This is a genomic window from Fusobacterium mortiferum ATCC 9817 (assembly GCF_000158195.2).
Taxonomy (GTDB): domain Bacteria; phylum Fusobacteriota; class Fusobacteriia; order Fusobacteriales; family Fusobacteriaceae; genus Fusobacterium_A; species Fusobacterium_A mortiferum.
In genome coordinates this window covers 98,806-156,476 of the sequence record NZ_GL987993.1, presented here as the reverse complement: position 1 = coordinate 156,476, position 57,671 = coordinate 98,806, and the positions used below count along the sequence as shown (strand labels likewise).

At 29.8% G+C, this 57,671-nt stretch carries 55 protein-coding genes, 1 tRNA gene and 1 rRNA gene; 20 read left to right on the top strand and 37 right to left on the bottom strand.

All coding sequences use genetic code 11. The features are described 5' to 3' along the window. The 11 genes from FMAG_RS09020 to FMAG_RS08985 form a co-directional block, all read right to left on the bottom strand. Entirely contained in the window at nucleotides 1–1,029 is a 1,029-nt protein-coding gene (locus FMAG_RS09020) for a glycosyltransferase (protein ID WP_005886087.1), read from the bottom strand. Between the two features lie 67 nt (nucleotides 1,030–1,096). Continuing rightward, nucleotides 1,097–1,468, bottom strand: coding sequence for a hypothetical protein (locus FMAG_RS13380; protein WP_005886085.1), 372 nt, complete (start codon nucleotides 1,466–1,468; stop codon nucleotides 1,097–1,099). Between the two features lie 312 nt (nucleotides 1,469–1,780). Further along, entirely contained in the window at nucleotides 1,781–1,849 is a 69-nt protein-coding gene (locus tag FMAG_RS14145; protein ID WP_261660829.1) for a hypothetical protein, read from the bottom strand. 22 nt (nucleotides 1,850–1,871) lie between these two features. Next, nucleotides 1,872–1,967, bottom strand: a complete 96-nt coding sequence (locus FMAG_RS14140) for a hypothetical protein (RefSeq protein WP_255475339.1) — start codon at nucleotides 1,965–1,967, stop codon at nucleotides 1,872–1,874. Continuing rightward, nucleotides 1,960–2,301, bottom strand: coding sequence for a hypothetical protein (locus tag FMAG_RS14135; RefSeq protein ID WP_229771531.1), 342 nt, complete (start codon nucleotides 2,299–2,301; stop codon nucleotides 1,960–1,962). Before FMAG_RS14135 ends, FMAG_RS14140 begins: the two co-directional genes overlap by 8 nt. A gap of 2 nt (nucleotides 2,302–2,303) precedes the next feature. Next, the gene (locus tag FMAG_RS09010; RefSeq protein ID WP_005886083.1) at nucleotides 2,304–3,077 is read right to left on the bottom strand and encodes a glycosyltransferase family 2 protein; all 774 of its coding nucleotides are present in this window, start codon (nucleotides 3,075–3,077) and stop codon (nucleotides 2,304–2,306) included. 9 nt (nucleotides 3,078–3,086) lie between these two features. Continuing rightward, nucleotides 3,087–3,710, bottom strand: coding sequence for a GNAT family N-acetyltransferase (locus FMAG_RS09005; RefSeq protein WP_005886081.1), 624 nt, complete (start codon nucleotides 3,708–3,710; stop codon nucleotides 3,087–3,089). Then, nucleotides 3,710–4,918: a DegT/DnrJ/EryC1/StrS family aminotransferase gene (locus FMAG_RS09000; RefSeq protein ID WP_005886078.1), complete on the bottom strand. Its 1,209-nt coding sequence runs from the start codon at nucleotides 4,916–4,918 to the stop codon at nucleotides 3,710–3,712. The genes FMAG_RS09005 and FMAG_RS09000 overlap by 1 nt, the downstream gene beginning before the upstream one ends. An 11-nt stretch (nucleotides 4,919–4,929) precedes the next feature. Next, nucleotides 4,930–5,547, bottom strand: coding sequence for a sugar transferase (locus FMAG_RS08995; protein ID WP_005886076.1), 618 nt, complete (start codon nucleotides 5,545–5,547; stop codon nucleotides 4,930–4,932). Nucleotides 5,548–5,560: 13 nt separating this feature from the next. Beyond that, nucleotides 5,561–7,702 (bottom strand): polysaccharide biosynthesis protein, encoded by a 2,142-nt coding sequence (locus tag FMAG_RS08990; protein ID WP_005886074.1) that lies wholly within the window; start codon nucleotides 7,700–7,702, stop codon nucleotides 5,561–5,563. A 332-nt stretch (nucleotides 7,703–8,034) separates the two neighbouring features. Beyond that, nucleotides 8,035–9,063 carry an acyltransferase family protein gene (locus FMAG_RS08985; RefSeq protein WP_005886072.1) on the bottom strand — a complete coding sequence of 343 codons (1,029 nt, stop codon included), beginning with the start codon at nucleotides 9,061–9,063 and terminating at the stop codon, nucleotides 8,035–8,037. 405 nt (nucleotides 9,064–9,468) lie between these two features. On the opposite strand from FMAG_RS08985, the gene FMAG_RS13375 reads away from it, so the two are divergent. The 4 genes from FMAG_RS13375 (at nucleotide 9,469) to FMAG_RS08970 (ending at nucleotide 14,394) form a co-directional block, all read left to right on the top strand. Next, nucleotides 9,469–10,038 carry an exo-alpha-sialidase gene (locus FMAG_RS13375; RefSeq protein ID WP_050795447.1) on the top strand — a complete coding sequence of 190 codons (570 nt, stop codon included), beginning with the start codon at nucleotides 9,469–9,471 and terminating at the stop codon, nucleotides 10,036–10,038. Nucleotides 10,039–10,149: 111 nt separating this feature from the next. Beyond that, a complete protein-coding gene (locus FMAG_RS08980; protein ID WP_050795446.1) occupies nucleotides 10,150–11,544 on the top strand; it encodes an autotransporter domain-containing protein in 1,395 nt (464 codons plus the stop codon). Between the two features lie 496 nt (nucleotides 11,545–12,040). Beyond that, complete coding sequence (locus tag FMAG_RS08975) at nucleotides 12,041–13,210, top strand: hypothetical protein (RefSeq protein WP_005886070.1); 1,170 nt, start codon at nucleotides 12,041–12,043, stop codon at nucleotides 13,208–13,210. Between the two features lie 17 nt (nucleotides 13,211–13,227). Then, nucleotides 13,228–14,394 carry a M20 family metallopeptidase gene (locus tag FMAG_RS08970; protein ID WP_005886067.1) on the top strand — a complete coding sequence of 389 codons (1,167 nt, stop codon included), beginning with the start codon at nucleotides 13,228–13,230 and terminating at the stop codon, nucleotides 14,392–14,394. Between the two features lie 33 nt (nucleotides 14,395–14,427). Here the strand turns inward: FMAG_RS08970 and FMAG_RS08965 are convergent, their stop codons facing one another. From FMAG_RS08965 to FMAG_RS08870, 20 genes are all read right to left on the bottom strand, one after another. Next, the gene (locus FMAG_RS08965; protein WP_005886065.1) at nucleotides 14,428–15,975 is read right to left on the bottom strand and encodes an RNA-binding domain-containing protein; all 1,548 of its coding nucleotides are present in this window, start codon (nucleotides 15,973–15,975) and stop codon (nucleotides 14,428–14,430) included. A 114-nt stretch (nucleotides 15,976–16,089) separates the two neighbouring features. Continuing rightward, nucleotides 16,090–17,079: an RnfABCDGE type electron transport complex subunit B gene (locus FMAG_RS08960; protein WP_005886063.1), complete on the bottom strand. Its 990-nt coding sequence runs from the start codon at nucleotides 17,077–17,079 to the stop codon at nucleotides 16,090–16,092. A gap of 18 nt (nucleotides 17,080–17,097) precedes the next feature. Further along, nucleotides 17,098–17,682: an electron transport complex subunit RsxA gene (rsxA, locus tag FMAG_RS08955; protein WP_005886061.1), complete on the bottom strand. Its 585-nt coding sequence runs from the start codon at nucleotides 17,680–17,682 to the stop codon at nucleotides 17,098–17,100. 2 nt (nucleotides 17,683–17,684) lie between these two features. Further along, nucleotides 17,685–18,293 carry an electron transport complex subunit RsxE gene (gene rsxE / locus FMAG_RS08950; RefSeq protein ID WP_005886059.1) on the bottom strand — a complete coding sequence of 203 codons (609 nt, stop codon included), beginning with the start codon at nucleotides 18,291–18,293 and terminating at the stop codon, nucleotides 17,685–17,687. After that, the gene (locus FMAG_RS08945; RefSeq protein WP_005886056.1) at nucleotides 18,293–18,826 is read right to left on the bottom strand and encodes an RnfABCDGE type electron transport complex subunit G; all 534 of its coding nucleotides are present in this window, start codon (nucleotides 18,824–18,826) and stop codon (nucleotides 18,293–18,295) included. The genes rsxE and FMAG_RS08945 overlap by 1 nt, the downstream gene beginning before the upstream one ends. Continuing rightward, the gene (locus FMAG_RS08940) at nucleotides 18,816–19,760 is read right to left on the bottom strand and encodes an RnfABCDGE type electron transport complex subunit D (RefSeq protein ID WP_005886054.1); all 945 of its coding nucleotides are present in this window, start codon (nucleotides 19,758–19,760) and stop codon (nucleotides 18,816–18,818) included. The genes FMAG_RS08945 and FMAG_RS08940 overlap by 11 nt, the downstream gene beginning before the upstream one ends. 45 nt (nucleotides 19,761–19,805) lie before the next feature. After that, nucleotides 19,806–21,116: an electron transport complex subunit RsxC gene (rsxC, locus tag FMAG_RS08935; protein WP_005886052.1), complete on the bottom strand. Its 1,311-nt coding sequence runs from the start codon at nucleotides 21,114–21,116 to the stop codon at nucleotides 19,806–19,808. 93 nt (nucleotides 21,117–21,209) lie between these two features. Beyond that, the gene (gene pth / locus FMAG_RS08930) at nucleotides 21,210–21,770 is read right to left on the bottom strand and encodes an aminoacyl-tRNA hydrolase (protein WP_005886050.1); all 561 of its coding nucleotides are present in this window, start codon (nucleotides 21,768–21,770) and stop codon (nucleotides 21,210–21,212) included. Between the two features lie 15 nt (nucleotides 21,771–21,785). Next, nucleotides 21,786–22,994: an L-serine ammonia-lyase gene (locus FMAG_RS08925; RefSeq protein WP_005886047.1), complete on the bottom strand. Its 1,209-nt coding sequence runs from the start codon at nucleotides 22,992–22,994 to the stop codon at nucleotides 21,786–21,788. 75 nt (nucleotides 22,995–23,069) lie between these two features. Further along, complete coding sequence (gene pheT, locus FMAG_RS08920) at nucleotides 23,070–25,457, bottom strand: phenylalanine--tRNA ligase subunit beta (RefSeq protein WP_005886045.1); 2,388 nt, start codon at nucleotides 25,455–25,457, stop codon at nucleotides 23,070–23,072. 15 nt (nucleotides 25,458–25,472) lie between these two features. Next, nucleotides 25,473–26,489, bottom strand: coding sequence for a phenylalanine--tRNA ligase subunit alpha (gene pheS / locus FMAG_RS08915; protein ID WP_005886043.1), 1,017 nt, complete (start codon nucleotides 26,487–26,489; stop codon nucleotides 25,473–25,475). A gap of 41 nt (nucleotides 26,490–26,530) precedes the next feature. Then, nucleotides 26,531–26,989 carry a YfcE family phosphodiesterase gene (locus tag FMAG_RS08910; protein ID WP_005886041.1) on the bottom strand — a complete coding sequence of 153 codons (459 nt, stop codon included), beginning with the start codon at nucleotides 26,987–26,989 and terminating at the stop codon, nucleotides 26,531–26,533. A 15-nt stretch (nucleotides 26,990–27,004) separates the two neighbouring features. Continuing rightward, a complete protein-coding gene (locus tag FMAG_RS08905; RefSeq protein ID WP_005886039.1) occupies nucleotides 27,005–27,772 on the bottom strand; it encodes an adenine nucleotide alpha hydrolase family protein in 768 nt (255 codons plus the stop codon). Between the two features lie 34 nt (nucleotides 27,773–27,806). Next, nucleotides 27,807–30,338, bottom strand: coding sequence for a DNA gyrase subunit A (gene gyrA / locus FMAG_RS08900; RefSeq protein ID WP_005886036.1), 2,532 nt, complete (start codon nucleotides 30,336–30,338; stop codon nucleotides 27,807–27,809). An 81-nt stretch (nucleotides 30,339–30,419) separates the two neighbouring features. After that, nucleotides 30,420–32,327 (bottom strand): DNA topoisomerase (ATP-hydrolyzing) subunit B, encoded by a 1,908-nt coding sequence (gyrB, locus tag FMAG_RS08895; protein ID WP_005886034.1) that lies wholly within the window; start codon nucleotides 32,325–32,327, stop codon nucleotides 30,420–30,422. Next, complete coding sequence (gene remB / locus FMAG_RS08890; protein ID WP_005886032.1) at nucleotides 32,324–32,584, bottom strand: extracellular matrix regulator RemB; 261 nt, start codon at nucleotides 32,582–32,584, stop codon at nucleotides 32,324–32,326. The genes gyrB and remB overlap by 4 nt, the downstream gene beginning before the upstream one ends. Further along, a complete protein-coding gene (locus FMAG_RS08885) occupies nucleotides 32,584–33,213 on the bottom strand; it encodes a DUF721 domain-containing protein (RefSeq protein ID WP_005886030.1) in 630 nt (209 codons plus the stop codon). The genes remB and FMAG_RS08885 overlap by 1 nt, the downstream gene beginning before the upstream one ends. Further along, nucleotides 33,194–34,291, bottom strand: coding sequence for a DNA replication/repair protein RecF (recF, locus tag FMAG_RS08880; RefSeq protein ID WP_005886028.1), 1,098 nt, complete (start codon nucleotides 34,289–34,291; stop codon nucleotides 33,194–33,196). Before recF ends, FMAG_RS08885 begins: the two co-directional genes overlap by 20 nt. 30 nt (nucleotides 34,292–34,321) lie before the next feature. Then, on the bottom strand, nucleotides 34,322–34,528 hold the full coding sequence (yaaA, locus tag FMAG_RS08875; protein ID WP_005886026.1) for a S4 domain-containing protein YaaA: 207 nt from the start codon (nucleotides 34,526–34,528) through the stop codon (nucleotides 34,322–34,324). Between the two features lie 149 nt (nucleotides 34,529–34,677). Continuing rightward, nucleotides 34,678–35,814, bottom strand: coding sequence for a M20 metallopeptidase family protein (locus tag FMAG_RS08870; RefSeq protein WP_005886024.1), 1,137 nt, complete (start codon nucleotides 35,812–35,814; stop codon nucleotides 34,678–34,680). Between the two features lie 195 nt (nucleotides 35,815–36,009). Here FMAG_RS08870 and FMAG_RS08865 point away from each other — a divergent pair, with 195 nt between their 5' ends. From FMAG_RS08865 to FMAG_RS08800, 14 genes are all read left to right on the top strand, one after another. Beyond that, nucleotides 36,010–37,176, top strand: a complete 1,167-nt coding sequence (locus tag FMAG_RS08865) for an iron-containing alcohol dehydrogenase (protein WP_005886022.1) — start codon at nucleotides 36,010–36,012, stop codon at nucleotides 37,174–37,176. A 31-nt stretch (nucleotides 37,177–37,207) separates the two neighbouring features. Further along, nucleotides 37,208–37,921, top strand: coding sequence for a YoaK family protein (locus FMAG_RS08860; protein ID WP_005886020.1), 714 nt, complete (start codon nucleotides 37,208–37,210; stop codon nucleotides 37,919–37,921). A 45-nt stretch (nucleotides 37,922–37,966) separates the two neighbouring features. After that, nucleotides 37,967–38,647 carry a GntR family transcriptional regulator gene (locus FMAG_RS08855; RefSeq protein WP_005886019.1) on the top strand — a complete coding sequence of 227 codons (681 nt, stop codon included), beginning with the start codon at nucleotides 37,967–37,969 and terminating at the stop codon, nucleotides 38,645–38,647. Between the two features lie 201 nt (nucleotides 38,648–38,848). Beyond that, nucleotides 38,849–39,631, top strand: coding sequence for a CoB--CoM heterodisulfide reductase iron-sulfur subunit B family protein (locus FMAG_RS08850; RefSeq protein WP_005886017.1), 783 nt, complete (start codon nucleotides 38,849–38,851; stop codon nucleotides 39,629–39,631). A gap of 16 nt (nucleotides 39,632–39,647) precedes the next feature. Next, nucleotides 39,648–40,061 (top strand): 4Fe-4S dicluster domain-containing protein, encoded by a 414-nt coding sequence (locus tag FMAG_RS08845; RefSeq protein WP_005886015.1) that lies wholly within the window; start codon nucleotides 39,648–39,650, stop codon nucleotides 40,059–40,061. A gap of 27 nt (nucleotides 40,062–40,088) precedes the next feature. Beyond that, nucleotides 40,089–42,074 carry a CoB--CoM heterodisulfide reductase iron-sulfur subunit A family protein gene (locus FMAG_RS08840; RefSeq protein ID WP_005886013.1) on the top strand — a complete coding sequence of 662 codons (1,986 nt, stop codon included), beginning with the start codon at nucleotides 40,089–40,091 and terminating at the stop codon, nucleotides 42,072–42,074. Then, nucleotides 42,062–42,511 carry a hydrogenase iron-sulfur subunit gene (locus FMAG_RS08835; protein ID WP_005886012.1) on the top strand — a complete coding sequence of 150 codons (450 nt, stop codon included), beginning with the start codon at nucleotides 42,062–42,064 and terminating at the stop codon, nucleotides 42,509–42,511. The genes FMAG_RS08840 and FMAG_RS08835 overlap by 13 nt, the downstream gene beginning before the upstream one ends. Then, nucleotides 42,502–43,377 carry a 4Fe-4S dicluster domain-containing protein gene (locus FMAG_RS08830; RefSeq protein ID WP_005886010.1) on the top strand — a complete coding sequence of 292 codons (876 nt, stop codon included), beginning with the start codon at nucleotides 42,502–42,504 and terminating at the stop codon, nucleotides 43,375–43,377. The genes FMAG_RS08835 and FMAG_RS08830 overlap by 10 nt, the downstream gene beginning before the upstream one ends. Then, entirely contained in the window at nucleotides 43,377–44,402 is a 1,026-nt protein-coding gene (locus FMAG_RS08825; protein WP_005886009.1) for a 4Fe-4S dicluster domain-containing protein, read from the top strand. The genes FMAG_RS08830 and FMAG_RS08825 overlap by 1 nt, the downstream gene beginning before the upstream one ends. A gap of 1 nt (nucleotide 44,403) precedes the next feature. Further along, nucleotides 44,404–45,255, top strand: coding sequence for an FAD/NAD(P)-binding protein (locus FMAG_RS08820; protein ID WP_005886007.1), 852 nt, complete (start codon nucleotides 44,404–44,406; stop codon nucleotides 45,253–45,255). Between the two features lie 23 nt (nucleotides 45,256–45,278). After that, the gene (locus tag FMAG_RS08815; RefSeq protein WP_005886005.1) at nucleotides 45,279–45,959 is read left to right on the top strand and encodes a 4Fe-4S dicluster domain-containing protein; all 681 of its coding nucleotides are present in this window, start codon (nucleotides 45,279–45,281) and stop codon (nucleotides 45,957–45,959) included. Between the two features lie 27 nt (nucleotides 45,960–45,986). Beyond that, nucleotides 45,987–47,600, top strand: a complete 1,614-nt coding sequence (locus FMAG_RS08810) for an FAD-binding protein (RefSeq protein ID WP_005886003.1) — start codon at nucleotides 45,987–45,989, stop codon at nucleotides 47,598–47,600. 71 nt (nucleotides 47,601–47,671) lie between these two features. Beyond that, nucleotides 47,672–49,027: a C4-dicarboxylate transporter DcuC gene (gene dcuC / locus FMAG_RS08805; protein ID WP_005886001.1), complete on the top strand. Its 1,356-nt coding sequence runs from the start codon at nucleotides 47,672–47,674 to the stop codon at nucleotides 49,025–49,027. Between the two features lie 19 nt (nucleotides 49,028–49,046). Beyond that, entirely contained in the window at nucleotides 49,047–50,162 is a 1,116-nt protein-coding gene (locus FMAG_RS08800) for a M20 family metallopeptidase (RefSeq protein ID WP_005885999.1), read from the top strand. Nucleotides 50,163–50,209: 47 nt separating this feature from the next. On the opposite strand, the gene FMAG_RS08795 is transcribed toward FMAG_RS08800, so the two are convergent. Beyond that, complete coding sequence (locus tag FMAG_RS08795; RefSeq protein ID WP_005885996.1) at nucleotides 50,210–51,574, bottom strand: MATE family efflux transporter; 1,365 nt, start codon at nucleotides 51,572–51,574, stop codon at nucleotides 50,210–50,212. A gap of 187 nt (nucleotides 51,575–51,761) precedes the next feature. Here FMAG_RS08795 and FMAG_RS08790 point away from each other — a divergent pair, with 187 nt between their 5' ends. Both FMAG_RS08790 and FMAG_RS08785 read left to right on the top strand, forming a co-directional pair. Next, nucleotides 51,762–53,069 (top strand): NCS2 family permease, encoded by a 1,308-nt coding sequence (locus tag FMAG_RS08790; protein WP_005885994.1) that lies wholly within the window; start codon nucleotides 51,762–51,764, stop codon nucleotides 53,067–53,069. A 10-nt stretch (nucleotides 53,070–53,079) separates the two neighbouring features. After that, nucleotides 53,080–54,795: an adenine deaminase gene (locus FMAG_RS08785; RefSeq protein WP_005885992.1), complete on the top strand. Its 1,716-nt coding sequence runs from the start codon at nucleotides 53,080–53,082 to the stop codon at nucleotides 54,793–54,795. 14 nt (nucleotides 54,796–54,809) lie between these two features. Here the strand turns inward: FMAG_RS08785 and mscL are convergent, their stop codons facing one another. From mscL to rrf, 5 genes are all read right to left on the bottom strand, one after another. Further along, nucleotides 54,810–55,211, bottom strand: coding sequence for a large-conductance mechanosensitive channel protein MscL (gene mscL / locus FMAG_RS08780; protein ID WP_005885988.1), 402 nt, complete (start codon nucleotides 55,209–55,211; stop codon nucleotides 54,810–54,812). An 83-nt stretch (nucleotides 55,212–55,294) separates the two neighbouring features. Continuing rightward, nucleotides 55,295–56,647 carry a glucose-6-phosphate isomerase gene (locus FMAG_RS08775; protein WP_005885986.1) on the bottom strand — a complete coding sequence of 451 codons (1,353 nt, stop codon included), beginning with the start codon at nucleotides 56,645–56,647 and terminating at the stop codon, nucleotides 55,295–55,297. A 19-nt stretch (nucleotides 56,648–56,666) separates the two neighbouring features. Continuing rightward, complete coding sequence (locus FMAG_RS08770) at nucleotides 56,667–57,104, bottom strand: S-layer homology domain-containing protein (RefSeq protein WP_005885984.1); 438 nt, start codon at nucleotides 57,102–57,104, stop codon at nucleotides 56,667–56,669. A 116-nt stretch (nucleotides 57,105–57,220) separates the two neighbouring features. Further along, a tRNA-Gln gene (locus FMAG_RS08765) sits at nucleotides 57,221–57,295 on the bottom strand. 76 nt (nucleotides 57,296–57,371) lie between these two features. Continuing rightward, nucleotides 57,372–57,488, bottom strand: a 5S ribosomal RNA gene (gene rrf, locus FMAG_RS08760). Nucleotides 57,489–57,671 lie beyond the last annotated feature (183 nt).

Below are 57,671 nucleotides of genomic sequence, written 5' to 3'. Positions count from 1 at the left end.
TTAATAAAAATTTTTTTCTAATTTTTTTATTATAACTTTTGGAATATATTTTTCTGCCTCATCTAAGCAATCTTTTTTCATAGAATTTATCATTTCTATTTTTTTTGAGATTTCACTTAATAATTTTTTCAATTCATCTATATTATTAAACTCATATCCTATTCCAACTTTTTCATTAATGACATCATCAAAACTTTCCCATTTTGCTGAAATAATTGGAACTCCAGCTGCAAAAGCATCTATTATAGTTCCTGGAACCCCTTCAGTATAATATAATGTTGGAAATAATAAAATATTATAATTCTTTAATACTTCTACACTTTTACTAAAATTTATACTTCCTTTATACTTTATATATTTTGGTAAATTTTTTTCTATTTTTTTAAATATTTCTTCATAATTTTTATCTATTTGCCCATAAATATCTAGTATATAAATTATCTCTTTCTCTTGTTCATTCACTGATTTAACTGCTTCTATAGCATTCTCTATACCTTTTTCTTTCATCACCCTTGAAAAAGTACATAATTTATATGGTTTTTTTAAATTATAAACTAATTCATTTTCAGGCAAGATTTTCAATTCCTTACAATTAGGAAGTATAATTATATTCCTAAAACCTTGCTTTTCCAAATTACTTTTCATTTTAGAAGTTTCAACGTAAATATAATGAAATTTTTTCAAATATTTTTTTAAATATTTTCTTTTTAAAATATACTTAGATAACCATCCTCCAATTACAATATAGTGTAGTTTTCTTTTAAAAAAAATATTAAAAAATATCAAAAAAGGAACAAAAATTTTTAAACTATTGTGTGCAGGTAAAATTATTATGTTTTCACAACTTTTAATAAGTATAAATAATCTAATTAATATACTCAGCAACCTTTTTTTACCATCAAATGTATCTACTTTTTTTATTTCATATTTTTTTTCCAACTCTTTTGTAATTATTTTAGTTTTTATAGTTTGTCCATCTAAGCAATTTTTTCCCCCGCCGTAATGCCCACATATTCCTATTTTATACATTTTTTCACCTTTATTTTTCCCGTTTTTAAATTAAAATTACTGTAAATTATATTATAAAAAATATATATTATTGATTTAAAAATTGATTGATTATTGTATTTTCTATATATTTCTCACATACAAATAATTTTTTCTTTTTATTCTTTGACAATAACATTTCTCTATATCTGTATTCTGATAAATTTTCTTCTAGTCCTCTTGCCTCTTTGACTTTTTTCATCACTTCTAAACATAAAGTAAATTCTTGTCCTATCTTTAAAATTTTTCCTATTTTTTTAATATCATATATAGTAAATGTTAAACATCTTATCGGATTTACTTTTAATAACTGTTTATAATTTAGAATCTTTAGAATTTTAGAAATTAAATTTAGCTTTTCTCTACTTTCCGATATTCTTTCATACTTTGTATATGAAAAATTACACCCTAATCTCTCCATAAAAGAAATTCATCTTTTTAATTTCTCTTTTTTTCATAAATCATCACTATCTAAAAATATATTTTCCAGTATTATAAAGTGAGTCATTATTGATATTAATCTACATTCCTTCTCAAATAATACTATCTCACTTATTTTAATACTCTAGTTTTTTTTGTATTCTCTAGTAATCTCCATAAGAAACATTGTCTATATCTATTCTATTATACTTAGTTATATTACATATCTTTGTAAGTACAAATGAAATTTCATTAATAAATAATACATCATATACTTTCTTCATTATCTCTTTTGCTGTATCACTCTCTATTCCTATCTATCTGATTTTAAGCAATCTCTTACAGCTTTTCCCCCTCTTAAAAACTCTGGATTTGATACTATATCAAATTCATAACTTAACTTTCTAAAATCCAGCTCTTTTTGTATAGTTTCTCTTACTAATTTTCCCTTTTCCTACTGGTACTGTAGATTTATCAACTATTACTTTGTATTCATTCATATATTGTCCTATTCTTTTTTCTACTTCTAATACAAAATATAAATCTGCTAATCCATCTAAACGCTGATGGTATTCCTACTTCTATAAATATTACTTCTGAATTTTCTATTGTATATTTTATATCAGTAGTAAATTCTATTCCTCTAGCTTTCAATCTATCCTCTATATCTAATATCTCTTTTAATTCTAGTTCATCTATTGGTACTATTCCCTCTCTTAAATTTTCTATCTTTTCTTCTGATACATCTATACAAATTACATTTAGCCCAAACTTTGTTATTATTATACCTTGAACTAAACCTACATATACTGTTCCTACTATACCTATTCTCATAATTAGTTTTCTCTTATTTTTTTTTCTTTTAACTTAAATATTTTTGTTATTATTGTAGTAAGTATATAAAATAAACTTTCAACTATTGTTAATTTTTCAATTTTTCTATATAAATACCAATGATATTTGAATAAATCTGTTTTTTTAAAGGATAAAGAACTACTATTTATCCTGTATATAGCTAAGTTCTCTTTTAAAGAATATGCTTTATCTAATTTCAAAATTTTTAACCAAAAACCAGTATCTTGTCTTTTTCTTAAATTAGGCATATATACTTTTCCTAATTTTTTTACACTATACATTCCTGTTAAGCAACCTATAGGGTTAGTTAATAAATAACTTCTATATGTTACTGGTTTTTTAGGAACTCTTATTAATATATTTAATTTTCTTCCATCCTCGTCTATTTCTTCATACTCTGTAAAGCTAATTGCATAGTTATTTTCTTTCATAAAATTAATTTGTTTTTCCAATTTTTCTTTTTTCCACAAATCATCACTATCAAGAAAAGCTATATATTCTCCTTCAGCTATTTCTATTGCCTTATTTCTAGCAATTGCAGCCCCACTATTTTTTTCCAACCTTATATGCTTTATCCTTTTATCTTGTTCAACATATTTCTTTACTATATTTGGACTGTTATCACTTGAACAATCATCCACTATCAACATTTCCCAATTATTATATGTTTGTTTAATAACCGATAAAATTGTTTCTTCTATATATTTCTCTCCATTATATAAAGGAGTAATTATACTTATCTTATTTTCTTCCATAATTCTTCCTTATTTTAAATTTTTAATATAATAAATTAATTCTTTTTCATTTTTTTCTATTAAATATTCACACTTCTCATAAAATTTTATAGCTCGAATATTTTCTTTTTTTACTGATAAACCTACTTCTTCTATACCTACTTTTAATAATTCTTCACAAAAATATTTTTCCATTTCAACAGCAATATTTTTTCCTTTTATTTTAGGATTTACTGCTATTGACAGTAGCCTATAACTTTTTTTATTTTGAATAATTCTTTCTTCACTTTTTATATTTTTTCTAAATTTTGAAATAATTGCTTCTTTTATAAAAAATACTCTTTGAAAAATTCCATTCCATAAATTTTTATTTAGTTTTAATAATTCAAATATCATCTTTAAAGAAATTCTATAAAAATTCTCATTAAAAAATTTCTTCCTAGGTATATCTGAATTATTTCCTAGAATAAAACCTATTATTTTATTATTTTCTTCTGCCACTACAAAAATATTATTATTTAAAAAATATTGATTGTAAAACTCATATAAAAGCTCCTCACCAAAAATTGTTAAAAAATAATCTGGAAATGCTTCTTTATGAATTTTAGCTATTTGATTTAAATCTTCCTTTTTTACTTTTCTATAAATTATCACTACAATACCTCTTTCAAGCACTTAGCTATATATATTACATCCTCTTCACTTACAAAGTCATGAAATGGTAATGATATCTCTGTACTATACATAGCATATGCTTCTAGATAATCTTCTATTTTAAATCCCAAGTTTTTATAAGCTGTTAATAATGGTAGTGGTTGGAAATGTACATTTGTAGCTATTCCTTTTTCTGCTAATTTCTGTATTACCTCATTTCTTTTCTCTTCTGTTGCTCCTTCTAATCTAAGAGCATAGATATGTCTTGAGCTTACTTTATCTTCTGTTTTAAATTCTGGAAGTATTACTCCTTTAATATCTCCTAAATATTTTTTGTACCAAGTATTGATTAAATCTTTTTTAGTTAGGATTTCACTATCATATCTTCTTAATTGAGCAAGCCCAATAGCCGCATTTATATCTGTCATATTACATTTATATCCTGGCATAGCTATATCATATTTCCATGCTCCAGCTTTCATCTTTGATAGTGCATCTTTATTCTGTCCATGAAGAGCTAATAACATAAACTCTTTATATATTTGTTCATTATTAAAAACTTCATTTTTTTTCCAAGTAATAGCTCCACCTTCTGCTGTTGTTAGATTTTTTACAGCATGGAACGAGTACGAAGTAAAGTCTGCTACACTTCCTACTTTTTTACCTTTATACATTCCACCAAAAGAGTGTGCAGCATCTGCTAACACTAATATTCTTCCTAATTTTTCTTGATAACTTCCTTTTTTAGGATTGAACTTACCTTTATTTCTTTCTACTATTTCAAAAATCTCATCATAATCTGCTGGCATACCCCCAATATCTACTGGAATTATTACCTTTGTTTTTTCTGTTATTGCTTTCTCTATTTTCTTAGGATCAATATTAAACTCTCCTGGTTTTACATCTACTAATACTGGAGTAGCTCCGCAATGTACTATTACACTTGCTGATGCTGTATACGTATAAGCTGATGTAATAACTTCATCTCCTGGTCCAACATCAAATAATCTTAAAACTAATTCCATTGCAGCAGTAGCTGAGTTTAAACAAACAGTTTTTTCTGAATTACAATATTTACTTATCTCTTCTTCAAATAATTTTGTCTTAGGTCCTGTAGTTATCCAACCAGATTTTAAAGTATCTACTACTTCATCTATCTCCTTTTGTGTAATATCTGGTGGTGAAAATTGTATTCTTCTCTCCTCCATATTAATCCTCCTTATAGTTCCTTCGGCTCTAACTTAACAAGCCCTAATATTTTTAATATAGTTAAAATTATCAATTTTATATCTGTTACTATTCCTATCTCTTTTATATATTTTTTATTAAGTTCTATCTTATATGGCATTATTTTTTTTATATAAAACTCTTCTGGATTTTCTGCTTCTCCTAAAAGTTCACTTTCATTAGAAAAATATATTGAAGCATAGTCTGTAATTCCTGCTGAAACTTTCAATATCTCTCTTTGCTCCTCTGTATATAGCTCTACATATTTAGGAACTTCTGGTCTCGGTCCTACTAAGCTCATCTCTCCTTTTAAAACATTAAATAGTTGTGGTAACTCATCTAATTTAGTCTTTCTTAAAATATGTCCAACTCCAGTTATTCTACTGTCATTCCCTACAGTTATCTGTTTATTACCCTCACTATTCTCTCTCATAGTTCTAAACTTATATATTTTAAATAATCTTCCATTTTTAGTAACTCTTACCTGCTTAAATAGTACTGGTCCTTTAGAAGTTAGTTTTATCAAAATACTAACTATAACTATTAAAGGAAATAGTATTACTATTCCACAAAAGGAAGCTACTATATCAAATAATCTTTTTAAAAACATTCTTTTCTCCTATCTAGTTATATTTAACCTCTTTATATGACACTACCAACTCTTTCATTACCTCTTTTATATGCTCTACATTTGGGTTATATGTACACTCTTCAAGTTTTGTAAAGAACTTAGTAATATCTACATTTCCATCCTCTATCTTAGTTATAAATATCTTTTTGTTATCTGTCTTTATTGCTGAATTTACATCATATAGCAGCTCTTCAAAAAGTTTCTCTCCTGGTCTTAGTCCTACCACGTCTATACCTACATTGGCATTGGATAGTTTTATCATCCTCTTAGCTAGATCATATATTCTCACTGGTTTACCCATATCCAGTATAAATATCTCTCCACCATTACCTAAGCTTCCAGCCTCTATTACAAGTTGGGCTGCCTCTGGTATAGTCATAAAATATCTAGTTATATCTCTATGAGTTAGTGTTAGATTTTTTCCTTCCTCAATCAGTTTTTTAAATATTGGTATTACAGAGCCATTACTTCCCAGTACATTTCCAAATCTTACAGCCATAAACTTAGTATTTTTTGATACCTTATTCATATGCTCAATAACCAATTCACAAGCTCTTTTACTTGCTCCCATTAAGTTTGTAGGATTTACTGCTTTATCTGTAGAGATAAGTACCATTCTCTCTACTCCATATTTATCAGCACACTCTGCTACCTTTTTAGTTCCAAATATATTATTTTTTATAGCTTCCTCTGGATTATGTTCCATTAAAGGTACATGCTTATGGGCAGCAGCATGGAATACCACATTTGGTCTATACTTATTAAATAGAAAGTCTACCTTTTCTTCCTCTCTTATATTACAAATCTCAGATACCAAATCTAAATTAGGATATCTTCTCTTTAACTCTAGCTCTAGAAAATATATATCATTTTCATTTACATCTATAGTTACTAATTTTTTAGGATTAAATTTAGCTATCTGTCTTGAAAGCTCCGAACCTATACTTCCAGCTCCCCCTGTTACAAATACTACTTTATTTTCTATAAGTCCTCTTATACTTCCATCATTTATTACTATCTCATCTCTTCCTAACAAGTCCTCTATCCTTACACTTCTAATCTGACTAGATAGTGGCTTATTATCTATCATCTCTGAGATTCCAGGTACTGTCTTTATACTTATACCCTCTATTCCTTGCAGTCTATCCACTACTCTTCCTAGCTCTGTACCATTCATTGATGGTATAGCTATAAGGATCTCCTCTATCTTTTCATTTCTTATTACCTTATCAAAGCTCTCCTTATTTCCTAGTACTGGAATATTGTATATAGATGTTCCTATCTTTTTAGAGTCATCATCTATAAAGCCTATCAAATCATATGGAAAGTTTGGATTTACTAGATACTCTCTTGCTAACATAGCTCCAGCTTCTCCAGCTCCATATATTATTGTTCTCTTCTGTTTAGAAATAATTTTCTTATGTTTTCCATAATATCTTTTTAATCTAAAGATATATCTACATAAAAGTTGTATTGACACTGATAATATATATGCCATCACTATTGTAGTTATTGGAAAGCTCTTATCTTCATTTATTAACATAATTACTACAAATGCCACTGCTGTTACTAAATTTAGTACCAATAGGTTTAGCACATCAAATATATTTGTATAGCTCCAGCTTCTATCACTCATTTTTATGTATATATACCCTATTAAAAATATAGCCAAATAAGTAGCTATATATTCTGCTCTTAATTCATATATGACAAAAAAATCATATTTTAGTATAAAGGCTAGAATAATACCAAATATGATTCCCAATGAGTCTAAAAACACCTTTACAAAGTTTCTCTTATTTATCCAGTTATATGCAGGAAGATTATTGTTTCTCTCATATACCCTTTTAAAAACTTTAAAAAGTAACATCTGAATAAGTGAAAATCCTAAGAAAGCTGTAAAAATAGATATATCTTTATAGAAAAAGAGAAATATTACAAATATCATAATATTTACAAGAATAGAATGTGTCTTTGGTTTTTTAGAAAAATCTAAATTATTTGTCAAATGATAAAAAAACAGTAGCAAGACAAAAAGTCCATATGCTGCTGTGTTCATACTAAATCCTGTAATCATAAACATTGTCTGATAGGTTATAAAGAGTAGTGCCGAATAAAAAATCTTGATATTCATAATGTTCTCCTAAAAATTTTTTGTTCTTATATATTTTACTACTTTTCTTAATAATGTCAATAGAACAAAAATTATTTTTTAATTTTATTTAAAAATTGTTCATTTCTATCAATATTTTTTATCCATAAATTCTTTATTCTTTTTTGGTATTTCTATATATTTAGGATATAATTATATTATCTCTAGAGAAAATATATTTAAAAGTATTGTACTACCTGATAACTTAGCTATTTAATATAATTATTAAAAGAGGATAGACCTCCCTATCCTCTTTCCCTTATACAACTAAATTATTTCCTAAAGAGAGTTTCTCCTTAATAAAAATTTTTTCCTCAGCTTCCAATTAATATTCTACTCTTTTTGCCAAAAATCTTTTTAAACAACAACACTATTATTGTAGATAGTATAATAGTAACTATTCCTAATTCTAAACTTTCTAACATATCCATTCCATTATGGTATCTCTCCCAAAACATTAAGATAAAATAATTGTGTATAAAAAATATTCCAAAGCTACAATCTGCTAATATACTTAAAGATTTTTTTATCATCTTTCCTAAACTATTCTCTACTTTTTCCAATTTCATAAAAACTCCTAAAAAGAAAAGGCAGATAAAAAATTTTTCTGGAGCTACTAAATCTATTCCTTTTATTTCAAAAATACTTTTCTGCATAGTTTCTAAAATATTATATCTTACTTGTAATGCTAAAGTTATTCCCCATAAAATTCCAAGATATAATATATTTTTCTCTAGTATATCTCTTGCTCTCTCTTTATTCATAGATATATATATTCCTAGGCAATAAAATGGAGAGAAATATATAAAAGCTTGAAAAATATTTATTGTAAGATCTCTAATAGGTCTTTGAATTATCATGCTTATAATCAATAATAAAAAAATAATTATCCTCTGTCTTCTATCTTCTAACTCTATAAATTTGATAAATATAGGTGAAGCTATAAATAATAACATAGCAAAGGGAATATACCAAGTAGCAGTAAGAGCATTCCCTGATAAATAATAAAGTAATGTATATAGTATTTTATTTTTTTCATATATAAATAAATCTAACTGGTGCTGATGTACTGCATAGATAAGCCCTGGAATAACTACTATAGTATAAGGAAGCAATACATTTTTTAACTTATTTTTCATAAATTTTTTATAATCAAAACCTCTTCTATAGAATATATGATGAAATAGAAAACCTGATATAAATACAAAGGGACTTGTTCCTCCCTTGATAATTGCTTTTATCAATTTTTCTGTTACTGTACTCTCTGGAAAATATAGAAAATGCCCTAACACAACCAGCAATATAGCAAATCCTCTAAAATAGTTAATATAATCTAGATACATACACACCTCCTTAAATTTCCAAAGATTTTACCACACTTTCTTGTCATAATAAGCTCAATTTATTTAATTTTATATTTTTTATTTCACTTGTGTCAAAATTATGTCATTTTTTTATAAAATTGTTCGTTTTAAATTATATTTCGATATAAAAAGTACAACATAGTTTAACATCACTATTTTTCTATAATTTAAGTTTTACTTTTAGAATAAAGCTTTCTTTTTTTATTACAACCGTTTTATACAATATATTATTTTAATTATATTTAACCTTTAATTTTACATTTTGTTTTTTTGCTGAAAAAAACAGTTGCTTTTTGAGAACGAAAAATATATAATCAAAGCATGTTCTCGAGTACAAAAAACAAAAATAAATATACTAATATCTAAATGGAGGAATATGGATTTATGAAAAGATTAGCATTACTTACACTTTTTTGTTCACTTGCTACTGGAGTTATTGCAGCACCTAATGATGGTTGGAATGAAGGAATGATTTTATTTAAAAAAGGAGATACTACAAATACAAATTATTATAGAATTCCTGCTATTACAACTACTTCCCAAGGTACTATAATTGCAGTAGCTGATTATAGACACAATGGATATGGTGATATTGGATTAAATACTGGTGTTGATTTTGCCATAAAAATTTCTCATGATGGTGGAAATACATGGAGTGATAAAACTATTATTACTCCTGAAAATGGATTAGGAATATCAGATCCTGCTATTGTACACAATAGCGACACTGGTCGAACTTTTCTTTTTGGATACCAAAATGATAAATTTATAACTACTAAGCCTACCAGTGAAAAATCTGATTTTTTTATGTATACCTCAGATGATGGTGGAAAAACTTGGGATAAAGGTCAAAGTTTGAAAGATTTAACTCCAGAAGGATATAAATATGTATTACAAGGACCTGGAAGTGGAATGTATTACAATGGTACTATCTATATGCCTATTCAAGCCTAGCACCATGAAAAAGACCAACCTGATAAATCTACTGCTACTTCTGGCTTTATATATAGCACTGACAATGGAAAAACTTGGAATTCAGCAATTTTAAGACCTGAAAATTATCCTGTGGGAGCATTTGGAAAACCTGATATAAGTAGTGAAAGTAATATATTTCACCATAATGGAAAAATATATTTAGCTGCTAAACCTGAAACTAGCAGGGAATCTAAAAAAAGAGTTGTTTATGCTACTTCTGATAATGGAAAAACTTGGGAAAGAGTTGAAGAAAATTTTATTCCTGATGATGTTGCAGCTTGTGAAAGTAGTAGTTTATCCTTAAATGATAAAGTATATTTAGTTGCTTATACTAAAGATAAACCTGAAAGAAGAACAAGAGTATTTCTTACTACTAATACCGGAAAACATCTTCAAATTTTTGATACGAAAATAGATGGTTATACTTCTATGTCTCAGGACCTAGATAATCTTTATATTTTCCATGAAGGAAAAGCAGGAGAAGGAGAAATGCTTTTCAGAAGATTTGATATCTCTGCTAAAGAATATGCTAATATCAACGCTCAAATTCTTAATAGAGGTACTGACCTACTTGATGTACAAGATAAACTGTTTGCTAGTAGATCGTACTTAACTGGAGAATATGCTAGTCAAGATAACTCTGGAGTAGAAGCTGTTATCTTAAATGGTAATTATAAAATTGGGGCTTTTCATAAAAATTCTAAAGAAAATAGTAAAGATGTATATAGAACTATAGAGTACAATACTGAAGATACTACCTTAGTTCTTTCTCAAGATAATGTTATTACAAATAATGATAATATTTTTGCTGGATATCAATATACTAAACTAAGTTATCTAAACGGAAGTAAAAATGATATCAATTCCTTTGTTATTGGTTACTCTTTAAATCATAAATTTGAAAATGATTTTGGGTATAATCTAGGAATAAATGGTATCTATAGTAACAATAAATTAGATAGAAATGAAGCTGAAGGATTAGGTAAATCAGCAAGTTTTGATTCATATAGTATATCTTTAAAAAATGAGATATATAGAGATATAAAAGTTCAAGAAAATACTAATCTTAATCTAGCTACTGGTCTAAGAACTACTTACTTTGGACATGACGATATAAAAGAAAAAAATGGAAATGGATTTAATGATGCTTATGTTGATAGTTCTACAAATTTTTCTAATGAGATATACCTTAAAGCCAGTGCTGAACATGACATAAGATTTAATGAAAAATTTGCTGCTAAAATAGGAGCAAATGTTGGATATAATAAAGAACTTATGAATGTTGATGATTGGAGAGATAAATTTACTATTTTAGATGTTGAAAAAGAGTATGCTAGACCTGTTGAAAAACATAGTGCTGGAATAGCAAATGCTGGTTTCCATCTGACTTTAGATTTTGCTGATAAAGTAGAAACTACTCTTGCTTATACTGTTGATTCCACTGGAGAAGGTATAACTACTGGTAGACTAACTTACAAATTCTAATATTTTTAAAATATAATTCAACCAAAGAGAGAGATAACTAATATCTCTCTTTTTTACATTATAGATTTCTCAGTAACATACTATTTACATTTAGTATCAAATATATGAATAATATCTATTACCTAGATTAGGCATAGCACTAATCTCACTTATTATTACTCAATAGAAACTTCTTTATTTTTAGCTAATATATTATATATGGAATTTGATTTTTTTAATTTTAAAACACCAAAAGATATTCAATTAGAAATTTCTAAAAATGTAAGACTTAGAAGAAAAAAGATGAAGAAGCTTTAGCTATTGCAAATAATATAAAAAAATAGTTGAAAAAAATTTGAATATTTTTTTGAAAAAGAATTCTGATACTATCTAATTTCTTATTGACTTTTTTACTATAAGTGCTATAATTATACAATCAAATATGCTGTTTTTTTAATAATAAATTACTAAAAAAATAATACAAATAAAAAATATAGTTTAAAAGGGAGGAAAGATTATGAGTTTATTAGTTTCTTTTATTTTAGTACTTGCAGCTCTAGTTATAGGAGAGATAATTTCTACAAAAACAAAAGCTATCATTCCATCAGTTTTTATAACTGCAGTACTTTTTTTAGTGGGATATTGGACAATATTTCCAGCAGATATCATTGCTAAGGCAGGATTTTCCACAAATATAATTTATCTATCTATGTATTTTTTGATAACTCATATGGGTACTATGCTCAGTGTTAGAGAGTTAATTGCACAATGGAAAACACTAGTTATATCTATATTTGGAATCTGTGGCATCTGTATTGGTACTCTTTTACTAGGACAACTTTTCTTTTCTTGGGATATGCTAGTAGTTGCTACTCCGCCACTTACTGGAGGAGTTGTTGCATCTATAATTATGTCTGAAGCTGCAAAAGCAAAAGGATTAGAAACATTAGCTGTACTAGCTGTAGGTATGTATGTTATGCAAGGATTTGCTGGATATCCACTTACTGCTATTACTTTAAATATGGAAGGAAAAAGATTAGTTGAAAAATTTAGAAAAGGGGAGCTTCAACTTATAAAAAAAGATGAAAATACAACTGTAGAGAAAAAACTTATACCACCTATTCCTAAAAAATTTCAAAGTACTTATGTATTTTTACTACAACTAGGAATTTTATCTCAAATTAGTCTTTTTATAGCTAACCTTACTAACAAGGCAGTATCTGAATTTGTTATCTGTTTAGTTGTTGGAGCTATAGCTGCTGAACTTGGATTTATTGAGAGAAAACCACTTAATCTATCAGGAACTTTTGGTTTCTTTATGACTGGTCTAATGGCTTTTATCTTTGGTGGTCTTGCACAAGCTACTCCTGAAATGATAAAAGAGTTAATTGTTCCATTTATAGGAATTATCGCTTTTGGAGTTATAGGTTTAGTAGTTCTTTCTATCATAGCAGCAAAAATATTTAAAGAGTCTATTCCTATGTCAATAGCCATATCTTTAAATGCACTATATGGTTTCCCAGTTAACTATACACTAACTAATGACGCTGCTAAAGCCATTGGAAAAACAGATGAAGAGGTGGAGTTTTTAATAGAGTCAATGTTGCCAAAGATGTTAATTGGAGGATTTGCTTCTGTTACTATTATTTCAGTTGTTATTGCTGGAGTATTTGCTAAAATGTTATAGAACTAAGGGGGAGAAATATGAATATTAAAGAATTAGCAGAAAAAAATAGAGATTATGTTATCAATCTAAGAAGGGAATTTCATCAAATTCCAGAACCTAGCCTAGAGGAATATGAAACTTCTAAAAGAATCCAAGAAGAATTAGATAAAATGGGGATAAAATACAAAGTAGTAGCTAAAACTGGTGTTGTTGCTGAAATAGGTGGAAAACAACCTGGAAAAGTAGTAGCTCTTAGAGCTGATATTGATGCATTACAAGTTACTGAATGTACTGGTGTAGACTATGCCTCTAAACATCCTGGTATGATGCATGCTTGTGGACATGATGGACATGCTTCTATGCTATTAGGTGCTGCTAAAATTTTAAAAGAAATTGAAGGAGATATCAAAGGAACTGTTAAACTTTATTTCCAACCTGGGGAAGAGGTTGCACAAGGTGCTAAACTTATGTTAAAAGAGGAACCTTTAAAAGGAGTAGCAGATGGATGCTTTGCTATACACCTTTGGGCTGATATTCCAGTAGGTAAAATCTCTATAGAAGAGGGACCTAGAATGGCATCAGCTGACCTTTTAAAAATAGAGATAAAAGGAAAGGGAGGACATGGCTCTCTACCTCATCAAGCTATAGACTCAGTAGTAGCTGGTTCTGCAGTTGTTATGAATTTACAATCTATAGTTAGTAGAGAGATTAGTCCTCTAGAATCTGCAGTTGTTACTATTGGTTCTTTCCAATCTGGAACTAGATTCAATGTCATCTCCAATCAAGCTACATTAGAAGGAACTGTTAGAACATTTAGTAAAGAAACTTGTAAAAATATAGAAAACGCAATAAGAAGAATTGTAAAATCTACTTGTGAAGCTTATAGAGCGGAAGGAGAGGTATTCTATACTTATGGAACTACCCCTGTAATCAACGATACAACTTGTTCTAAAGTAGCTGAAGGAGCTGTAGAAAAATTACTAGGTAGAGAGGGAGTAGCAAAATTTGAAAAGATTACTGGTGGAGAAGATTTCTGTTACTTCTTAGATGAAGTTCCTGGAGTATTAGCCTTTGTAGGAATAAACAATCCTGAAAAAGCAGCTAACTATCCACATCACCATGAAAAATTTAATATGGATGAAGATGGCTTAGTATATGGTATGGGATTATATGCTCAATTTGCCATAGATTTCTTAAATAAATAGTAAAAAAAGGGTAGGATGCTTTCCTGCCCTTTCTTATCCATCTACTTTTAAATTATTAATTAAAAGAAGAGAATCTTCTTTTCTTTCTAAAAGCTTTAATTCTTTTAAATATTGTATATCTCTATCTATTGTTCTTTTAGTTATATTTAGTTTTATAGCTAATTCTTCAATTGTTATTTCAGAGTTTTCAGATATAATTTCTAAAATTTTTAATAACCTTTCTCTTCTTTTTTTGGTTTTTACATCTATTTTAATATTTTGAACGACATTTTGAACGACATTTTGAACGACATTTTGAGAATTTTTTTTATTTAAAAAGTTATCTTTAATATATAGTCTTGTTATAAAATAATTTCTATTCTCATCAGTTTCAAATTCTGGTTTTGGTGATCCATTTTTTTCCAATGCTCTTAATATTTTTCCAAATCCAGTATTTCTTCCCTCAGTTAAATGTAATTCCTTTAAAAACTCTCCTATTCTACGGTTTCTATATCTTCTATTTACTACCCGATAGTTTCTTAATCCCTCTATTGTTATAGAACGATCTGGTCCAGGAAAACTTAATATCTCTATCTTATCTGGTTCTACTCTCACTTCAATTGGTTCTCTTACATCATATCCTTTATGATAAACAGCATTTGCTAAGGCTTCTTCTATTGCTGCAAAAGGATAATTGTAATATCTATCACTTTCAGCCCTATCTGGAAATTTAATGATTTCTTCCTTAATTATATTATTTTGTATATATCTCAAGGCATCTTGTAACTGTTGATCTAAAGGTCCTTTAAAAATTTTCTCAATTATTTTATCTCCACCAACTCCATCTGGAAATTCTACAACTTCTATTTGTGTATATGGAAAAAATTTATCTGGTTCCATATTAAAAAATAGTAATCCTATATTTTTAGGTTTTCTATATTCTGGGAGAGTATTTACTATTCCCATATTTTGACAAATACTATAGAACTCTTCATTTTCTATGCTATTTATTAAAGAACTTTTTACCTTTGTTAAATAGCTTTTTATTAAAGTTACATTTAAATCCTCTAATTCTGATTGTTGATTTACTCTATCATCAAAAGGTATTTTATTTGCTAGAGAATATAGTAGATTCTCTTCACTTAAAGATGGCATAATTGTACTAGCCATTCTTCTTATATATGGTATTTTCTTTGTACTTGCAGTCGCTTTTCCATTACTATAAGTAAAGCTTTTAGGAGATTTATATGGTCTTAAATCTCCTCCTGGAGCCCAAATTACTATTAGTTTTCTTTCTTGAAAATCTACTACTTCTACAACTGGCAAATACTCTGGTTGTATCATTTTACATTTATTCAATAGATCTTTTAATATATCATCTACTTTATCAATTGGTATGCCCTTTATTGGAAATTTTGGACGTCCATTTTCTTCTTCTACTCCTAATATTAAATATCCTCCACCCCAATTGTCAATATCATTAGCAAAAGCACAAATTGTTTTTAAAGAAACTTCTGGCTTCCAACTTTCCTTAAACTCTATTCTAGCCCACTCTACAACATTTCCAGAAAGTAATGTATTTATATTAGTTGGTAATCCCATTTTTATCTCCATTCTTTTTATTTTATTATAACATTTACTTTCTATTTTTTAAAGATAATACAGATAAATAAAAAAGGGTAGGATACTTTCCTGCCCTTTCTTTTACATATTAATTTACTTTATAACATTCATTTTTATAGCTTTGAATTTACAAGTATCAAAACAGATTCCACATCCTACACATTTTTCAGTGATTACATGGTGTTTTTCTTTTACAGCTCCTTCAATAGCTCCTACAGGACACTTTCTAGCACAAGCTGTACATCCCTTACAATTCTCCTCTATAATCTCAGCTTTCTTAGGTTCTACATCACTAACAATAGCTTTTGTAGGACATTTAGTAGCACAGATTCCACAAGAGATACATTTAGCTGGATCTATCTTAGCTAAGTTATTTTCAACTGTAATAGCTCCTACTGGACAGTTCTTAGCACAAATTCCACATCCTATACAAGCTGTAGTACAAGCTTTTTTAGCTGCTGCTCCTTTTTCTTTAGAAGAGCAAGTAACAGTTACTTTTTTACTTTGTGGTAACATAGCTATTACTTTCTTTGGACAAGCTTTTTGACAAAGTCCACAAGAGATACATTTATCTTCATCAACTTCAGCTATACCTTTCTCATTTACTTTGATAGCCCCTACTGGACAAACTTTCTCACAATCTCCATGTCCTAAACATGAATATACACAAGATTTATCTCCACCAGCATAAAGCATCATAGCAGCACAAGTTTGTAACTCTCCATCAAATTTATATATCTTAGTAGTTCTAGTATTATCACCTTGACATAGTACTCTAGCTACAACTTTTTCAGAAGAAACATCTACTGATGCTCCCATAATCTCTCCAATTTTAGCTGCTACAGCTGCTCCACCAGGTGCACATAATGACATTGGTGCTCCTTGTTCTACTATTGCAGCTGCATATCCAGAACATCCTGGAAATCCACATCCTCCACAGTTTGCCCCTGGAAGAATTCCACTGATTGCTTCTATTTTTGGGTCTACTTGCACTTCGAATTTAATAGAAGCAAATGCAAGGAATAGTCCCATAGCAAGTCCTGTTAACCCCAACACAATGGCTGGTATTAATACTGCCTCCATATTAACCTCCAATAATTTTTATATTTGCATACCACTGAATCCCATAAATGCCATAGCAAGTAATCCTGCACAGATAAAGGCAATAGGAATTCCTTTGAATGGAGCTGGAATTGCTGAATACTCTATTCTTTCTCTGATTCCAGCAAGTAAAACTAATGCTAGTGAGAATCCCACTGCAACTGCAAAACCATTTACAACAGTTTCAATAAAGTTATATCCCTCTTGAATATTGATGATGGCAACTCCTAGCACTGCACAGTTTGTAGTGATAAGAGGTAGGAAAACTCCTAGTGCTTTATATAGTGATGGTGATGTCTTAGCAATAGCCATTTCAACAAATTGAACTAATGCTGCAATTATCAGAATAAAAGCAATAGTTTGAAGATATCCCAATCCAAATGGAGCTAATAAAAAATGATAAACAAGCCAAGTAACTGCAGAAGCAATAGTTATAACGAATGTTACAGCCATTCCCATTCCTAAAGAAGCATCAACTTTTTTAGATACTCCCATAAATGGACAACATCCTAAGAACTTAGCAAAAATAACGTTATTTATAAATATTGAACCAATAATTATACTGAATAAACTACCAAAACTCACGATTATCCCTCCTTACTCTTTTTCATTTCAAGATAGTTAAGGAAAGCTTTTATAAAGGCAATAGTAATAAATGCCCCTGGAGCTAAGATAAATATAAGAGCTGGTGAATAAGATTCAGGTGTTACTCTTATACCAAATACAGTTCCGTTTCCTAAAACTTCTCTAATCATTCCTAATACTGTTAATGAAAGAGTAAATCCAAGTCCTGAACCAATACCATCTAAGAAAGATGCAAATACACCATTTTTAGATGCAAAACTTTCAGCTCTTCCAAGTACAATACAGTTAACAACGATAAGAGGAATAAATAGTCCTAGTACTTTATATAAGTCTGGAGTATATGCCTCCATTACCATTTGAACTATAGTAACTAGTGATGCAATTATCATAATATATGCTGGTATTCTTACTTGTGATGGTATTACACTTTTAAATGCAGATATCAATAAGTTAGAACAAGCAAGAACTGCAATAACAGCAAGTCCCATTGATAATCCGTTCATAGCTGAACTTGTAACTCCAAGTGTAGGACATAATCCTAAGAATAATACAAATATAGGGTTTTCTTTAAAAATTCCTGATATTATTATTTTCCCATAATTAGTTTTCATTATTTACTCACCCCAGTTTCATAAGCTTTTAAAGCTCTGATAAGTCCTGTGTAAACAGCAGTTGGAGATATAGTAGCTCCTGCAAAAGCGTCCACAGATTTATTAAACTCGTAAGATGAATCTTTTCCAATCCAGTGGTCTTGCCACTCAATTCCAGCAACTTTAGCTCCTAATCCCGGAGTTTCAGCTTGGTTTGTAACTCTTACTCCTGCAATTTTACCATCTAAAGTTACTCCTAAGATAAATGTTATATCTCCAGCATATCCTGGCTGAGCAACAGTTGTAACATATCCTACTTTATTTCCATTAGCATCATATCCAGGTACAAATTCTAATCCTTCAGCTGTAACAGCTTCATCTGCTTTAAATTCATTTGCTGCTGTTAAAACTTGTCTTTTTGCTTCATTTTGAGCTTTTTCATTATTTTGTGCAATAACTGTTTTTGTAAAATCATTTACTAATCCTAATACTCCAGCTGAGACTGCAGCTATTACTAATAGAACTAGTCCATAGTGTACAAATCTATTTTTCATTAGCTTTCACCTCACCAAATTTTTTAGGTTTAGTATATCTATTGATTAGAGGTACAACTCCGTTCATAATTAAGATAGAGTATGCAACTCCTTCTGGATATCCACCTTTCATTCTAATCATTGATATTAGAAGTCCTAAAAGTAATGCATATATAATCTTTCCTTTTGGAGTATGTGGACTTGTAACCATATCAGTAGCCATATAGAAAGCTCCTAAGAAAAGTCCTCCTGAAAGGATATGCATTAATGGGTCTCCACCCATTGCCCAAGTTAATACAAATACTGTACCAATTATTATTGCTGGTACTTTCCAATCTATTTGTTTTTTATAGATTAGGTAAATTCCACCTATCAATAATGCAAGTGCTGAAGTTTCTCCTAGACATCCTCCCATTCTTCCTATGAAAGCTTGAACATATTGGTTTCCACCTTCTAGTAGAGCTGAGTCTAATGAGATTCCTCTCTTCATAGCATCAAGTACTGTTGCTCCAGCTTTTCCATCATAAGCAAATGTAGTGATAGCTACTGGCCAAGAAGCTTGTACAAATGCTCTTCCTACTAATGCAGGGTTAAATACATTGTGTCCAAGTCCTCCAAATACCATTTTTCCAAGTCCAATAGATACTACACAACCTACAATTACATATTGTAATGGCATAATAACTGGAATTACAAATGAAAATAATATCCCTGTGATGATAGCACTTCCATCAAATATAGATGGCTCTTGCCCCATTACTTTTTGACATAAATACTCAGTAACCATACAAGTAAGTATTGATACTGCTGTTACTATAAATGCTCTTATACCAAATACATAAACAGCAAATAAGAATGCTGGTATTAGTGATATAATTACATCATACATTACTTTTTCAACTGTTTCTGATGTTCTTATATGAGGTGATGGCCCCATTTTCAAAATATTAGTCACTTTGCCCTCCTGATAACTCAATAACAATTTCTGTTATCTTTTAATTTACTTTTTCATTGCTCTTAATTTTGATTTTCCTATTTTTATAGCCTCTGTTAATGGTCTGTTAGCAGGACAAATATATGCACAAGAACCACACTCAATACAATCCATTAAATTATATTGTCCTAGTTGTTCCCATTGCTCAAATGATGCAAGTCTTGCAAACATAAGTGGCTCTAATCCCATAGGACATGCTTCTACACATTTTCCACAACCTATACAAGGTCTTGTTTTATATGGGTTAGTTTCTTCTTTCGTAAGAGCTAATAATCCAGATGTTCCTTTAATAACAGGAGCTTCTTCAGAGAATTGAGCCATTCCCATCATTGGTCCTCCCATTACTAGTTTATCTACAACTTCTCTATTTACTCCACAATAGTCTAAAATATATGAAAATGGTGTTCCTATTGCTACTTTTACATTTTTAGGATTAGCTATTGCTTTTCCAGAAACTGTAACTACTTTCTCAATTAGTGGAATTCCATTTACAATACCATCATAGATAGCTGCTGCTGTCCCTGTATTTTGTACTACAACTCCTACAGCTGATGGAAGTTTTCCAGATGGAACTTGTCTGTCTAAAACAGCTTTTATAAGTTGTTTCTCTCCTCCTTGAGGATATTTTGTTTTTAACGGTGCTATCTCAATACCAGTACCTTCTGCTGCCTTTTTCATAGAAGCAATAGCTTCAGGTTTATTTTCTTCTATTCCTACTATAGCAGTATTTACTCCTAATATTTTCTTAATAATTTTTATACCATTTATTATTTTTTCTGGATGTTCTAACATAAGTCTGTTATCTGAATTAAGATAAGGCTCACACTCTGCTCCATTTAATAATAATGTATCAATTTTTGCATCTGCTGGAGGATTTAATTTGATATGAGTAGGAAAACTTGCTCCTCCTATTCCTACTATACCCTTCTCTCTTATCATAGCAAGTAAATCTTTTTTATCAGCAGTTTCCCAGTTTTCTATTTTTGGTAATTCTGCCCAAGTATCTTGCTCATCATTTTCAATCATGATAGTTTTTATTCTTCCCATTAAAGGAAAAACATGCTCTTCTATCTTTTTGATTGTTCCACTTACTGGGGAATGAATAGGTGATGACATAAAAGCTTGAGAATCAGCTATTTTTTGTCCTTTTAAAACCTTATCACCAATTGCTACAAGTGGATCTAATGGTGCTCCTATATGTTGTAATAGTGCTACATACAACATTTTTGGTGCTTTTAATTCTTCAACAGCCATATTTTCTGTTTGAACTTTATTTTCAGGCGGATGAACTCCTCCTCTGAAACCAAAAAATTTCATAATAAATCTCCTTTCTTTTTAAAGTTAACTGTTACTAAACTAAGTTTACCACATTTATCACTAATTCTCAATATTTTTTAGAAATTTTTTTAATTACTTTTTGTTATATTTCTGCATTATTTTTCCTATTTCAATATCTTGAATAATATCAATTGCGCATTTACTTGCATTTTCTATCATCATTGTAACCTCTTCTTGTTCACTTTTACTAAACTGTCCCAATACAAAGTCAATAGTATTATCTTTTGGTTTCCCTATTCCACATTTTATACGTAAAAATTCATCTCCTAAGTGAGAAATAATAGATTTTATTCCATTATGTCCACCAGAACTTCCCTTCTCTTTTACTCTTAATTTTCCAACTGGAAGATCCATATCATCATAAATTACAACTAAATCAGTTTTAGGATTTAATTTATAGAAATTTATTACTTCTATTATTGAATTTCCACTAAGATTCATAAAAGTTTGTGGTTTTAGAAAAAGAACTTTTTCTCCATCAATATTTTTCTCACTAATAAGCCCTTGAAATTTTTCCTTTTCGTTTGTTATACTAAGCTCTTTCTGAAGATGGTTTATCACTTCAAATCCTATATTATGTCTTGTTTTTTCATATTTATTTCCTGGATTTCCCAGCCCTACTATCAACTTCATTCTTTACTTCTCCTTTTAACACTCTGCATTAAATGTAAATTTTGCAAGTCCTCCTAATGAGGTTTCTTTATATTCCTCTTTTAAATCCTTTCCTGTTTCTCCCATAGTTTTTACAACTTGGTCAAAAGTTACTTTATGTTTTCCATCTGTATATAAACTATATGCTGCTGCATCTAAAGCTCTTGCTGCAGCTGCTGCATTTCTTTCTATACAAGGTACTTGTACATAACCTCCTACTGGGTCACAAGTAAGTCCTAAGTGGTGCTCTAATGCCATCTCTGCTGCATACTCTATCTGAGCTAATGAACCTCCAAGTAAGAAACATGCCATAGCTGCTGCCATTGAGCAAGCTGAACCTACCTCTGCTTGACATCCACCCTCTGCTCCAGAAATAGTAGCGTTCTCTTTTATAAGATTTCCTATAAGTCCTGCTATTGCTAAGCTTTTTAAAATTTCATCCTCTTGTAAGTCATACTCTTCTCTAAGAGCATATAAAAGTCCAGGTACAACTCCACAAGCTCCACATGTTGGAGCAGTTACAACCTTTCCTCCACCTCCATTTTCCTCTGATACAGCTAAAGTATAAGCAAATATTCTTCCTAAAAATCCACCTCTACTATGATTATTTCTAGCCTTTCTATAGAAATTTGAAGCTTTTCTTGGATATTTAAGTGTTCCAGGTAGTACTCCAGTAGTATTAATTCCTCTTTCTACTGCCTCTTTCATAGCTTCCCAAATCTCTTTTAAAAATTCAAATATCTCTTTTCCTTCACACTCTACAACATATTCCCATAACTCTTTTTGATTATCTTCACACCATTTTTTTATCTCATCCATAGAGTTTAGTTGATATATAGCTTGAGCCCCTTTTCTTTCTTGATAGTGCTCCATTATTGTTCCTCCACCAACAGAGAATACCAACCACTCATCTATTTGATTATTATCTTTATCAAAAGCTTTAAATAACATTCCATTAGTATGATATCTATGAACTACCTCAGGTTTCCATAATATATCTGTTGGAATAGGTTTCATAGTTTCAATTATTATCCAATCTGTCAAATGTCCTTTTCCTGTTAAAGCTAATGAACCATATAGTTCTACTTCAAATCTTGCCGCATTTGGATTTTTAGCTTTAAATTTTTTTGCTGCCCTCTCTGGTCCCATAGTATGCGAGCTTGATGGTCCATTTCCAATTTTAAATAATTCTTTTAATGTATCCATTTATATTCCCCCTCCATTTTATCTTAAAAGAGAGTAGCTAAAACTCTCCTAAGTTTTTACTACTCTCTAATTTCACTACTGTCTTATCTCTCCATTATAATCTTTAGAGATAGTTGCAAGTATCTTCTCAATTGCACTATTTATCTCTTTTTCATCTAAAGTTTTTTCTTTATTTCTTAAAACTATACTTATAGCAACAGACTTCTTATTAGCTTCTATTTTATCTCCTTCATATACATCAAATATATCTATCTTTTCTATTATAGGAGACACTTTTTTCAAGCTTTCTATCATATTACCTACAAGTACATCTTTAGAAAGAACAATAGCTAAATCTCTAGTAACCTCTGGATATTTTACTATTTTCTCATATTTATTAGAATTTTTCATATATTTTACACATTTAGTTAAATCTATCTCTGCAATATATACTCTCTCTCTCTTTATTTCCATCTTCTCTTGAACATCTGGATGAATCTCTCCAAATATTCCAATTACATCATTACCTATTCTCAATTCTGCACTTCTTCCAGGATGGAAATTAGAGTTAGTACTTCTTTCTAATTTATATCTAGCTATTCCCATATACTCCATAAGCTTTTCTACATATCCTTTAATTGTATAGAAATCATAAGCCTCTGGTTTTGGATTCCATAGTGTTCTCTCTGGTCTTCCAGCAAGTCCTATACAAACTCTTAAATCTTCATTTGCTAACTCTTCTGCTGGCGAAAATACTCTCGATACTTCACAGAATCTTAAATCAAATTGGTTTCTATTTATGTTATCTCTTATGTTTGAAAGTACACTCCACATAAGTGTTGGTCTTAATATTGCCATATCTTCACTTAAAGGATTTTTTATCTCTATTACTCTCTCTTTTATATTTAAAATATCCACTACATTTTTAGGAATAAATGAGTAGTTGATAACTTCTTGAAGTCCAATCTCTCTTAAAATTTCTTTTGTATTATCTATTAAATCTATATTCTCAGCTTTTTTACCAGCTTGAATATTTTCTATTGGCATTACTGGCTCTATATTTTCAAAACCATACATTCTTATTATCTCTTCATAGATATCAGCAGTTCTTGTTAAATCCCCTCTATATGTAGGTGGAATTACAACTAATGTATCTTGCGATAGTGTTCTTATTCCTAATCCTAAATTACTTAAAATCTTTCCTACTACATCTGGAGAAAGTTCTTTTCCTATAAATTTATTTAATTTTTCTAAGCTCAATGGAATCTCATATTTTTGTGGTTTTTCAATATATTTATCTATTGCACCATCTAATATCTCTCCATTAGCAATTTCAGCTATCAATGCCATAGCTCTTTCACTTGCATCTGGAATTCCCTCTATGTCTATTCCTCTTTCATTTCTATATGAAGAATCTGTTGAAATTCCTAATCTTCTTCCTGTTTTTCTAATATTTTCTGGTGTAAAATATGCTACTTCCAAGAATATATTTTTTGTTTCAGAAGTTATTTCTGTTCCTATTCCTCCAATTATTCCTGCTATTGCAATAGCTTTTTCATCATCTGCTATTACTAACTCTCCATTAGTTAACTCTCTTTCAACTCCATCAAGAGTAGTAATTTTTTCTCCCATTTTAGCTTCTCTTACAACTATACTTCCATTAGCTACTTTATCTAAGTCAAAAGCATGCATAGGTTGATTATATTCAAACATAACAAAGTTTGTTATATCTACTACATTATTTATAGGTTTTAATCCCATAGCTCTTATTCTCTTCTTTAACCACTCTGGAGACTCTCCTACAGTAACATTTCTTATTACTCTTCCCATATATCTTTTACATCTATCTTTATCATCTATATTTACTTTTGCCACTTTTGTAGTAGGATCAATAGCCTCAGTATAAGTAACTGATGGGTATTTTACTTTTCTTCCATAATAAGCTGCTATCTCCCTTGCTATTCCTATATGTGAAAGACAATCAGGTCTATTTGGAGTGATTTCAAGTTCAAATATTACATCATCTAAACCTGCATATTTTCTATATTCCACACCTATTGGAGCATCTTCTGGAAGGATTATTATTCCATCTCCATCCTCTCCTATTCCAAGCTCAACTTGAGAACAAAGCATTCCAAATGATTCTACATCTCTTATTTTACTCTTTTTAATTTTAAAATCTCCAGGAAGTACAGCTCCTATTTTAGCTACTACTACTTTATCCCCTAATTTATGATTTGGAGCTCCACATACTATTTGTAATGGCTCTTCCTCTCCTATATTTACTTTTACAAGTGTTAACTTATCAGAGTTAGGGTGTTTTCCATACTCAACTATATGCCCTATTACTACATTATCAAGTCCTTTTCCTTGAATATCTATGGCTTCAACTTCTTGACCTATCATAGTTAAGGCATTATCTAACTCTTTTATATCCTCTTTTATATCTACATACTGTTTTAGCCAGTCTAAAGAAATTAACATTATTCTCCTCCAGAATTACTTAAATTGTTTTAAAAATCTTACATCATTTTCAAAGAAAGCTCTTAAGTCATTTATTCCACGTCTTAACATAGCTACTCTTTCTATTCCCATTCCAAAAGCAAATCCACTTACTTCATCTGGGTCATATCCAACAGCCTTTAGAACCTCTGGGTCTACCATTCCACAACCCATTATTTCTACCCAACCACTATCTTTACACATTCTACAACCTTTTCCTTTACATACAGCACATTGAATATCTACCTCTGCAGATGGCTCTGTAAATGGGAAGAAGTGTGGTCTAAATCTAACTTCTGTATCTCCAAACATTTTCTTTAATGACTCTGTTAATATTGCTTTAAAGTTTGCAAATGATATATTCTCTCCTATCATAAGTCCTTCCATTTGATGGAACATAGGTGTATGAGATATATCATAGTCTGGTCTATATACTTTACCTGGGCATATCATTCTAAATGGTGGTTTATGCTCTAACATATATCTTACTTGTACTGGTGATGTTTGAGTTCTTAAAACAACATCATCATTTATATAGAATGTATCTGTAATATCTCTTGATGGATGAGTATCTGGTATATTTAAAGCATCAAAGTTATACTTTACTAACTCTACCTCTGGTCCATCAGCTACATCAAATCCCATTTCTATAAAAATCTCTTTCATAAAATTCATTGTCTCTGTAATAGGATGAGTAGTTCCTAATACATTTCTCTTTCCTGGAAGAGTTATGTCTATTACCTCTTCAGCTAATCTTTTATTTTTTTCTTTTTCTTTTAATTCACTATTTTTATTTTCTAGTGCTGAATTGATAAACTCTCTAAGTTCATTAACTAATTGACCTACAACTGGTCTTTCTTCAGGAGTAAGATTTTTCATTCCTTTTGAAATCTCTGTCAATTCCCCTTTTTTTCCAAGTAATTTTACTCTAATCTCTTCTAATTCTTGTAAAGATTCTGCTTTTTCAATATTTAATCCAGCAGTTTCTTTTAGCTGTGCTACCTTTTCTTTCATTTTTCCTCCCTAGTTTAAAAGGCTTTTATATTTTAAAATTTTTATATACTTTTATGATAAAACTGGAATTTGCCTCCATCTATTTCCAATATACCATATTCTCTCCCATATACAGCTCCTGGATTAAATAGTGTAATTCCATTTTTTGAAAACAGATATTGAATATGAGTATGACCAAATATAACAATATCACATCCTAATAATTTTCCTCTCTCCTCTATTGAGATATAATTATATTTTACTCTGTATTCATGACCATGAGCCAGAAGGATTTTTAATCCCTCCAGCTCAAATACCATCTCATCATCATATTTTCTATCAAATATATCACAATTTCCACGTACTATATAATACTTAGAATTTGGACATACAAAGGAAAGCTCCTCTCCATCTTTGCTATGGTCTCCAGCACAGATAACAACATCTGGTTTCTCTTTTTCATATATTCTTATAAGTGTGTCTAATCTTTGATGTGAATCTGAAATTACCAAAACTTTCATCTTTACTACCTAATTTTATCCTATAAATATAGGTGCCTTTCCTTTTTCTAATAATTTTATACCATTTTTTCCTATAATTTTTTCAAAGAAATAGCTTTTACTTAAATTTCCCATAATAAATAGATCCGCTTCATCTACTCTCTTTAATACATCTTCATAGTTATTTGTTGTTAGTTCTTCATGAATAACCTCTTTTTCATGCCCTACTAAATAATCTACTAACATATTATCTTCTATCTCTTTATTAATTACAAAAGATGAAAATCTCTTAATTTCTGGGAAAAGACTTATAAAATGATTGCAACTTCTATTGACTTTAACTCCATTATCATTACCAATAACTATATTTTCCATTGAACTCAATGGTCTTTCACCAATTAACAACATTGATTTATAATTTCCTTTTAATATATTTATCTCTTTTTCAGTCAATATATCATTTTTTCCCATAACTAATAAATCGCATCTTTTCATATGCTCAGTTACTACTTCTGCTACATCTCCTATATCAACACACAATTCAGCATCTATATTTTTTTCTTTCAATACTTCTTTTATCCCTTGTATTTCTGCTTGCTCTATCTCTTCCCAACCATGAGATATAAATGGTGCTCTTCCAGCTAACATAAGTCCATCTGTTGCTGACATAAGTTTCTCTCTAGCTATATCCTTTACATAAAGAGGGTATATTTTAAATCCTAGTTCCTTCTCTAAGAAAGCTGCACTTTCAGCTAAGCTTCCTCTTTCTATTTCATTTCCAAATAAAACTAATGCTCTTCTCATATATATCACCTCATTTTAGTATATGAAACAATAACTATTCTACTGTTTCTTCTATTATTTCTTCGTCTGAAATTTCTATCTCATCTGAAGTTACTTCCTCGCTAAAAGATGCTATATTCTCTGCCTGTTCATCTTCATTTTCTTCTGATTTTACTCTTGTTATAGAAACAACTTTCTCATCTTTACCATGAACCTTCATAATAATAACTCCTTGAGTTGCTCTACCGTATAGCACTATATCATCTACAGCTATTCTAATAACTACTCCTGAAGAAGTAATAGCCATTAACTCTTCATCAGTAGATACAGATAAAACTGATACAACTGAACCTGTCTTAGCACTACATCTTAAATTAATAACTCCTTTACCAATTCTAGATTGTAGTGGATATTCATCTATTTTTGTTCTCTTACCATAACCATTTTCTGTAATAGTTAAAATACTACTATTTTCTATATCTTTTATAAGAAGAGCTGATACAACTGTATCTCCTTCTCTCAATGTAAGACCTTTTACTCCCATAGTGTCTCTACCTGTAGCTCTCAACTCTTCACAACTAAATCTTATAGAATATCCTGCCTGTGTAGCTATCAATAACTGTTCATTTACTATATCCTCTATAAGTCCTACATATATTATATCATCATTCTCTTTCAACTTAATAGCTTTCAATCCTGAACTATTAATATTTTTAAATTCACTTAGGTTAGTCTTTTTAACTGTTCCATCTTTAGTTACAAATATAACCTCGTTCTCATTTGAGAAATCTCTAGTTTTTATAATAGCTCTAATCTTTTCATCTGTCTTAAGATTTATTATATTTCCTATCAATCTACCTCTAGACTGTTTAGAAGTCTCAGGAATCTCATATACTTTTATATTATATACTCTTCCTTGGTTTGTAAATATCATAAGTGTATCTAGGTTCATAGCTGACTCTATATTCTCTACAAAGTCATCTTCTACTGTATTTTGGCTAGCTACTCCTCTTCCACCTCTTTTTTGAGCCTTATATTTACTTAGCTCCATTCTCTTTACATAACCTTTATTTGTAAATGTAAGTATTACCTCTTCATCTTTTATTAAATCCTCTGGATTTATCTCTTTTCTCTCTTTTTCAATAACTGTTCTTCTATCATCATCATACTTATCTTTTAACTCTTGAAGCTCAGTTTTCATTATCTCATATATTTTTGAATCATTAGCTAGAATCTCCCTCAATTCTGATATATATTTTTCTATCTCTTGATACTCTGCTTCTACTTTATCTCTTTCAAGTCCAGTCAATCTTTGTAGCTTCATATCTAGTATAGCTCTAGCTTGTATATCAGTAAATCCATATTTTTCTACTAATTGCTCTCTAGCTTGATTTCCATCTGTAGCAGCTCTAACTAATTCTATTATTCTATCTATATTATTTAAAGCTATTCTATATCCTTGTAAAATGTGAGCTCTTTTTTCAGCTTTATCTAAGTTAAATTGAGTTCTTCTTGTAATTACTTCAAATCTATGTTTAATATACTCCTCTATTATCTGCTTTAAGTTTAATACTCTTGGAGTATTATTTACAAGGGCAAGCATTATTATTCCAAATGTACTTTGTAAATCTGTATATTTATAAAGTTTATTTAAAATAAGCTCTGGTTCTTCACCTTTTTTAAGTTCTATTACAACTCTTATTCCATCTCTATCTGACTCATCTCTTAAATCAGAAATTCCAACTATCTTTTTATCCTTTACTAATTCCGCTATTTTCTCTATCAAAGTTGCTTTATTTAATTGATATGGTATTTCTCTTATTATAATATTTATTTTACCATTTTTCAACTCTTCTATCTCAATTTTTCCTCTTACTCTTACTTTACCTCTACCTGTCATATAGGCATCTTTTATACCTTTATCTCCATCTATTATTCCACCAGTAGGAAAATCTGGTCCTTTTATATACTCCATTAAGTCTAGAGGAGTAAGCTCTGGATTATCTATAAGAGCAAGTGTTCCATCTACTACCTCTCCTAAATTGTGAGGTGGTATATTTGTAGCCATTCCTACTGCTATTCCTGTTGCTCCATTAAGTAATAAATTTGGTAATTTTGCTGGTAACACTGTTGGTTCATCTAATGAGTCATCAAAGTTTTTTCTAAAATCTATTGTATTTTTATCTATATCTTCTAGAAGCTCATTACTTATCTTTGCCATTCTAGCTTCAGTATATCTCATTGCCGCTGCTGAATCTCCATCTATAGAACCAAAGTTTCCATGTCCAGAAATCAAAGGATATCTATAGTTAAAGTCTTGAGCCATTCTTACCATTGTACTATACACAGCTGAATCTCCATGTGGATGGTATTTACCTAGAACTTCTCCTACGATTCTTGCGGATTTTTTATAGGGCTTATCAAAACTCATACCAAGTTCATTCATAGCAAATAGTATTCTTCTATGTACAGGTTTCATTCCATCTCTTACATCTGGAAGAGCTCTACTTACTATAACACTCATTGAATAATCAAGGTATGATTCTTTCATTTCATCTTCTATATATCTATTATTTATATTCGACATTTGATTATTACTCCTCTTACTCTATAATTTTCCCTTCAATAGATTATACCATATAATCCAAGATTTTCATAATACACAGAATTAAATATCTAAGTTCTTTACATATTCTGCATTTTCTTCTATAAACTCTCTTCTTGGGTCTACTTTATCTCCCATTAGTTTATCAAATAGCATATCTGCTGCTCTTGCATCATCTATTGTAACTTTTAATAGTGTTCTATTTTGAGGGTCCATAGTTGTTTCCCAAAGCTGTTCTGGATTCATTTCTCCTAGTCCTTTATATCTTTGAAGAGTATATTTTTTATCCTCTCCTTCAAACGCTTCTGTTATCTCTTTTAGTTCTCTATCTGAATAAGCATATTTTATCTGTTTTCCATAAGAGATTTTATATAATGGTGGTTGTGCAATAAACACATTTCCATTGTAGATTAACTCTATCATATATCTGTATATGAACGTTAATAAAAGAGTTCTTATGTGAGCTCCATCTACGTCAGCATCTGTCATAAGTATTATTTTCCCATATCTCAATTTTTCAATATTAAAATTATCTCCAATACCTGTTCCAAAAGCTGTAATCATAGCTCTTACTTCATTATTTTCAAGTGCTTTATGAAGTCCTGCTTTTTCAACATTTAAAATCTTTCCTCTAAGAGGTAATATAGCTTGATGATATCTATCTCTACCCTGTTTTGCTGAACCTCCTGCTGAGTCCCCCTCAACTATATATATTTCACATTCTTCTGGATTTTTAGATGAACAATCTGCTAATTTTCCTGGTAAAGAACCTACTTCAAGTGCTGATTTTCTAAGAACAAGTTCTCTTGCTCTTTGTGCAGCTTCTCTTGCTTTTTTAGAATTTAATATTTTCTCTATAATAACCTTTGTATCATTAGGGTTATCCTCTAATATCATTTTTAATTGTCCACCCACAACTGTAGATACTATTCCTGTAACCTCTGAGTTTCCCAATTTTGTTTTAGTTTGCCCTTCAAATTGTGGTTGTGGAACTTTTACAGAAACTATAGCTGTTACTCCCTCTCTGATATCTGTTCCTTGAAGTTTTCCATCTTTATCTTTTAATAGTCCCTGTGCTTTTCCTACATCATTGATAATTCTTGTCAAAGCAGTTCTAAAACCTTGAACATGTGTTCCACCCTCATGTGTATTAATATTATTTACAAAAGAATATATTATCTCAGACTGATTTACTGTGTATAGAAAAGCTATCTCCACTCCTATATTATCAACTTCTCCAGTCATATAAATAGGTTCTTTTATAAGCTTTTCTGTATCTTCAGTTATTTCTCTTAAAAAGTCAGCTATTCCTCCTTCAAATTCAAAAATCTCTTTTTTAAATGGTTCTTTTCTTGAATCTGTAAGAGTTATTACTAGCCCTTTATTTAAGTAGGCTAACTCTTTTAATCTATTTTTTAAGGTATTATAATCATAAACTAAAGTTTCAAAAATCTCATGGTCAGCTTTAAATCTTACTGTTGTTCCATGTTCTTCTGTTATTCCTATCTCTTTTACTGCTTCTTCTGGTATTCCTCTATTGTATTTTTGATACCAAACTTTCCCATTTTTTCTTACTTCTACCTCTGTCCATAATGAAAGAGCATTAACTACTGAAACTCCAACTCCATGAAGTCCTCCAGATACTTTATAGTTATCATTTTCAAACTTTCCTCCAGCATGCAATACTGTCAAAACTATTTCTAATGCTGATTTTCCATATTTAGGATGGATATCTACTGGAATTCCTCTTCCATTATCTACTACCTCTATAACATTATCTGGAAGTATACTTACCTCTATATGAGTACAATACCCAGCCAGCGCTTCGTCAACTGAGTTATCTACTATCTCCCAAACCAGATGATGTAACCCTCTTTCAGAAGTTGTACCTATATACATTCCTGGTCTTTTTCTAACTGCTTCAAGTCCCTCTAGGACTGTTATATCTTCTGCTTGATAATTATTGCTCACTTTCTACCTCCAATTATATTAAAAAATTCATTACCTCTACTCATTAATGTCTGTGTTCCATAAGATGTTATATATATACTATCATCAGTTACTATAACTGTTTTTTTATTCTTTTCAGCTAAATCTACTAATCTTTTTTCTGCCAGTTGTTTTTCATAAAAGCCTTTATTCTCTTCGTTTGTAATATGTATATAATCAATAATAAGTATAATTTTTTTGCTTGGGATCAAAACTTTATTTTCTAAAAAGATATACACTACTCTTCACTTTCCTCAAACTCTTTTGAATGTATATTCTTTCCTATTTTTTTTAAATACTCTTTAGCTTTTCCATTATCTATACATACTTTACAAAACTCTTCTTCTCCCTCATAGAGCATTCCACAAACTTTACACTTTCTATATCCATGAGAAAGTAAATACTCCTCTCTCTCCATAGCTATTTTTCTTAGATATTCTATCTTTTCCATTATTCCCAAATTTCTTTTTAATGTATCAGAACTATTTAAATTTTCTAATACCTCTTCTTTTTTTATATGTTGTTCCTCTAATTTTTCTTCTTCTTTTTCCTCTTTATCCAAATACTCTTCTCTATTTTCATCAAGTTTTCCAGTTCGTATAACTATATCCTTAACTACTTCTTCATCAAAATAATTATTTATCGTTTTGATATATTTAGCTTTTTCAAGTGTCAGATGATGAATAAAAAATGTACTTTCAGCCCTAATATATAAAATTTTATCTTTTATATAGTCTGGTTGACATTTTTCACAAATTTTTCCAACAATTTTCTCCCACTCAGCCTTTAATATTCCTTCTTTCAATCTTCTACTTTTTCCTACAGCTGTATCTATCATTTCACTTATATTATTCAGCTTTTGTGTCATATACTATTTCACCACCCTCCACATAAAAATCATTTGAATCTATTCCTAAATCTCCAGTTGAACTTACTAAAACTTGTATATTTCTCTTTTCTAAATAATTTAGTATACTCTCTTTTCTATTTGAATCGAAATATGAAGAGATATCATCAATTATTAATACTGGATTTTCTTTTTTCTCACGTATTACCATATCTATCTCTGACAATTTTAAAGAGAAGATTATTGATTTCTTCTCTCCTTGTGATGCAGTAGATTTTGCCTCATGTCCATTTAAAATAAATAAAAAATCATCTTTTTGAGGACCACATAGTGAAAAACCATATCTTTTCTCTTGTGAAAAATTTTTCTTTATTTTCTCTCTTAAAAGTTTCTCAATCTCTTTTAGACTTAATTTTTTTATATTTCCTAAATGGCACTCATAACTTAAACTCAACTCTTTTTTATTATCAAAAAGTTTTCTATAATTTAGATTCAAAATTATAGATATTTTCTGGACATACTCCAATCTCTTTTCTATAACCTTAGCACCATATTTTATAAATTCATCTTCATATACCAAATACTCTGTATCCTTTGTTCTTTCTTCTTTTAAATATTTATTTCTTATCTTTAATAGCTTGTTATAATTTTTTAAATCTTGAAAATATTCACTATTAGTCTGTGCTATTTCACCGTCAAAAAAAGTTCTCCTTATAGATGGAGAACCTGTTATTAATACTATATCTTCTGGTATATATGTAACAACATTTAACTTTCCATAAAATTCATCATAGGGCACTTTTTTATTATTATAGTAATACTCTTTTTTATTATCATTAAACTTTACAGTTAGAGTCTTCTCTCCTATATTATCTCTATAAACTATATAGACTCCTGTTCTTTTAACTCCATATTTCATCATTTCATTTGCTTTAGAAGTTCTAAAGCTTTTCCCAGTAGCATTAAAATAGACCGCTTCAAGTAAGCTAGTCTTCCCCTGTCCATTTTTCCCAAAGAATAGATTGAGTTTTGGAAAAAATTTTACACTTCCATCAATTAAATTTCTAAAATTTATATAATTTATCTCTAAAATTTCCAAATCTTAATCCACCCTACTTAAAATACTAAATTACTTTACTATGAAAGTTTTTCCAGCAGCTTCAACCTTATCTCCTGGATACAATTTTTTACCTCTTCTAATTTCAATTTCTCCATTTACTTTTACATTTCCATCTATAATAAAGAATTTTGCATCTACACCTGTATCACAAATTCCAACCCATTTTAAAAATTGGTCTAATTTTATAAATTCAGTCGATATTTTTATCTCTTCCATCTTTCTTTCTCCTTAATCAAATATTATAATACAATTGATTTTATATTATACCATATTTTTATTGATTTTCCAAGTTTTCTAAGCTATCTTAATAATAAAAAAGCTCCAGAATAACTAAACCTTAACTATCCTTGAGCTTTAATAAACTTCTATATTACATTCATCTTCTCTAAAATATTTTTAAATACTTCAAAACCATATCTCAATGTATTTGGATCAAAATCAAATTTTGGGCTATGCAATGGATTTATAAATCCTTTCTCTTCATTTCTTACTCCCAATAAAAACATAAATCCTTTATTGCCATTTTGCAAATAGAAAGAAAAGTCCTCTGAGCCAGTTAATCTTATATCTCTAACAATTTGATCTTCTGGAATAGAGCTTTCAACGATTTTATATAAATCTTCTGAATTTATTACTGGAGGATAAAAAGGCATAAAATTCATATTAATTTTTACTCCGAAAGCTCTTTCTAATCCCTCATTTATACTAGTAACTCTCTCCCTTATAAATTCAATTAGAGATGTATCAATTAATCTTATTGTTCCTAAAATATTAACTTTTTCAGGAATAACATTTCTTACTTCTCCAGCCTTAAAGCTTCCTATTGTTACTATTACAGTTTTTAATGGATCAATATTTCTAGAAACTATTGATTGATAAGCTTCTACTAATTTTGCTCCAACTAATATAGAGTCTATTCCTTGATGGGGTTGAGCTCCATGACAACCCTTTCCTACTATCTCTATATCTAAATTTATATTTTGAAAACTTAATGCTCCATGGGCAATGGCTATTTTTCCCTCTTCTAATGTTGGATTTACATGCATAGCAAAGATTCCTTCAAATTTTTTATTTTTAAAAATATCTGATTGAGCTATAAATCTTGCTCCTCCTTTTCCCTCTTCCCCAGCTTGAAATATTAGCATTATTGATTTTTTTAATTCAACTCCACTATCCATTTGCTCTTTCAACCATTTAGCAAAATATAATAGATTTGTAGTATGGCCATCATGTCCACAAGCATGCATCTTTCCATTTACTTTAGATTTATATTCCACCTCATTTTCCTCTTGAAGTGGAAGAGCATCAATGTCAGCTCTAAATCCTAACCATAAATCTTCTTTCCCTTTAAATAGTGCAAGTGTACTTGTTCCAATTTCTTCATACTCTATTTCTAAATTATCTAAAAAATTTCTTATATATCTAGCTGTTTCATACTCCTCTAATGCTAATTCTGGATTTTTATGTAATTTACTTCTTGTTTCATAAAAAAAATTCTCCATAACTATTCCCCTCCTATACTTTTACTATTACATATTTAAAATTATAGTTTCTTTATATTTTTTTGTCAACAAACAAATCAAAAAAAATGTTTTTTAAACACTTGTTAAAATTAAAATTATAAAATATAAAATGAAAAAAAAATATTTTTATGTTATAATTAGAATAGATTACTTTGAAACTAGGGGGGAAAAACTATGTTTAACTTTACTTATAATATTCCTACAAAGGTATATTTTGGAGATAATCAACTTTCTAATCTTGGAAAAGAAATTAAAAAATTTGGAAAAAAAGTATTGCTTTGTTATGGTGGAGGTTCTATAAAAAAAATTGGACTTTATGGTGAAGTTATTGATGAATTAAAAAAAGAAAATCTAGAGATATTTGAACTAAATGGTATAGAACCAAATCCAAGAGTTACTTCTGTTAATACTGGAGCCAATATTTGTAAAAAAGAAAAAATAGATGTTTTACTAGCTGTAGGTGGAGGTTCAGTTATAGATTGTACTAAAGCGATTGCTGCAGCTACTTTTTATGAAGGAGATGCTTGGGATATAGTTACAAAAAAAGTACCTGTAATTAATTGTCTTCCTCTTGTTACTATTCTTACCCTTTCAGCAACTGGTTCAGAAATGGATGCTGGTGGAGTAATTAGTAACTTAGAAACTAATGATAAGATAGGAGTTGCTTCTCCTCTTATGCAACCTAAAGTTTCTTTCCTTAATCCTAAAAATACTTTTACAGTTTCTCCATATCAAACTGCTTGTGGAGCTGCTGATATACTTTCACATATTATGGAAACATATTTTAATACAACTGGAAGTATGTACATGCTGGATTGCTTTATGGAAGGAATGATGAAAACTGTTGTCAAATATGCACCTACTGCTATGAAAGAGCCTGAAAATGAAGAAGCTAGAGCTAACCTAATGTGGACTTCATCTTGGGCTATAAATGGTTTTGCTAGAGCTTGTCAAAAATGTAATTGGAGCTGTCATCCTATGGAACACCAACTTTCAGCATACTATGATATAACTCATGGACTTGGATTAGCTATCCTTACTCCTCGTTGGATGAGATATATTTTAGATGAAACTAATTCCGAAAGATTTAAAAACTTTGCTGTTTCTGTCTTTGGAATAGATAGCTCTTTGGATAATATGACAGCCAGCTTAAAAGGTATAGAAGCTTTAGAAAAATTCTTTTTTGAAGATTTAAAACTTACTAAAACTCTAACTGAACTTAACATTGATAGAACTCATTTTGATATAATGGCTGAAAAAGCTTGTGGTAATGGAGTTTTAAAAGGATTTAAAGAACTTAAAAAAGAAGATATAAAAAATATTTATGAAATGTGTTTGTAAAGATAATTAATAATAAGGGGTATTTTAAATTATGAAATTCTTTAAATGGAAAAGAAAAAAAAAGAGTAGAATCAATGAAAATGAATTAGAATGTGAAAAATTATGGGTATTTTTAACTTTAATGATGACAAGTGGATTTTATGGTGCTTTTACCTATACCATTAGAGGTGGAGTTTTCTCCAATGCTCAAACTGCAAACTTTGTTCTTTTTGCTGTTAATTTAGGTTCAGGAAAATTTTCACAAGCATTCTATTATTTAATTCCCATATCAGCATATTTTATAGGAACTATCATATCTGAAGCTATTAGTGGTCCTATAAAAAGATTACATAATATTCGTTGGGATACTATTTTAATTTTCATTGAGATAATAACCGTAACATTCTTAGGTTTCTTACCTGAAGATGCCCCTTATCAGATATCTCAAATTCTTATTAGCTTTATTTGCTCTATGCAATACAATACCTTTCAAACTACTAGAAAGGTTCCAGTTGCAACTACATTTTGTACGAATCATATAAGACAAGCTGGAAAAAGTTTTGTTAACTTTATTAAAAATGTTGATAATCAAGAGGCTAAAAATAGATTAAAAATCCATTTAGAAATGATAGGAATATTTACATTAGGAGGATTTATATCTACTATTCTCTGTCATATATTTCTAGGTAAAGCAATTCTATTTACTTTAATTCCTCTAATCATAATGCTTGTACGTTTAATTAAAAGTGATATAAAAAATAGATAATTATGTAAAATATAAGAAAATAACATAGAGAGGGAACAAATAACTATGAAAATATATGATAATATAATAGGAAAAACAAATGCTGACTTTGTTTATAAAGTTTTAAAAAGAAATATCCTAGAATTAAAACTTTTACCTGGTTCTGAAATTAAAGAACAAGAGCTTTCTCTAATTTTTAATATGAGTCGTACTCCTATACGTGAAGCTCTTCTTTTGTTAAAACATGAGGGACTTATTAAAACACTTCCTCAAAGTGGAACCTTTGTAACAAAAATTGATAAAAGTAAATTTGAAGCAGGACAAATACTTAGAGTATGTGTAGAAGTCAAGATGATACAACTAGCCTGTGAGTATTTTCCTCAAGAATATTTAGATAAATTAAAAGAAAATATAGAAAAACAAAGATTAATTCTTTCCACAACTAAAAATGCTGAAGAGTATCATAAACTAGATATTGATTTTCATAAACTTATTTTTAAAGGTATAGGTTTTCAAGAACTTTTTAAAATAACATCTAGAGAACTTTTTGATTATTTAAGAGTTAGAAACTTAAATTCTCCTGTAAAAATAAAGGATGATTATACCTTAAAAGGTCATGAACAAATATATGAAATAATTAAATATAAAAAACCTGAATTAGCTCAAGAAATTTTAGAAAAGCATTTTTGTAGATTAAAAAATAGACTTCCTATTTTAATTGAAGAATATCCAAATTATTTTATATAATTTTTAAGTTAAGAAGATATTGTGATTTTACTTACAATATCTTCTTTTTTTCCTAAAAATATATTGACATAAAAAAGATATTAAGTTATCATTTTAATATACTAATATATTAAGTTCAATTTTAATACTTAAAAAACTAAAAATAATCAAAATATATTAATGTAAGTTTTAATAATTATTAAATTAGGAGGGGAAAAAAGTATGAAATTTAGCTATTATCCTGGATGTACTTTAAAAACTAAAGCTCAAGAACTTGAAAAATATGGATTAGAGTCAGCTAAAATTTTAGGAGTAGAATTAGCAGAACAAAAAGAGTGGCAGTGTTGTGGTGCTGTATATCCATTAGGAAGTAATGAGATAGCAACTAGACTCTCAGCAGTTAGAAGTTTGGCAAGTGCTCATAGTGAAGGAAATAAATTAGTTACAATTTGTACAGCTTGTCATCATGTATTGAAAAGAACAAATGAAGACTTAAAAATTGATGAAAATTTTAGAAACAAAGCCAATAACTATCTTCAACTAGAAACAGCATATAATGGAGAAGGGGAAGTTATACATTATTTAGAAATGCTAAAAAAATATGTTGGTTTTGATAAAATTAAAGAAAAAGTTACAAACCCCTTAAATCGTAAAATTGGTGCATACTATGGCTGTATGTTATTAAAACCTAAAAAACAGATGCAAGTAGATGACCCTGAAAATCCATCTATTATAGAGGAGTTTATAGAGGCTCTTGGTGGAATCCCAGTAATTTATCCTTATAGAAATGAATGTTGTGGTGCTTATCTTGCTGTTAATAATAAAGAGCTTACTGAAAAAATGAGTGAAAAAATTATAAAATCTGCACTTGAAAATGAAGCAATAGAGATTGTTACAGCTTGCCCACTATGTAAATATAATCTTGAACTTAAAAATGAGATTTCAGTAAAATATTTTACTGAGATACTAGCTGAAGCTTTGGGAGTAAAAAAAATTAACAAGTAATTTTAAGGAGGAAAAATTGGAAAGAGAGAAAAAAACTTTTAATAAAAATAAAAAAGATATTCTTTTAGTAGAAGAAATAAGTAAAGAAAAAGTTGCAAATTGTATGCAATGTGGAAAATGTAGTGCTAGCTGTCCTGCTACTGATGGAATGGATATTCTTCCACATCAAATTATCAGATATCTTCAAATGGGAGATTTAGAATCTGTTAAAAATAGTAAAACTATTTGGACTTGTGCTTCTTGTTTTAACTGTGCATCTCGTTGTCCTAGAAATGTTGATTTATGTAAATTGATGGAAGCAGTAAGATTAACAATTATTAGAAAAAAAGATGAAAATAAACTAAAACCTGAAGATGTACCAAAGTTAATGGTGGATAAAAAAATCCCTCAACAAGCTTTTATGAGTGCATTTCGTAAATATAGCAAATAATATTACTTTATATGAGGAGGAAGAATATTGCAAAGAGTTGGAGTTTTTGTATGCTGGTGTGGAAATAATATAGCAGGAACAGTAGATGTAGAAAAAGTTGCTGAAGCTGCTAAAGATATACCAGGTGTTGTATATTCAATGAATTATCAATATATGTGCTCTGAGATTGGGCAAACAATGTTAAAGGATGCAATCAAAGAACATAATTTAACTAGAGTAGTTGTTGCTTCTTGTTCTCCAAGAATGCATGAAACAACATTCCGTAATGCTGCTGAAAAAGCTGGATTAAATCCTTACCTTGTAGAGATAGCTAATATTAGAGAACATTGTTCATGGGTTCATAAAAATAAAGAGGAAGGAACAGAAAAAGCTATCTCTCTCGTAAAAGCAGCTGTTGCAAAAGCACTTTTGAATACACCACTTGTATCTGGAGAAAGTCAAGTAGAAAAAAGAGCTTTAGTTATAGGTGGAGGAATAGCTGGAATTCAAACTGCTCTTGATATTGCAGATGCTGGATACAAGGTTGATATTGTAGAAAAGCAACCAAGTATCGGTGGTAAAATGGCTCAGCTAGATAAAACTTTCCCTACATTAGACTGTTCTGCCTGCATTCTAACACCAAAAATGGTAGATGCTTCTATGCATCCTAATATCACTTTGCATACTTATAGTGAAATTGAAGCTGTAAATGGATATGTTGGAAATTTCACAGTTTCAATTAGAAAAAAAGCTAGATATGTAGATATGGATAAGTGTACAGGGTGTGGAATCTGTGTAGAAAAATGCCCTTCAAGAAAAGCTACAAATGAATTTGAAGAAAATTTAACAAATAGAGGAGCAATATATAAAGCTTTTGCTCAAGCAGTACCAAATGTTCCAGTAATTGATACAACTCAATGTATAAAAATGAAGACAGGCAAATGTGGTATTTGTGAAAAACTTTGTATGGCAAAGGCTATAGATTTCAATCAAAAAGATGAGATTATAGAGCAAAAATATGGTGCAATAGTAGTTGCTACTGGATATGATTTAATAGATCTTTCAAAATTTGGAGAATACAGTTATGATCATCCAAATGTAATTACTTCTCTAGAATTTGAAAGATTAACTAATGCTGCTGGACCTACTCATGGAAAACTTTTAAAACTTTCTGACCATACTAAACCTAAGAAAGTTGTCTTTGTTCAATGTATTGGTTCAAGAGATACTAGTGATAGAGGTAAACCTTACTGTTCTAAGATTTGTTGTATGTACACAGCTAAGCATGCAATGTTATTAAGAGATAAATATCCTGATATCGAGGCATACGTATTCTATATAGATGTAAGAACTCCAGGAAAAAACTTTGATGAATTCCAAAGAAGAGCAGTTGAAGAGTATGGAGTCCAATATATAAAAGGTATGGTAGGAAAAGTTTTCCCTCAAGGAGATAAACTTATGGTAAATGGAGTAGATGCTCTTACTGGTCAAACTGTTATAATAGATGCTGATATGGTAGTACTTGCCGCTGCTACTAAAGCTAAAGATGATACTGTAGCTTTAAAAAGAAAGCTTAATGTAAGTACAGATACAAATAATTTCTTTACAGAAGCCCATCCTAAATTAAAACCAGTTGAAACAGCTTCAGCAGGAATCTATTTAGCAGGAGCTTGTCAAGGACCTAAAGATATTCCTGAAACAGTAGCTCAAGCAAGTGCTGCAGCTGCAAAAGCTATAATTCTTTTAAGTAAGGACAAACTTGTAACTAACCCTTGCGTATCAGCAGTTAATACTGATTTATGTAGTGGTTGTGGACAATGTGCTGAAATGTGTCCTTATGATGCTATTACTTTAAAAATGACTGACTTAAATGACCATGGAAAAATTATAAGAAAACTTGTAGCAACAGTTAATGAAGCTCTTTGCCAAGGATGTGGAGGATGTACAGTATCTTGTCGTCCTGGAGCAATAGACTTGAAAGGATTTTCAAACAAACAAATTATGGCGGAGGTAGATGCAATATGTCGTCTATAGAAAAAGTTGAAAAAGAAGAATTCAAACCTTTAATAGTTGCCTTTTGCTGTAACTGGTGTAGTTATGCAGGGGCTGACCTTGCAGGAACTAGTAGATTGAATTATCCTGCAAATGTAAAAATCATTAGAGTTCCTTGTTCTTGTAGAGTTAATACTAACTTTATAATAAGAGCTTTTCAAAAAGGAGCAGATGGTGTAGTAATAGCTGGTTGCCACCCTGGAGATTGCCACTATTCTACTGGTAACTACTATACAAGACGTCGTTTTTCTATATTTATAAATCTTCTTGAATATTTAGGTATTGAAAAAGAGAGATTTAAAATTGATTGGATATCAGCTGCTGAAGCAAATAAATTTGCTACAGTTATGAATGAAGTTTTAGAAAATGTCTATAAACTTGGACCAAACAAAAAATTGAAGGATGGTAGATGGAAATAATGACTGAAAAAATTAGAAAGATAGCTAAAGAAGCACTTTTAAATAATAAAGTTCAGATGGTTATTGGTTGGGAAAAAGGAGATTTTTCCTTTGAATCTACTCCTGTTTTTATAACTGAAGTAGAAAAGGTAGACTCTCTTATTTTCGATAACTACTGTGTCAATAATTTAAGTAAATATCTAATAGAGCAAACTAAAAAATATGAAAAAATAGGAGTTTTCTTAAAAGGTTGTGATTCACTAGGATTTAATCAACTTTTAAGAGATAATAGAATAGAAAGAGATAAGGTTTATGTTTGGGGAATCCCTTGTTCTGGAATGCTAGATTCAAAAAATAAAAAATATACTAAATGTGAAAACTGTCTTCATCCTAATCCTGTAGTTTATGATGAGTTAATAGGAGAAGAGATTAATAATATTGGAAATCCAGAAGAAAGATTTAGAGAGGTAAAAATTCTTGAAAATATGAGTGCTGATGAAAGATATGAATTCTGGTCAAATGAATTTTCAAGATGTATCAGATGTAATGCCTGTCGTAATATATGCCCAGCATGTAGCTGTGTAAAATGCATCTTTGACAATGATGATATCAATGTATTAGGAAAGGCTAATATTGAAACTGAAACTAGTTTTTTCCATTTAACTAGAGCTTATCATGTTGCAGGAAATTGTGTAGATTGTGGAGAATGTGCTAGAGTATGTCCAGCTCATATAAGATTGGATTTATTAAATAGAAAAATAATTAAAGATTTAAATGAAACTTATGGTGAATGGGAAGCAGGTATGGATTCTACTACCCCTTCTCCTCTTGTATCATATACTTTAGAGGATAAAGATAACTTTGCAATAAAAAAAGGAGGTAAATAATGAAAAGAATTTTAAAAAGTAAATTACCTGAATTATGGGAACTTATAAATACTCACTTTGATTTATTTCTTCCTATGGAGCAAGGAAGTTTAATTAACTTTGGTGCTTATAGCCTAGATAAAAATATAAGACTTGATGTCTTAAAAACAAATTCTTCAGTTAAAGAGTTTGTTTTTCCACAAACTGAAACATATTTAAAATTTAGACATAACAAGAAAAAACTTGAACTTACTCCTGTAGCTGTAGATGATAATGAATATGTAATATTTGGTGTAAGAAACTGTGACGCAGCAAGCCTTAAAGTAATGGATAATATCTTTTTAAGAGAGCCAGTAGATACATACTATAAAGCTCACAGAGATAGAGGAATAATTGTAACTTCTGCATGTAATAATCCTGAGGAAACTTGTTTTTGTACAGCTTTTGAAATTGACCCATCAGAAGCTTCTCCAGCTTCAGATGTTGCTACTTGGGAAAAAGGAGATTATCTATATCTAGAAGCTAAAAGTGAAAAAGGAGAAAAACTTTTAAACTCTCTTTCTACTCTTTTAGAAGATGGAAGTACTTCAGACCTTGAAGAGTTAAAAAAATCTATAAAAGAAAAATTAGCAACTCTTCCTCTTAAAAATTTAAATCCTAAAAAAATTACAAAAGCACAACAAGAAATTTTTGATATGGAAGAATTTTGGGGAGAAATTAGTAAAAAATGTTTAGCTTGTGGTTCTTGTACATTTGTATGTCCTACTTGCCACTGTTATGATGTAAAAGATTATGATGGAGGTAACTGTGGTGAAAGATATAGATGTTGGGACTCTTGCATGATTTCAGATTTTACACGTATGGCACATGGAAATCCTAGAACTTCTCAACTTCAAAGAGTAAGACAAAGATTTATGCATAAATTAGTATATTATCCTAAAAATCATGATGGATTATACTCTTGTGTAGGTTGTGGAAGATGTATAGAAAAATGTCCAATTGGATTAAATATAGTAAAAGTAATAAAAAAATTAGGGGAGGAATAAGATGAGCTGTAATTGTGGTTGTCATGATAATGACCCTTTAATGCCGAAGGTGGCTATAATAACTAACATTAGAAGAGATACTCCTGATGTTACAACATTTAGAATTGAAAATCCAGAGGGGGGAAAGCCTTTCGATTTCATGCCAGGACAATGTGCTATGATTTCTGTTCCTCCTATTGGAGAAGCTATATTCTCTATTACTTCATCTCCTACAGTAAAAGAGTATATAGAGTGTAGTATAAAAAAATGTGGAATAGTAACAGACTATATCCACCAACTTGAAGAGGGAACAGAAATAGGAATTAGAGGGCCTTATGGTAATAATTTTCCAGTTGAAGAAGATGCTCTAAAAGGAAAAGACCTTCTTTTTATAGCTGGAGGAATAGGACTTGCTCCTCTTCGTTCAGTTATAAACTATGTAATGGATAATCGTGAAAATTATGGAAAAGTAGATATTGTTTATGGTTCACGTACTCCAGATGATTTAGTTCATCAAAATGATATATTCAATGTATGGCCTAATCAAAAAGATACAAAAGTTCATCTTACAGTAGATAGAGAGTTTGAAGGTTGGAATGGACATGTGGGATTTGTTCCAAACTATGTTAAAGAATTAGGACTAGATAATAATAAAGTAGCTCTAGTATGTGGACCTCCTATTATGATTAAATTTGTATTACAAGGCTTAGAAGAGATTGGATTTAAAAAAGAACAAGTCTTCACTACACTTGAATTGAAAATGAAATGTGGTGTTGGTAAATGTGGACGTTGTAATATTGGGGATAAATATGTTTGTAAAGATGGTCCAGTATTTAGATGTGATGAAATTCAAGAACTTCCAAATGAGTATTAATAAAAACTAGTAAGGAGAGAAAAATGGCTGAAAAACAAATGGTTGATGTATTTATATTAGGTAAAAAATATTCTGTTCCTTCAACTCTAACTATAATGGATGCGATGGAATATGCTGGCTATCAACTTATCAGAGGTTGTGGGTGTAGATCAGGTTTTTGTGGAGCTTGTGCCACTATCTATAGAACAAAAGGAGAAAATAAATTAAAAGTTGTTCTTGCTTGTCAAAGTCAAGTTGAAGATGGAATGTATCTTACTCAAATTCCTTTCTTCCCTGGAAAAAAAGCTGTATACAATATGGATAAAATTGAACCTACAGCAGAAACAATGGGAGAATTATATCCTGAGCTATATAAATGTATAGGTTGTAATGCATGTACTAAAGGATGTTCTCAAGGATTAAATGTAATGCAATATATTGCTTATGCTCAAAGAGGAGAATTTGAAAAATGTGCCGAAGAATCATCTGACTGTGTAGGTTGTGGAATCTGTGCATCAAGATGTCCTGCTGGAATTACTCATTACAATGTAGGACTTTTAGCTCGTCGTATTACAGGAAAATATATTGCTCCAGAAAGTAAACATCTATCTGAAAGAGTTCAAGAAATAAAAGATGGAAAAATGGATGCTGAACTTGATGAGTTAATGAGTAAAAGTATTGATGAACTTAAAGACCTATATAATCATAGAGATATTGCTAAATAATAAAGGGTATAAATTGGAGGTTTATTGATGTATACACCAGAAATGAGAGAATTGATTAAAAAAGTTGAAGCAACTCGTTCAAAAAGACTTGGACATGATTTTCCTAGATTATCTCCAGAAGAAAAATTGGAAATTTTAAAGAAAAATCATCCAGACTATATTGAAAGTGGATTTAGAACAATTAATCTAGGAGTAAATAAGGGACAAAAAGTTCCTTTAGAGCTTGCTAACTTAATAGAAGCAAAAAGTAGAATAGAAATGGATAAAATCAATCTTCAAAAGATTGACTATGATGTAGATGTTCTTATTGTTGGTGCTGGAGGAGCTGGAGCTTCTGCTGCTATTGAAGCATTTAAAACTGGAGCAAAAGTTATGATAGCTACTAAACTTCGTTTTGGAGATGCTAATACAATGATGGCAGAAGGAGGAATTCAAGCTGCTGATAAGCCAGATGATTCTCCTGCTAAACATTATCTTGATGTAATGGGTGGAGGACATTTTACTAATATACCAGAATTAGTAAGAGCTCTTGTACATGATGCTCCAGAAGCTATTAAGTGGTTAAATGACTATGGAGTAATGTTTGACAAAGAAGAAGATGGAACTATGCTTACTAACCATGGTGGAGGAACTTCAAGAAAAAGAATGCATGCAGCTGCTGATTATAGTGGAGCAGAGATAATGCGTGTACTTAGAGATGAAGTTAGAAACTTAGGAGTAGAAGTTGTAGAGTTCTCTCCAGTAGTAGAACTTTTAAAAGATTCAGATGGAAAAGTAGCAGGAGCTATTTTATTCAATCTTGAAACAGAGGAATATTCTGTTGTAAAAGCTAAAACTGTAATTTTAACAACAGGGGGAGCTGGAAGATTACACTATCAAGGATTCCCAACTTCAAATCACTATGGAGCTACTGCAGATGGACTTATTTTAGGTTATAGAGTAGGTGCTGAACTTGCTTTTGCTGATACAATCCAATACCACCCTACAGGAGTTGCTTTTCCTTCTCAAATATTTGGAGCCCTTGTTACTGAAAAAGTAAGAGGACTTGGAGCTACTCCTCTAAATGTAGATGGAGAACAATTTGTATATCATCTTGAAACAAGAGATATAGAAGCTTCAGCTATAATCAATGAGTGTAAAGTAAATAAAAAAGGAATAAATACTCCTACTGGTGAAGTTGGTGTATGGTTAGATACTCCACTTATTGATATTATTCATGGAGAAGGAACTTTAGAAAAGAGACTTCCTGCAATGTATAGAATGTTTAAAAAGTTTGGAATAGATATGACTAAAGAACCTATTCTAATATATCCTACTCTTCATTATCAAAATGGTGGTCTTTTAATTAATGAGTATGGAGAAACTAAAATTGAAAATCTATATGTAGCTGGAGAATGTGCTGGTGGAATTCATGGTAGAAATAGATTAATGGGTAACTCATTACTTGATATAATTGTATTTGGACGTAGAGCTGGTAAGAGTGCAGGAAATAAGAGTAAAAATGTTATTGTAAAAGAATTAACATTAGAACATGTAAAGCAATACCACGAAGAGCTAAAGAAAAATGGAATAGAAACAGATAGAATATCACCTCTATTACTACCTCACTACAGACATGGGGCAGATAAGATAGATAAATAATAGTCTATAAAGGTGATTAAACTAAAAATTTAATTACCTTTTTATAAAATATTTAAAAAGGGGGAATAAAAATGAATTTTGTTGTTGCAATTTTAGTTATTTTAATTGTAGGATATTTAATTGTAAAAAAATATCATGCTCAAGGAGTTTTAATTATAGGTGGAGCTGCTCTACTTCTTGGTGGAATACTTTTAAATAACTCTCCTGTTATGGAAAAAAGTGCTACTGGTTCATTATACCTTGATATTTTTGCTCAATTGAGTAAAAACTTTATAAAAACCTCTGGTAGTCTTGGATTAGCTATCATGATAGTTTCAGCTTTTGCTAAATATATGGATCACATTGGTGCTAGTAATGCCCTAGTAAAACTTTCTATTAAACCATTACAAAAATTAAATTCACCATATATTGTTCTAGCTCTATCTTATGTGGTAGGGCAAATCTTAAATGTATTTATTCCTAGTGCCTCAGGACTTGGAGTATTATTAATGGTTACTGTATACCCTATTCTTGTTTCATTAGGAGTTTCTTCATTAGCTGCTACTTCTGTAATTGGAACTGCTGCTTGTCTTGATTTAGGACCAACTTCAGGTAATGCTGTATTAGCTTCAAAAACTGCTGAAATGGATGCTGCCCTTTATTTTGCTAACTATCAAATTCCTGTAGCAATAGTTACTGTAATTGTTATCACAATTCTACACTATATAGTTAATAAAAAAATGGATGCAAAATTAGATACAACAAGTTTTAATTCTAATATTGAAAACAAAGAGGAAGAGAAAGAAGTTCCTAAATTTTATGCTTTTCTTCCTATTATTCCATTATTAATAATTTTAGTATTCAGTCCTTTAACTGGAAGTAGTATTAAAATAGGTGTTGTAGAAGCTATGTTTATGAGTATTACTCTTAGTATGATTATTGAGGGAATCAGAAGAAAAGCTTTTAAATCAACTCTTACAGAGTTAAAAATCATTTTTAATGCAATGGGAAATCAATTTGCTAATGTTATAACTCTTATTGTTGCTGGAGAATTCTTTGCTTTAGGATTAACTAAGATAGGTGTTATCAGTGCTCTTATTGAATCTACAAAATCAGCTGGATTAGGTCCTCAACCAATGATTTTAGTTATGACTGCTATCATTGTTGTATCATCTATATTAATGGGTTCTGGAAATGCTCCTTTCTTTGCCTTTGCAGCTCTTGCTCCAGCTGTAGCGGCATCTGTGGGATTAAATCCTATTGTTATGCTTATGCCAATGCAATTATCTGCAGGAATTGCTAGAAGTGTATCTCCTATTACAGCAGTAATAGTTGCTGTTTCTGGAATTTCTGGAGTATCTCCATTTGAAGTTGTAAAAAGAACTGCTATCCCTATGTTAGGTGGATTATTAGCAGTAATTATATCAAATATGGTATTCTTTGGATAATATTTAGGGGGAAAAATATATGGATATGAAAAAATTTTTAATAGATTTAGAAAGACTTGTTAATATTGATTGTGGAAGTAATGTTCCTGAAGGAGTACAAGAAGTTACTGAAATATTTAAAAAAGAATTAGAAAAGGATTGGATTGTTGAAGTTTATCCTCAAAATGATGGAAAAAATCCCATTTTAGTTGCAAAAAATAGAGATTCTGAAGATGTTGATTTAATGTTTTTAGGTCATAATGATACTGTTTTCCTAAGAGGAACTGTTCCAACTTGGTCATATAAATTAGAAGGAAATATAGCAACTGGAGCTGGGGTATATGATATGAAATCTGGTGTTTTATCAATGGTTGAAGTTGCTAAAGAGTTTAAAGATGAAGATATAACAATAGCTCTTGTGATGAATACTGATGAAGAGATAAGCTCTATACACTCTAGACCTATAATTGAAAAAATTGGGGCAAAGGCAAAATATGCAATGATATTTGAACCAGCACGTAAAAATGGAAATGCTGTTATAGAAAGAAAAGGGCTTGTTAAATATCAAGTAGAATTTTTTGGTAAAGCATCTCATGCTGGAAACTATCCTCAAGAAGGAGTCAATGCTATTGTAGAAGCTGCTCATTGGGTCGGAGAGATTTCTAAACTTCATAACTGGGATATTAAAAATTCTTTAAACGTCGGACTTATAGAAGGTGGATCTGGAGTTAATATTGTCCCTGATTATGCTTGTTTTAAATTTGAAGGAAGGTCTCATCAAGTAGAATTCTTTGAAACAATTAGAGAGACTATGAAAAAACTTCAAGAGAATCCTAAGGTAGAAGGAATAAAAGTTAAAATCAAGGAGATCGGATATAGACCTCCATTAGTACTTAATAATAAATCTGCTCTTCTTCGTGATTTATTTGATGAAAGTAAAAAAGAGATGGGTATAAGATATGATTGGGAAGTTGCTGGTGGCTGTTCTGATGGAAACTTCTTAGGTATTTTAGGAGTTGGAGTAGTAGATGCTGTTGGTCCTGTTGGAGGAGAAGCTCACAGTAAAAATGAATATCTAGATATATCAACTGTTGAGGAAAGAATAAACCTTGCTAAGAGTGTAGTTAGAAAAATGATAGATAGAAAAATTATCTAACTAATATATAGATAATAAAAATAAATTTTGAGGGCTATAAATAGCCCTCATTTTTTCATTCCTCTACTTTTTAATATTTTTTTATATGTTAAAAGAAAAGTTATACTTGCTATACTTACTGAAGTGATATCAGCTATTGGTTCAGCATAATATATTCCCTTTACTCCCATAAAAATTGGTAGAATAACTGCTAAAGGAACCAATAAAATAACTTTTCTCAATAAAGCTATAAATATAGAATATTTAGCTTGTCCTAAAGCTAAAAAAGTTCCTTGAATAGCTTGTTGTATTCCAAAGATTACCATTCCCAATACAAAAATTGGCATAAATTTAGAAGTTAAATCAAATAATTCTTTTGAATCAGTAAAAATACCTACATATATCTCTGGAAAAATTACTCCTATTCCTCCCATCATAATTGTTACTGTTAAACATACTCCTAACATTCCTTTAAAAGTTTGTAAAACTCTTTTTCTATTACCAGCTCCAAAATTATAACTTATTACAGGTTGAATACCTTGAGTTATACCTGAAACTGGTACTGTTATTAGTTGTAGTACACTTGTTAATATAGACATTGAACCTACATATATATCTCCACCATACTTTTGTAATCCTGAGTTTAAAGTTAATAAAACTAAACTCTCTGTACTTTGCATAATAAAAGGAGATATTCCTAATGCTCCTGTCTTTTTTAAAATCTCTTTCTCTAGATTTAAATTTTCTATTTTTATCTTTATTACACTTTTCTTAGATAAAAGAAAGTATACAACCCAAATTGCACTTAAAGCTTGTGAAATAACAGTAGCTAATGCTGCTCCCTTTACTCCCATTCCCAATACAAATATAAAGATAGGATCTAAAATAATATTAGTAACTGCTCCTATTAAAACTGATAACATAGCTACTTTTGCATTTCCCTGTCCACTAATAAAAGTATTAAGTCCTAAAGATAACATAACAAAAATCGTTCCATATAAATATAATCCTATATAGTCGTGAGCATATTTTATAACATTATCACTAGCTCCAAAAGCATATAATAATGGAGTTTTAAAAATTTGAAAAAATATAGTTAATACTATTGCAAATACTATTAATAAAGCAGTACTATTCCCTAATATTTTCTCTGCTTTTTTATAATTTTTAGCTCCTAATTCAATAGAAGCTAAGGGTGCACCTCCCTGTCCAGCAAAAGCACTAAAAGCGGAAACCACCATTATTATTGGAAATGTCACACCTACCCCTGTAAGTGCTAAAGAACCTACCTCTTTTATATGACCTATATATATCCTATCTACAATATTGTATAATACATTTATTAATTGAGCTAGTACTGATGGTACTGCCATTACTAAAAATAATTTTCTTAATGGTAACTTCTCTAATTTTTCTGCAGTATTATTTGTCATTTTTCTCATCTCCAAAAATATTTTACAAATAATTTTAACACAAAGTCCTAAAAAATAAAAGAAAAATAGGTTTAATTAAAAATAAATTTACAGTATCTTTAATTATTATGTGATATTGTTCACATTTTATTCGAAATATGTTATAATGATATTTCAAATATATTTAAGAGGAGGATTTATTATTAACATGAATTTTTTAGAAAAACAATTTAAATTAAAGGAAAATGGAACTGATATTAAAACAGAATTAATAGCAGGACTAACTACATTTGCTACTATGGCTTATGTATTAGCTACTGTTCCTTCTATAATGAGCTCAGCTGGGTTTGGTAAATCAGGAGTTTTAACAATGGTTATTATATTATGTGCTATTACCTCTATTGCTATGGGAATAGTTACTAATAGACCTTTTGTTTTAGGACCTGGACTTGGAAGTGTAGCAGTTTATTCTATTTCTATGATTATTGGTGAGGGAATATCTCCTGCTGTTGCTTCTGGAGTTATTTTCTGGGAAGGACTTCTATTTGTTATTATCTCATTTATTGGACTTAGAGATATAATCGTAAAATTAATTCCACTAAGTATTAAGATCTCTATTAGTGCTGGTATTGGGCTTTTTATTTCATTATTAGGTTTTAGAAATGCTGGAATAATTATAGCTAATGCTAAAAAAAATGTTCTTGGTTTTGGAGATTTAACAACTCCTACTGCTATATTAGCTATTATTGGTTTAATAATTTTACTTATTTTAGAAGTTAGAAAAGTAAAGGGTGGAGTTATTCTTGCCATTATCTTGACTACATTAATAGGAATACCTATGGGAGTTACTAAAATCCCTACTTCTTTTTTAGCAGCCCCTGGAAATCCTACAGATATGATTTTTAATATAGATGTTATGGGAGCATTAAATATAAAATACTTACCTTTTCTATTTGCTTTATTTATTCCTGACTTTTTCTCAACATTTGGAACTGTTATAGGGGTTGGTGCAAAAGCTGGTCTACTTGATAAAAATGGAAATTTACCTGGTATAGAAAAATGCTTCTATGTAGATTCTATATCTACTGTTTTAGGTAGTCTATTTTGTATGCCTTGTATGACTACATACTTAGAATCTGCTTCTGGAGTAGAAGCTGGTGGAAAAACAGGATTAACAGCTGTAGCTACTTCTTTTATTTTTATTCTTATGTTTTTAATAACACCTTTAGCCCTTATGATTCCTTCTGCTGCTACTGCTCCTACTCTTATTCTTATGGGAGTAAAAATGTTGAGTGGAATGAAAAATATAAATTATGAAGATACTACTGAATGTGTTCCTGCATTTTTATCTGTTGCCTTAACAATTTTTACAAATAACGTTGCTAATGGTATTGCAGCAGCAATAATTGTCTATGTTATTTTAAAAATAGCAAGTGGTAAACATAAAGAATTGCCTCTAACAATGTATCCTTTTGCAGCTGTCCTTTGTTATTATTTCTATACTTTAACTATGTAGGAGTTTTTATATGAAAGTTGATTTATTAGTAAAAAATGTAAAAGTCTTTAATTCTTATTTAAAAAAATTTAAAGATGGTAATGTAGCAATTTTAAATAATAAATTTTTGTATATAGACAATAATAAAAATATAGAATTTGAGGCTAGCTCTACTATTGATGGAAAAAATCAATATATGATTCCAGGATTTATAGATATCCATATGCATATAGAAAGTTCTATGATGACACCTGCACCTTTTTGCCATCATCTTTCTAAAAATGGAGTAACAACTATTGTTGCAGAACCTCATGAAATTGCCAATGTATTTGGTAAAAAAGGAATAGAAGCTATGATTGCTGCTGAAAATAGTATTAATACTTCTATTTTTTATGGTATTCCTAGTAGTGTTCCTTCTACTTCTCCTGATTTAGAAACAACTGGAGCTATTTTAGACTTTGAAGAAATGAAAAATTTAACTTCTAATCCAAAAGTTATCTGTATTGGAGAAATTATGAATTATAGAAAAGTTATTGTTGATAACTCTTTAGATATCTGTAAATTTATAGAGTATGTCAAGAAAAATAAACCTCAATATGCTATTGAGGGACATTGTCCTAAACTCTTAGACTTAGATTTAGCTAAATTCTTATACTTAGGAATTAATGGTGACCATACAGAACATACTTTTGAAGAGTTTGTTCAAAGATTTGAAAATGGAATGTTTATGGAGTTACAAGCAAAATCCATATCCTCAGAATTAATAAACTATATTAAAGAAAATAATCTATATGAACATTTTGCTTTTGTTACTGATGATACTATGCCTGATACTTTTTTGCACAAAGGACATCTTAACGTCGTCATTAAAAAAGCTATTCAAGCAGGTATTAATATAGAGAATGCTATTTATTGTGCTACTTTTACTCCAGCTAGAAGAATGAATCTGCACGATAGAGGAGTTATTGCACCAGGTAAAAAAGCAGATTTTCTGTTAATTGATAACTTAAAAAACCTTCATATTACTCAAACATTTATAGATGGTAAAGAGGTATATAATATTAATTCTGAAGCAAAATATATTCCCACTGATTATAAATTTCCAGAAGAGTTTTACCAAAGTGTTAGAGTAGAAAAAATCAATGAAGATATTTTTCAAATTCCCGTAAATAATAAAGAGAATGAAGTAAATTGTCGTATTATAAAAGTAATTGATGGAAGTACAAGAACAACAGAAATAATAGAAAAGCTAAATGTTAAAAATGGTTATCTAGATTGGGAAAATTCTCCATATATGTTAATTGCAGTTTTTGAAAGACATGGAAAAAATGGAAATATTGGTTTTGGATTAGTTACTGGAGATTGTATAAAAAACGGAGCTATTGCAACTACATATGCTCATGACCATCATAATCTTATGGTTATTGGAAAAAATATCAAAGATATGACTAAAACTATTAATAGAATTATAGAGCTACAAGGAGGAATTTGTTGTGTAGAAAATGAAGAAATCTTAGCTGAAGTTCCTTTACCTGTAGCTGGTATCCTCTCTGAAAAAACAGTACAAGAGCTTGGAAAAGAGGTAGAAATACTTAGAGAAAAAATGTCACAATTAGGATATAAACACTATAATCCTATTATGTCATTATGTACTCTTTCACTCCCAGTTTCTCCAGCTTTAAAAATTACTGATAAAGGATTAATAGATGTTAATCAGGGAAAAATAGTTAATCTTATTATAGACTAGTGAGAAATTTCTCACTAGTTTTTATTTTTTAAAATATCTCTAATTTCTCTTAATAATAGCTCTTCATTTGTTGGTTTTGGAGTTGGTTTACTATCTTCATGTTTCTTTATTAATTTATTTACTAGTTTAATCATAAAAAATACACATAAACAAATTATTGTAAAGTCTAAAACATTCTGTAAAAATTGTCCATATTTTATAACTACAGAATCTCCACCAGCTATACTAGATGGTAATTTTAAACTCAAAGATGAGATATTAATTTTTCCTGTAAAAACTCCTATTATAGGCATAATCATATCATTTACCATACTTGATACAATCTTACTAAAAGCTCCTCCTACTATAACTCCTACTGCCATATCTAGTACATTTCCACGTAATGCAAATTTTTTAAATTCTTCTATAAATTTCATTATTTCTCCTTTTTATTTAATAAATATTTATGATAAAAGAAGTGAGTTAAAAAACTCACTTCTAAGCTTTAAATATATAAAAGTTATTTATTCTCTAATCTTTTATTTAATATTTCAGCTTCTTTTTCATATCCTTTTTTACCAAGTAATGCAAACATATTAGCTTTATATGACTCTACACCTGGTTGATTAAAAGGATTTACTCCAAGAATATATCCACTCATTCCACAAGCTTTTTCAAAGAAATAGAATAAGTATCCTAAATGGAATGGAGTAGCTTCTGGGACATTTACTACTAAGTTAGGTACTCCACCATCAACATGAGCAAGTAATGTTCCTTGAGCAGCTTTCTTATTTACAAAATCCATTCCTTTTCCTGCTAGATAGTTTAATCCATCTAAATCTACTTCTTCAGCTTCTATTGTTATATCAGCTTCAGGCTCTCCTATTAATACTGCTGTTTCAAATAACTCTCTTCTTCCATCTTGAATATATTGTCCCATTGAGTGTAAATCAGTTGAAAAATCTGCTGCTGCTGGGAATAATCCTTTTCCATCTTTACCTTCAGATTCTCCAAATAGTTGTTTCCACCACTCACCAAAATAGTGTAATCTTGGTTCATAGTTTATTAACATCTCAATATTTTTACCTTTTCTATTTAAAATATTTCTAATTACAGCATACTTGTAACAGTCATTCTCTTCAAATGGTGCATTATAGTCATTTTGAGCCTCTCTAGCCCCTGCCATAAGCTCATCTATGTCTATTCCTGCACAAGCTATAGGAAGTAATCCAACTGGTGTCAATACAGAGAATCTTCCTCCTACATCATCAGGAATTACAAATGTTTCATATCCTTCTTCATCAGCTAATTTCTTTAATGCTCCTTTTGCTTTATCTGTAGTTGCATATATTCTATTTTTAGCTTCTGCTTTTCCATATTTCTCTTCTATATGTTTTTTAAGAACTCTAAAAGCTATTGCTGGTTCAGTAGTAGTTCCTGATTTAGAGATTACATTGATTGAGTAATCTTTTCCTTCTAATATATCTAATAAGTGTTTTAAATACACTCCAGAGATATTATTTCCTACATAGAATATCTCTGTTCCTTTTCTCTTATCTTTTGGTAAATTATTATAGAAAGTATGAGATAAGAAATCTATTGCAGCTCTTGCTCCTAAATATGAACCACCTATTCCTACAACAAGAAGAATATCAGAATCTTTTTTTATTTTTTCTGCAGCAGCTTTAATTCTTTCAAACTCAGCTTTATCATAGTTAGTTGGTAATTCTATCCAACCTAAAAAATCATTTCCAGCTCCATTTTTTTCTTTTAAAAATTTTTCAGCTGTTAAAACTTGTTCCTTCATAAAAGATAATTCTTCTTCTCTTACATACCCAAGTGCTTTAGAATAATCAAATGACAGTTTTTTCATTATCTATTCCCTCCTAATTTTAATTTTTATTTTCAAGAGTTTCTATTCTCTTTTTTAATTCATCTATTGTTTTCTCATTTTCATTTACTCTCTCTCTCAAAAGTTCAATAGTTTCATTTATATTATCTAGTCTTCCATTAAAAGTACTTGCATCAAAACCTATTTTATTTAATTCTTGAGAAAACTCAAGCATCAAAGCTTCTAGTATATTTAAATCTTCTTTATTAGCTTTTTTTAAATCTATATAGTCAATACTTCTTGCTAAATTTTCAGCAAAATCATATCTTGTAAGAGCTTCATTCCCCTTAAATTTATATTTATTTTCTTTTAATATTCCTCTTTCAACTAATGAATTTATTGATTTATATGCCCAGTGCTCTTTATTTAAATCTTCAAATTTTGTTTCAGCAAATATTATTGAAGTCGACATTAACATTAAAATTACTATATATTTCATACTGTATTTTCTCCTCTTCCATTCTATTTTTAAGTATAGCATATATAGCAAATTTTATCTACAGTTATTTTTTATATAAAAAAAACTGCCTAAATAAGGCAGTTACAATTCTTATGTGGCTGGGGTGGCTGGATTCGAACCAACGCATGACGGAGTCAAAGTCCGTTGCCTTACCGCTTGGCGACACCCCAACAATATATTTATATTATCATATTTATTTAAAAAAGTCAATTTATCTTTTTATTTGACTTTATATTTCTTTTTAAAGCTTGGCAAGTTCCTATCCTCCCAGGAGGCTTCCCTCCAAGTACTTTCAGCGTTTACGGGCTTAACTTCCAAGTTCGGAATGTTTCTGGGTGTACCCCCGTAGCTCTTCTCACCAAGCATTATTAACTTCTTTTAATGTAGCACAGATTTCTTTCACTCATCTGTGTCTCATTTAATATAATCGTAACTTTGTTACTCTTTATTTAATGGAACATTCAAAACTATATAGTAATATCAGGTAACGCTGATTCCTTTCAGTCATCTGCGTCTAAATAATCATAGTCGTAACTTCGTTACTTC

Excerpts from the sequence above, each read along its gene's own strand:
- FMAG_RS09020 (WP_005886087.1), bottom strand. The coding sequence starts at position 1,029 with ATGTATAAAATAGGAATATGTGGGCATTACGGCGGGGGAAAAAATTGC.
- FMAG_RS13380 (WP_005886085.1), bottom strand. The coding sequence starts at position 1,468 with ATGGAGAGATTAGGGTGTAATTTTTCATATACAAAGTATGAAAGAATA.
- FMAG_RS14140 (WP_255475339.1), bottom strand. The coding sequence starts at position 1,967 with ATGAATGAATACAAAGTAATAGTTGATAAATCTACAGTACCAGTAGGA.
- FMAG_RS14135 (WP_229771531.1), bottom strand. The coding sequence starts at position 2,301 with ATGAGAATAGGTATAGTAGGAACAGTATATGTAGGTTTAGTTCAAGGT.
- FMAG_RS09010 (WP_005886083.1), bottom strand. The coding sequence starts at position 3,077 with ATGGAAGAAAATAAGATAAGTATAATTACTCCTTTATATAATGGAGAG.
- FMAG_RS09000 (WP_005886078.1), bottom strand. The coding sequence starts at position 4,918 with ATGGAGGAGAGAAGAATACAATTTTCACCACCAGATATTACACAAAAG.
- FMAG_RS08995 (WP_005886076.1), bottom strand. The coding sequence starts at position 5,547 with ATGTTTTTAAAAAGATTATTTGATATAGTAGCTTCCTTTTGTGGAATA.
- FMAG_RS08990 (WP_005886074.1), bottom strand. The coding sequence starts at position 7,702 with ATGAATATCAAGATTTTTTATTCGGCACTACTCTTTATAACCTATCAG.
- FMAG_RS08985 (WP_005886072.1), bottom strand. The coding sequence starts at position 9,063 with ATGTATCTAGATTATATTAACTATTTTAGAGGATTTGCTATATTGCTG.
- FMAG_RS13375 (WP_050795447.1), top strand. The coding sequence starts at position 9,469 with ATGAAAAGATTAGCATTACTTACACTTTTTTGTTCACTTGCTACTGGA.
- FMAG_RS08975 (WP_005886070.1), top strand. The coding sequence starts at position 12,041 with ATGAGTTTATTAGTTTCTTTTATTTTAGTACTTGCAGCTCTAGTTATA.
- FMAG_RS08970 (WP_005886067.1), top strand. The coding sequence starts at position 13,228 with ATGAATATTAAAGAATTAGCAGAAAAAAATAGAGATTATGTTATCAAT.
- FMAG_RS08965 (WP_005886065.1), bottom strand. The coding sequence starts at position 15,975 with ATGGGATTACCAACTAATATAAATACATTACTTTCTGGAAATGTTGTA.
- FMAG_RS08960 (WP_005886063.1), bottom strand. The coding sequence starts at position 17,079 with ATGGAGGCAGTATTAATACCAGCCATTGTGTTGGGGTTAACAGGACTT.
- rsxE (WP_005886059.1), bottom strand. The coding sequence starts at position 18,293 with ATGAAAACTAATTATGGGAAAATAATAATATCAGGAATTTTTAAAGAA.
- FMAG_RS08945 (WP_005886056.1), bottom strand. The coding sequence starts at position 18,826 with ATGAAAAATAGATTTGTACACTATGGACTAGTTCTATTAGTAATAGCT.
- rsxC (WP_005886052.1), bottom strand. The coding sequence starts at position 21,116 with ATGAAATTTTTTGGTTTCAGAGGAGGAGTTCATCCGCCTGAAAATAAA.
- pth (WP_005886050.1), bottom strand. The coding sequence starts at position 21,770 with ATGAAGTTGATAGTAGGGCTGGGAAATCCAGGAAATAAATATGAAAAA.
- FMAG_RS08925 (WP_005886047.1), bottom strand. The coding sequence starts at position 22,994 with ATGGATACATTAAAAGAATTATTTAAAATTGGAAATGGACCATCAAGC.
- pheT (WP_005886045.1), bottom strand. The coding sequence starts at position 25,457 with ATGTTAATTTCTTTAGACTGGCTAAAACAGTATGTAGATATAAAAGAG.
- pheS (WP_005886043.1), bottom strand. The coding sequence starts at position 26,489 with ATGAAAGAAAAGGTAGCACAGCTAAAAGAAACTGCTGGATTAAATATT.
- FMAG_RS08910 (WP_005886041.1), bottom strand. The coding sequence starts at position 26,989 with ATGAAAGTTTTGGTAATTTCAGATTCACATCAAAGATTAGACACACTT.
- FMAG_RS08905 (WP_005886039.1), bottom strand. The coding sequence starts at position 27,772 with ATGAGAAGAGCATTAGTTTTATTTGGAAATGAAATAGAAAGAGGAAGC.
- gyrA (WP_005886036.1), bottom strand. The coding sequence starts at position 30,338 with ATGTCGAATATAAATAATAGATATATAGAAGATGAAATGAAAGAATCA.
- FMAG_RS08885 (WP_005886030.1), bottom strand. The coding sequence starts at position 33,213 with ATGACACAAAAGCTGAATAATATAAGTGAAATGATAGATACAGCTGTA.
- yaaA (WP_005886026.1), bottom strand. The coding sequence starts at position 34,528 with ATGGAAGAGATAAAAATATCGACTGAATTTATAAAATTAGACCAATTT.
- FMAG_RS08870 (WP_005886024.1), bottom strand. The coding sequence starts at position 35,814 with ATGGAGAATTTTTTTTATGAAACAAGAAGTAAATTACATAAAAATCCA.
- FMAG_RS08865 (WP_005886022.1), top strand. The coding sequence starts at position 36,010 with ATGTTTAACTTTACTTATAATATTCCTACAAAGGTATATTTTGGAGAT.
- FMAG_RS08860 (WP_005886020.1), top strand. The coding sequence starts at position 37,208 with ATGAAATTCTTTAAATGGAAAAGAAAAAAAAAGAGTAGAATCAATGAA.
- FMAG_RS08855 (WP_005886019.1), top strand. The coding sequence starts at position 37,967 with ATGAAAATATATGATAATATAATAGGAAAAACAAATGCTGACTTTGTT.
- FMAG_RS08850 (WP_005886017.1), top strand. The coding sequence starts at position 38,849 with ATGAAATTTAGCTATTATCCTGGATGTACTTTAAAAACTAAAGCTCAA.
- FMAG_RS08835 (WP_005886012.1), top strand. The coding sequence starts at position 42,062 with ATGTCGTCTATAGAAAAAGTTGAAAAAGAAGAATTCAAACCTTTAATA.
- FMAG_RS08830 (WP_005886010.1), top strand. The coding sequence starts at position 42,502 with ATGGAAATAATGACTGAAAAAATTAGAAAGATAGCTAAAGAAGCACTT.
- FMAG_RS08825 (WP_005886009.1), top strand. The coding sequence starts at position 43,377 with ATGAAAAGAATTTTAAAAAGTAAATTACCTGAATTATGGGAACTTATA.
- FMAG_RS08820 (WP_005886007.1), top strand. The coding sequence starts at position 44,404 with ATGAGCTGTAATTGTGGTTGTCATGATAATGACCCTTTAATGCCGAAG.
- FMAG_RS08815 (WP_005886005.1), top strand. The coding sequence starts at position 45,279 with ATGGCTGAAAAACAAATGGTTGATGTATTTATATTAGGTAAAAAATAT.
- FMAG_RS08810 (WP_005886003.1), top strand. The coding sequence starts at position 45,987 with ATGTATACACCAGAAATGAGAGAATTGATTAAAAAAGTTGAAGCAACT.
- dcuC (WP_005886001.1), top strand. The coding sequence starts at position 47,672 with ATGAATTTTGTTGTTGCAATTTTAGTTATTTTAATTGTAGGATATTTA.
- FMAG_RS08800 (WP_005885999.1), top strand. The coding sequence starts at position 49,047 with ATGGATATGAAAAAATTTTTAATAGATTTAGAAAGACTTGTTAATATT.
- FMAG_RS08795 (WP_005885996.1), bottom strand. The coding sequence starts at position 51,574 with ATGACAAATAATACTGCAGAAAAATTAGAGAAGTTACCATTAAGAAAA.
- FMAG_RS08790 (WP_005885994.1), top strand. The coding sequence starts at position 51,762 with ATGAATTTTTTAGAAAAACAATTTAAATTAAAGGAAAATGGAACTGAT.
- FMAG_RS08785 (WP_005885992.1), top strand. The coding sequence starts at position 53,080 with ATGAAAGTTGATTTATTAGTAAAAAATGTAAAAGTCTTTAATTCTTAT.
- mscL (WP_005885988.1), bottom strand. The coding sequence starts at position 55,211 with ATGAAATTTATAGAAGAATTTAAAAAATTTGCATTACGTGGAAATGTA.
- FMAG_RS08775 (WP_005885986.1), bottom strand. The coding sequence starts at position 56,647 with ATGAAAAAACTGTCATTTGATTATTCTAAAGCACTTGGGTATGTAAGA.
- FMAG_RS08770 (WP_005885984.1), bottom strand. The coding sequence starts at position 57,104 with ATGAAATATATAGTAATTTTAATGTTAATGTCGACTTCAATAATATTT.